The organism is Pseudomonas sp. 13B_3.2_Bac1, assembly GCF_025466205.1.
Classification (GTDB): domain Bacteria; phylum Pseudomonadota; class Gammaproteobacteria; order Pseudomonadales; family Pseudomonadaceae; genus Aquipseudomonas; species Aquipseudomonas fluorescens_H.
Genome location: NZ_JANLOG010000072.1, coordinates 1 through 56299 on the forward strand (window position 1 = coordinate 1; position 56299 = coordinate 56299).

The window sequence follows — 56299 nt, forward strand, 5'->3', positions numbered from 1 at the left end:
GGAAGAGACCAGCCTTTCGAATCCGTTGGTGTTCACCGTGGGAGTCGCGCTGGAACTGCTCGCCCCCTGGATCAAGGAGAACAACGGCGACAGCGCACTCAACCCGCTGCTGGTCAGGGACACCTTGACCGCCGTGGTGCCGGACAACCCCGAGTTGCGGCCAACTGATGAAATCATCGTCACTTGGACTGGCGCACAGGGTACGCCCGCAGGCGGTTCGCACACCTCTGTTCCTCGGCCGCTGGGCAGCAACCGGGAGTTTGCGATTCCGAATAGTGTGGTCGCGTTCAACCTGAACAAAGATGTGAAGGTGTCCTACGTCGTCATCCGCGACGGCAAGCCGCTGCCGTCCCTCGTCTTTGATTTGACTGTGTTGAGCATGCCGCAGAATGAACTGCTCAAACCCATCATCAAGGACGCGGACAACAACGGCGAAGGCCCGGAGTTCAATGTGGGAAAACTGACCGCCAATGCGATCTACCGCATGGGCATCTGGCCGTTGATTGCCCCACTCCAATATGTCTGGCTGCGCCTGACAGGTACAAACGCTGATGGCAGCGACTACAACCTTCAGATCCATACAGCACCCGGCTCATATGTCACCGACGGGTGGATCACGCAAGGTTATTTAGAGCGCAACATTGCCCTTGCAGGCTTGAGAAACCTGAAAGATGGCAGCACGCTGACCATGGCATTCAAAGCCGCGTTCGGTAAAGACCCGAATGAGAGTCTGGCCGTGGCCTTCCCCGTGCGTACCTATACGGTCAGAGCGCTTGTCGAAGTACGGCCGGACATTACACGTGTCGAAGGATCCAAGGGCGAGATCTCTGAAGGCGGCGAGACCGAAGACACGACTATCACACTGACCGGCACGGCAAGCCTCGGTCAACAGGTCCAGATCAAGGACGGTACGACGATCATAGAGGATGCCACCGCCGACGCCTCCAGCGGCATCTGGACGCTTGTCATCTCGGGACTGGCCGAAGGGTGCCACATTTTCACGGCGACCGCCCTGTACGGTAGTGGCCAGGAGTCAATCCCTCGAAGCTTGGAGGTTGTGAGTGAGCGGCCTGTAATTAAACGAATGACAGACGCTGCGGGTGGGCCGATCGACGATCTCGGAACGACAAACTATACCTCCGTGAACCTGGGCGGCACGGCGGCCGCTGGTCAGCAGGTGCAGATCCTCGATGGGACGACGGTGAAAAAGACCGAGGATGTCGATGACAGTGGTAACTGGACGGCTTCACTCAGCGAACTCACACGGGGCGGCCATTCAATCATCGCCAAGGCAACCTATGGCACCCTCCCTGTATCCGCAGAGTGGAGATTCACAGTAAACCCTCATCAGTTCACTGCGACCATAACCGACCTATATACACATAAAACTTTTGGTGGCCCCGGTATCCGCCATGCCCCTAACTCCACCATCAAATATGACGACGATGTCCGCGATACGTTTCTTTCCATGCGCTTCACTATTGCAGGACCAGCAGGCGCATTTCCGGCGGTATCGCGGCCATACGTAACTTCATACGCCCCGGTCGGCGGGGAGTATCTAACCTTGCCAATTCCCGGGCCGGGGTCATACACCGTCGCATTTCCCCGATCGAAGTTCATAGGGTATAACAACGTAAGATTCGCTGTCTTAGACGTAAACCTCGTGATTCGAGCAGATGTGGGCGCTTATACATAAAATTTTGAATCAACGTTCCACTACAGGCGTCTCTCCTTGATCGGAAGACGCCTTGTCGTGTGCCTACACGGTTTTCACCTGATCGCTAACCGGCTCTTCACTTCCGAGATTTCAGTCGCTGAAATCAAAAACCTGAGTTAAAAATCAGGGACGGGTTCAATTACCCGTCCCCTTTCGTTTTTCGCACTTCGAGCACGTTACCACTCGTCGCAAATACGCCCCCACCTGTAATTTCTGACAGTAGCCAACCCGCCTCGCCTGAGCCTTAAATCCCTGTGCCGCCCCTTTTCCAACCGGAGTTGCCAGCATGCTCATTCAACCGTCCAGAAAAATTCCCAAGGACCTGCGTGAACCGGAAATCCCCGGCCGCACGGAACCGCAACTGCCCTCCGGCGAATGGGGCATCAACTACGCCGCCGCGCTGGGCAACTTCACAAACGGCCTGAAGGTGCACGTTCTGCCCTACACCGATATGGACCTGGGTGACGGGATTGAGCTTCAGCTCGATGGTGACACCGTCGACCAGCAGACCCTCACGCAAACAGCTCAATTAGGTCAACGGGTGACACTCTGGGTCGAGCCGAGACACAGCACCAATGGCCCACACACACTCGGCTATACCATAAAGCGCGCCCACCAGACCCCCGAACCCTACAAACCGCCAGTAGCGATCTATATCAAGCTCGACCTGCCCGGCGGCCAGGATCTGGACCCCGATCCCGGTCAACATTCCGAGCTGTACCAGTACATCGATCCGCGCATCATCGCCGACGGCGTGGACAAGGAAACCGCCAGAAATGGCGTGAAAATCATCATCAAGGCCAAACCCGGCAGCCTTTCGAAACGGCCCTATCCGAACTGCGCCGCAGGTGATGTGATCATCGTCAGCTGGGGTGGCGTGCGGATTCGCTCCGCACCGGTCACTCAGGCACAGGTTGACGATCCGGATGCCCATCCGATCGAGGTCAACGTCACTGAAGCGGACATCCTCCGGGCCGGGGATTCGGGCCCCCTGGGGGTCCCCGTGACGTTTACCATCCTTGATCTGGTGAACAACGCGGCGCAAGACTGGTGCAGCGAAACGCGCATCGTCGTCGACACCGGCAACTCGCGACTGAATACGCCCATCCTTGAGCAGGCCAACGGCCAGGAGCTGCACCTCGAAACGTTGAAAGATGAAGATCTGGAGCTGAAGGTCTGGGCCACGTCGCCGGACTTCCAGGAAAACGACGTGATCATCATGTACATCAATGGCAGCACACTGGACGGCGTTCCCGTGGCGCACGACGCTCGCCAGACCATCAACAAAGAACCGCCGCTGGTGGTCAGCGTCTTTCTGCCCAACAGCGCCGCCCGGGAGCTGGCCAAAACCCAGGCGGTGTTCTTCTACGAGCTGGAACGTGGCGGCGCGGTGATTCAGCGCTCCAAGAGCCTCTTCATCACCATCATCGGCGACCCCTATCGCCTCGCCGCGCCGATCGCCGACGATGCCGTGAACGGTGCGCTCAAGCCCGACCTGGAGCAAGTGAGCATCCGCATCCCTCATGACGATCGCTTCGAAGAAGACATGGGCATTGAGCTCAAATGGCTGGGCACCCAGGCCGACCTGATCACGTATGACCCGCAGTTGGACTTGCATATCCTCAGCGCGACCGACGCCAGCAACCCGCTGGGTTTCATCATCAAGGTGGATGGCGTCCGGCACCTCAAGTTGCTCAAGGGCGGCACGCTGGACCTGTCCTACAACCTGCTCAGCGACGAGGACGGTGTAGTCGTCAGGCGGGCATCCCAGCATGCAGAGCTGCTGACCGTGGGCGAAGCACAACTGGAACTGGTGCCCCCGATCGTCCAGGGTGAAGAGAACGGTATCCTGGAGCCTCGTGATCTGTCCGACGGCACAAGCAAAATCACTTGCCCGAACCCGCTCGCCAACCCGACCAAACCCCAGGACGTGGTCACCTGGCTACTGCGTGATGCCCATGGCGCGCTCCTGGACCAAGGCAGCAAAACCCTGAACGCCCTCACTGCCGGCAGACCCGTGGATTTCCCGCTTGATGCAGCCTTTGTGCAGAAGCATTTCGAAGCGCGGCGTGGGGAGAAACTCAGCGTCAGCTACAACATCCTGCGGTTCGAGACGGGCAAGACCAGTTACTCGAATCCGTTGGTGTTCACCGTGGGAGTCGCGCTGGAACTGCTCGCCCCGTCGATCAAGGAGAACAACGGCGACAGCGCACTCAACCCGCTGCTGGTCAGGGACACCTTGACCATTGTGGTGCCGGACAACAGCGCGTTGCTGCCAAACCATGAAATCATCGTCACCTGGACTGGCGCTGACGGCACGCCGGCCGGCGGGTCGCACACCTCAGTGCCCCGTGCGGTAAGCGAAGGGCTTGAGTTTGAAATCCCGAACAGCGTGGTGGCGTTCAACCTGGGTAAGCGGGTAAAAGTCTCCTACGTCGTCTTCATTGATGGCCATCCAACACCGTCCCGGGTATTTGACCTGACGGTGCAAGCAATGCCGCAGAGCGCACTGGCCAGCCCCACCATCGAGCAGGCCGACAACGACGGCGCCGGCCCGGAACTGTATACCGGCGACCTGACCCAAGCTTCCGTACGCATGGGTGACTGGCCGCTGATCGCCCTCGACCAATACGTCTGGTTGCGCCTGCACGGGACCAATGCCGACGGCAGCGCCTACGTGCGCGAGATCTGGAGCGCGCCGACGGCCTTCACCAACGACGACTGGATCGCTAACCAGTTCTTCACTTCCGATATTGCAATCGCTGAAATCAAAAACCTGCAGGATGGCAGCAACCTGGCATTGGAGTTTAAAGCGGCGCTTGGTCAGAGCACGGTGGAGAGTGAGGCGGTGGTATTCCCTGTGCGTACCTACACGATCAAAGCGGCTCTTGCTCTGGTTATCAATACCGAGCCTGTATCGCTTGGCGGCTGGATTTTCCGTTCCGATCACACCCCCACAAATCCTCCGGCTGGCAGTTTTGTCGACAGGCAGGCAAGCGGGGGCGTCCCACCCTATCAATACTCATCAAGCAACTCGGCGGCCGCAGAAGTGAATATCACCAATGGTCGGGTGATTTCCAAAGGCAACGGTACCGCTGTCATTACGGTTCGCGATAGTGCAAACCAGACGGTGTCCTACCCTGTTTCAGTCTCGAACGTGTATCGAATCTTCGGAACCAGCGTGTTCAATACCTATACCCAATGCAGCAATGCGGCGGCTAATCAGGGTGGGCGAATTCCGTCCTTGGCGGAGTGGCGTTCATATGTCAGCACCTATGCGGGCTTAGCGACAGAAAGTGCATGGTGCTGGGCGGCTGATTCGGCCGGCACTGGCAAACGCTGGGCGATTTATCCGGCCACAGGAGAAACGAAGGCTTTAAGAGATCTGGGTTTTGGAGGCGACACGGCAAACGGGTACGGTATCAGGTAATCCGGGCTTGATACCCCGCAACCGCCACCTACTCAGGACAATCTGAATACAACGGATAAGGGTAGGGACTTATTTAATGGCAATCTCGAGCAGGCTCACGTCTACAAGGGATCTTTGCCGGGCACTTAAGCAGTGACCAACGCAGATCCACTGTGGGAGCGGGCTTGCTCGCGAAGAGGCCAGATCTGCCAGCGCCTATTCCTTGGGCACAACATTATCCATTTCGGACATCAGCGGGTACTCCGATCGAGTTACTTTGAAAGGATTACTCACTGTAGGAGCTGCCGAAGGCTGCGATCTTTTGATCTTGTTTTTTAAAGCAACGTCAAAAGATCGCAGCCTGCGGCAGCTCCTACAGGGGACCGGGCAGTTAGTTCGGTACGCGGCGGCCGTCCAGTACTCGGTTGACCATCAGTTCACTGAGCATGATCACCTGATGCAGCATCAGCATGGCCCGGCACTGTGGGTTGTCGCCAATGTCGCGGGCCATGTCGCTGGCGGCCGCTAACGACTCTGAACAATAGGAGCCATCACCCTCGCTACCAAACGGCGGGTGGCGGCCATGCGCGGGTTGGTAGACCGGTCGAATTGGGAAACCCGGCGCTCACGAATGAGCCCCACGCATGCCCACCATACAAAGCTATTCCTCAAAAAAGGGACAGCAATGAAGGTGTCGCAATACAACTCGAGACGGGCTACCAAACCCCATCACTGTTTTGCAGTGACAGGGAAACGATATAGCCCGACCCATAGTCGTGTAAGCCGGCGGATTCTGGCGTACGCGTAGGTAACGGCGCAAGGTGTTGTAGCCGTTATGGCGTAACGGTTCGTGTACTTTAAACGTGGTTGCAGGGGTGCGTTTATGTGCGGGGTCTGCTCTGTTGTTTTGATGTTGTCTGGCAGGCCGCTTTCGCGAGCAAGCCCGCTCCCACAGTTGGAATGAGTGCATTCAGTTGGGAGGGTGATCGGCTTGTAGGCCGTCATCGCCAGCAGGCTGGCTCCCACAATTGGATTGGGTGCATTCAGTTGGGGACCGGTTGGCTGTCAGGCCGCCATCGCCAGCAGGCCTGGACGAAAAACAGGGACGGGTTGATGACCCGTCCCTTTCGATTTGTGCACTTCAGGCACAAGCCCGGCCAATCAGATCCGGCAATCAGTCCCGTGCCAACGCCTCGATCGGGTCCAGGCGCGAGGCATTTCGCGCCGGTACGAAACCGAAAACGATGCCGATCAGCGTCGAGCAGATCACCGCCGTCACCACCGAGGCCATGGAGAAGACCATCTCCCACTCCTTGATGAACACCGAAAACAGGTGGCCGATGGCATACGACAGGGAAATGCCGATGGCCCCGCCGAGCAGGCAGACCATCACCGCTTCCACCAGAAACTGCTGACGAATGTCCGACTGGCGCGCGCCGACCGCCATGCGAATGCCGATCTCGCGCGTGCGCTCGGTGACAGACACCAGCATGATGTTCATCACGCCGATGCCGCCGACCACCAGCGAAATCACCGCGATCAGCGACAGCAGCAAGGCCAGCGAGCGGCTAGTTTTCTGCACGGTCTGCATCACGCTGTCGAGGTTGTTGGTGTAGAAATCCTTGATGCCATGGCGTTGCAGCATCAATTGGGTGACGTGATTTTCCACAACTTTGCTCGACTGGCCGTCCTTGATCCGCACGCTGATGCTGTCGAGGAAGCGCTGGCCGAGCAGGCGCCCGGCAGCGGTTTCGTACGGCACCCAGACGTTCAGGGTCTTGCCTGAGGCAAACAGGTTTTTATTCTCGGCTGCCACGCCGATCACCGTGCACGGCAGGTTGCCGATCAGGATCACCTGGCCCAGCGGATCGACGCCCTCGGCGAACAGCCGATGCCGGGTGTTGTAGTCGATCACCACCACCTGCGCCTGGCGCCGTGCATCACTCTCGCTGAAGGTGATGCCCGCCTCCAGTTTGATTCCGCGCACCTGAAAATACTGCTCGCTGACGCCGTTGATCTGCGCGTCGAGGTCGATGTTGCGATAGCGCAGGAGCATGCTGCGGCCGACCACCGGGGTGGCGCTGTCGACGTAATACAGTTGATTCAGCGCGGTGACATCCGCCGGCACCAGTGTCTCGATCGAGGCGGCGCGCTTGTCGCCGAAACTGGTGCCGGAATAGATGTCGATGGTGTTGCTGCCGATCGCCGAAATGTCCTTGAGCACGTAGTTTTTCGCGCCCTCGCCGATCGCCGAAATCGACACCACCGAAGTGATGCCGATGACGATCCCGAGCATGGTCAGCAAGGTGCGCATACGGTGTGAAATCAGCGCCACCCAGGCCATGTTGAAGGCTTCCTTGAACAGCCCGAGGCTGGCCACCAGGCGGCGGGTCGCCGGGGGTTTTGGCGGCACGTCTTCACCCGGCAGTTGCCCGGTGTCGCGCTGGTTGCGGCGGTCGCTGAGGATTTCACCGTCGCTGACTTCGATGATGCGTTCGGCGTTGGCCGCGACTTTCGGATCGTGGGTCACCAGAATCACCGTGTGCCCGGCCGCGTGCAGCTCCAGCAGGATGCGCATCACCTCTTTGCCGCTGGCGGTGTCGAGGGCGCCGGTGGGTTCGTCGGCGAGGATCACTTCCCCGCCGTTCATCAAGGCCCGGGCGATACTCACCCGCTGCTGCTGACCGCCGGAGAGCTGGCTCGGCCGGTGGGTCAGGTGCCCATCGAGACCCAGTCGCGCCAGCAGCTCGCGGGCGCGGGCGTGGCGTTGCGGCGCGGGAATGCCAGCATAAATCGCCGGCATCTCGACGTTGTGCATCGCGCTCAAATGCGGCAGCAAGTGATACCGCTGGAAGATGAAGCCGAAGTAATCGCGGCGCAGCTCAGCCAGCGCCTGATCGTCAAGGTCGCGGGTCTCCTGACCGTTGATCTTGTAGCTGCCGGCGGTGGCGTAATCGAGACAGCCGAGGATGTTCATCAAGGTTGACTTGCCGGAGCCGGAGGCGCCGATGATCGCCACCATTTCCCCGGCATTGATCGTCAGGTTGATGTTCTTCAGTGCGAGAAATTCACGGTCGCCGGCGGTAAAACTGCGGGTGATGCCGGTCAGTTGCAGTAGCGGCTGCGTCATGCTCAAGCCCCCGCCACGGCGGGCAACGGATCACCGATCACCACCCGCTCGCCTTCGCTGAGGCCCTGATTGATCTGCACTTTGACGTTGTTGTTGATCCCGGTCTGCACGTTACGCGACTGCGCCTGGCCCTTGGCGTCCAGCACCCGCACCGGAAAGCTGCCATCGGCGTTGCGCGGACCGAGCGCGGCCACCGGCACGGTCAGTACCGATTGCGCGGTATCGAGGACGATGCGCACCTGCGCGGTCATCGAAATGCGCAAGCGATGGTCGGGGTTGGGCACCTCGAACAGCGCGTTGTAGAACACCGCGGTGTTTTGTTTCGGCGTACCGGCCGGCGGTGTTTCGAGGAAGTTCTGCGGCGCCGGCTCGGTGCCGCGCAGCTTGCCATAATAGCGTTTGTCCTCGCCGAGAATGGTGAAATACACCTCCTGCCCCGGCGCAATGTGGATCACGTCGGCTTCCGACACTTGGGCCTTGATGGTCATGGTGTCCAGATCCGCCAGTTTCAGCAGCACGGGTGCCAGCTGATTGGCAATCACGGTCTGGCCTTCCTGGGTGACGATGCCGACCACATCGCCATCGATCGGCGCGACGATCCGCGTATACGCGAGGTTGACCTTGGCGGTGTCGATCTGGATGTGCGCGCTCTTGATCTGCGCGTCCAGCGACAGCAGGTTGGCCTGCTGCACCTCGTAGTTCGATTGCGCAGTCTCGAAATCCTGACGCGAGATCGAGGCGTCTTCCTGCAGGTTCTGATAACGCTCGTAAATCGCTTTGGTCTGCTTGAGTTGAGCTTGCGTGGCACGCTTTTGCGCCTGCAGATTTTCCTCATCGACTTGAGCCTGACGCAGGGTGTTCTGCAGCACCAGCGGATCGATCTCGGCCAGCCACTGGCCCTTCTTCACCTTGTCGCCGACCTTGACCTTGAGCGACTTCAACTGCCCCGACACCTGAGCGCCGACGTCCACCTGCTTGACGCCTTCGAGCAAACCGGTGGCAAGCACGGTGTTTTCGATATCCGAGCGTTCAACCGGCGCCGTCTGGTATTTCGGCGCTTCGGCGGGTGCCTGCACCGTGTACAGCACCAACCCGGCCACCGCCGCCAACGCCAACCCCATACCGACTTTGCGCAACTTCGACTTTTCCATAAATAACCACAAGTCCGTTCAGGGATGAACCCGGCCAGTGGCCGGGTCTTGATAGAGAAACAACACTCAGGACAGCACTTCGCCGACCGCCAGCGACAGACCGTCATGCCACCACGCGGCGAAACTGAAGACGTTGGGCGCCTTGAGAATCGTGAAGTGGTTACCCGGCCCGTACCACACCGCCAGATCGCTGACCTGCCGCTGCCAGCCTGCAAGCACCGCCGCCTGTTCGCGCTGATTGCCCCACTCGTCCAGCGTCGGGTCATCAACCAGCACCAGCCGCACCGGCCCGGTGTAGGCCAGACGCGGTTGATAGACCGTGCGCAAGGCGCTGGCGAAGGTCCGCACCGGGCCGTGCATCGCATTCGGCGCCGCCCGCTCCGACAACACCCCGGCACGCACCATGCCTTCGTGCAGCAGGCGCAGTTGCGTGGTGTCGTCGGCGTTGGCGAAGGTCGCAGGATCGATGCCCAGCGATTTGCCACAGGACAGTTGCAGGGTGTCGATCAACCGTTGCAGCGCGGCAGTGGCCGTGTACGGCTTGCCCGCCGTGCCGTCACCACCGGGTGCCTCGCTGTCGATCAACGTCAGCGATGCCACCTCGCGCCCGACCGCTTGCAACTGCGCGGCCATGGCGTGCGCGACCCAGCCGCCGAACGAATGGCCGATCAGGTGCAGCGGCCCTTGCGGGTGAATCTGCTCGATGGCCTGCAGGTAGAACGCGGCAGCGGCTTCGACCGCGCTGTGCGGCACACTGACGCCGTCCAGCCCACGCGGTTGCAGACCGATGATCGGCCATTCCGGGCCGATCGCCTCGGTCAGGTGAATGAACCCGGTGACACTGTCACCCGCCCCCGGCACACAGAAAATCGGCGCATGCCCCGGCTGCCCGGTCTGAATCGTCAACAGCGGTTGATACAGCGTCGGTTCCGGCGCTACCAAGGTTTCCAAGGCCTGGGTAATGGCCTGGCCGAGTGCCTGGATGTGCGGGTGCTTCATCATGGTCCGGTGATCGCCGGGGATGTCGATGCAGTGCAGCAAGCCAATATCGAAGCGCTCTTCCCAGCCGCGCGTCGGGCTCGGCAGCGACTGGCCGTCCATCAACTCCTGTGCACGGAACAGATGGATCGTCTGGCTCGCCGGGCTGACCCGGTAATGCGCCAGCGCCAGGCGATGCGCCGCTTCGCGATCAAAGTAATGCCAGGCGTCCGTCGCGCTGACCGCCGCCAGTTCCGGATCGGTCAGTTGCTGTGCCTGGCAACGCTTGAACAGCTCGGGGAAATCCAGTTGTTCGACTTGCGCTTCCAGTGCTTGCACCGCCGCCAGTGCTGCCTCGCTTTCGGCACCGAGCATCAACGAACGGCCACGGCAATGGCCGAGCAACTGGCGCTTGTCGAGGCCCTCGCCGCTCCACAGCGCCTTGTCCTGAGCGAGCGGGTTTGGCGCGTAGCTGTCGAGCATGCCGATGAATTCCACCGGCTCATCGAGGCCGAGCAATTGCTGCGCGACCTCATGCGCCAGCACCCCACCGAACGACCAGCCTGCCAATCGATACGGCCCATGTGCCTGCACGGCGCGGATGATCCCGACCATGCGCTGCGCCATGCACTCCAGCGTGCGCAATTGCGCTTGACCCAACGGCACGCCGGGCAGGCCGTAAATCGGGAACTCGCCACCGATGTGCTGGGCCAGCGTCGGGAAATACACGTCCCTGCCGCTGAATTCGTGCATCAGGAACAGCGGCGTGCCGTGCGTCCCGGCACGCACCACGACCAGCCCTTCAGGCTGACTCACCGCCTCGCCCTGACTGAGCAGCGCAGCGGCAGACTCGACGCTCGGATGCTGGAACAGTTCGGCCAGCGACAGCGACAGCCCGGCCCGTTGCATCAGATTGACCAGCTTCACCGCCAGCAACGAATGCCCGCCCAGTTCGAAGAAGTTGTCATGGCGACCGACCTGTTCGACGCCAAGCACCTCGCCCCAGATCTGCGCCAGCGCGGTTTCGACGTCACCCTGTGGCGCCACGTATGGGCGGTTGATCACCGCATCGGCCCCCGGCTCCGGCAAGGCCTTGCGGTCGATCTTGTCGTTTGGTGTCAGCGGCAAGGCGTCGAGCAACACGAACGCGCCCGGCACCATGTATTCCGGCAGGCGCTCCAGCACATGGCTGCGCAACGTCTCAAGACTCGGTGCTTCCACGCCGGAACGCACGGTGTACCAGGCCACCAGACGCTCATCGCGCACCATCACCACCGCTTCACGAATCGCCGGATGTTCGATCAGCCGCGCCTCGATTTCACCCGGCTCCAGGCGCAAGCCACGCAGCTTGATCTGGAAGTCGTTGCGACCAAGGAATTCCAGTTCGCCGTGGTTGTTGTAGCGCGCCAGATCTCCCGTGCGGTACAGGCGATCACCCGCCACAAACGGGCTGTCGATGAAGCGCTCGGCCTGCATTTCCGGCAAACCGTGATAACCACGCGCCACGCCGACGCCGCCGATGTGCAACTCACCGCTGACGCCTTGTGGCACTGGTTGACCATACGCATCAAGCACGTACAGCCGCGTGTTACTCAAGGCTGTGCCGATTGGCACCACGTTGGCCGGTACCGGCATTTCCGGTTCCAGCGTCCAGCCCGTGCTGTCCACCGTGGTCTCAGTCGGGCCGTAAACGTTATGCAACCGCACCCACGGCAGGCGATCGCGCACCTGGCGGGCCAGCGCTGCACTGAGTTCGCCGCCACCGTTAAGCACATCGGTCAGGCTGGTGCATTGCTCGACACCTTCCTGTTCGATGAACTGCTGCAGCAGCGCAGGAACGAACTTGACCACCGTCACCTGCTGCTCGCGAATGGTCTGCACCACATACGCCGAATCGCGGTTGCCGTCCGGCCGTGCCAGCACCAGGCGCATCCCGGAACAAAGCGGCCAGAAGATCTCCCACACCGAACTGTCGAAGCTGAACGGTGCCTTTTGCAATAACGCGCCATGTTCGGTCGGCGGGGAAATCTGCGAACCCCAATGCACCATGTTGCAGGCGCTGCGATGCTCGATCATCACGCCCTTCGGCAACCCGGTGGAACCCGAGGTGTAGATCATGTACGCGAGGCTCGAGGCGCTGAGGCCCGGCACTGGCGAATCGTGATCCGGCAACTGTTGCCAGCTGCCATGATCCAGGTCGATCAACGTCGCCGCAGACGCATCGAACAAGGCGCGAGTCGCCGTTTGCACCAGCACCGCCACTGGCGCGCTGTCCTTGAGCATGTACGCCAGACGCTCCGCCGGATACCCCGGATCCAGCGGCACATACGCACCACCGGCCTTGAGGATACCGAGCAGACCGACCACCAGATCCAGCCCGCGCTCGACGCAGATCGCCACCCGCGCATCCGGCTGCACACCGAGTTCGCGCAGGTGCTGCGCCAAACGGTTAGCGCGCTGATTGAGCTCGCGGTAGGTCAGGTTTCCTTGCGCGGATTGCAGCGCGATGGCGTCCGGTTTGCGCCGCACTTGCGCTTCAAACAAGCCGTGCAGCGGCTGCTCCAACGGACAATCGACCTCACTGGCATTGAAGTCGACGAGCAAGCGCTGCTGCTCCTGCCGGTCCAGCAACGGCACTTGCGCAAGCACGGCCTGATCGTCGTTGATTAGCGCCGCCAGCAGCCGCTGGAAGTAGCCGACAAAACGCTGCACCGTCGACTCATCGAACAAGGCCGTGGCATAGCGTAGCGAGCCGCGAATGCCGTCGTGCGAATCGCCAAGACTCAGCGACAGATCGAATTTCACAAAGTGGCTGTCGCCGGCCACGCCTTCCAGGGTCAGGTCGCCGAGGGTCAGGCTAGGACCGTCGTTGTTGTCCCAACTGAGCATGGTCTGGAACAACGCGCTGTGCGACAGACTGCGGACTGGTTTGCTGATGTCCACCACTTGTTCGAACGGCAGATCCTGATGCGCCTGAGCGTCCAGAGTCTGCGCCTTGACCCGCGCCAGCAGCGTTTCGCCGCTCGGCTCACCCGAGGTATCGATGCGCAGTGCCAGGGTGTTGACGAACATGCCGATCAGGCCTTCGATCTCGGCGCGGGTGCGGTTGGCCACTGGCGAACCGATCACTACGTCGCTCTGCCCGGACAAACGGCTGAGCAACATCGCCCATGCGCTCATGATCACCATGTACGGCGTCACCGCGCGACGCTGACACAAGGCTTTCAAACCGGCGCTCAACTGTTCATCGAGCAGCATGTCGACGCGGCTGCCGGAATAGTCCTGCTGTGGCGGACGCGGACGGTCGGTGGGCAGGGTCAGCAGGGCTGGCGCGCCGGCCAGGGTCTGCTGCCAGTAATCGCTCTGGCGCTGCAGCACCTCGCCACTGAGCCAGCGCCGCTGCCACACCGCGTAGTCGGTGTATTGCAGCGCCAGCGGCGGCAGCGGATCGTCTTCGCCACGGCTGAACGCTTGATACAACGCGGCCAGCTCGCGGGTCAGCACGCCCATCGACCAACCATCGGCGATGATGTGGTGCAGCGTCAGCAACAGCACATGATGATCATCCGCCAGACGCACCAGACGTCCGCGCAGCAGCGCATCGTGCTGCAGATTGAACGAAGCGCAGGCCTGCTCCTCGATCAGGCCGCGCAAGGCGTTATCAGCCTGCGGGTGCTGACGCAGGTCTTCCAGCGGCAGCAACAGACCGGTGTCGGCCGGCAGAATCCGCACCTGCGGCTGATCGTCGATCTGGCTGAAGCGGCTGCGCAAGGTTTCGTGACGCGCGACGATGCGTGCCAGTGCCCGTTGCAGCGCGTCTTCATCCAGCCGACCGCGCAAGCGCAGACCGACCGGGATGTTGTAGGCGCTGTTGCCGCCGTCCATCTGTGCCAGGAACCACAGGCGTTGCTGGGCGAATGACAGCGGCAATAGCTGATCGCGGGGCGCCGGCAAAATATCCGGCAAGGTGCTGCGCCCCGCCCGGCTCAACACCTCGGCGACGGCGGCCAGCTCGGGGTTGGCAAACAGCTCGGCGAGTGTCAGCTCGACGCCCAGCTGCTGGCGCACCTGCGACAGCATGCGCATCGCCAGCAACGAATGCCCGCCCAGTTCGAAGAAGTTGTCGTGACGACCGACCTGCTCGAGCTGCAACAAGCCAGCCCAGATCCGCGCCAAATGTTGTTCCAGCGCCGAGATCGGCGCGACATACACCCGGCTGAGCATCGCTGCCTGTGTCGGCGCCGGCAGCGCCTTGCGGTCGACCTTGCCGTTGTTGTTCAACGGCAGGACATCCAGTTGCACCCACGCGCTCGGCACCATGTATTCCGGCAGTCGCGCCAGCAACTGCGCGTGCAGATCGGCACTGTCCAGACGGCCGGCGTGCGCGGTGTAGTACGCCACCAGACGGGTGATGTCCTGACCATCGCGGCGCGCCAGCACCACCGCTTCCTTGATCCCCTGGCAGTTGAGCAGGCGGTTTTCGATTTCGCCCAGTTCGATACGGAAACCACGAATCTTCACCTGATCGTCATTGCGCCCGATGCAATCGAGCTGCCCCGGCGCCAGCCAGCGTGCGAGGTCGCCGGTGCGATACAGCAGCGCGCCCGGTTGATCGCTGAACGGATCGCGCAGGAACTTCTCGGCGGTCAGATCGGCGCGGTTCAGGTAACCCAGCGCCACGCCCTGCCCGCCGATGTACAACTCGCCGGTCACGCCCATCGGCACCGGTTGCTGATGCGCGTCGAGCACGTACACCTGAGTGTTGGAGATCGGCCCGCCAATCGGCACGCTCTCGGCGTTTTCCGCCACTTCACGCACTTCGAAGGTGGTGGCGTAAGTGGTGGTTTCGGTCGGGCCGTAGCAATGCACGATGCGTAGCGCGGGCGCCTCGGCCAGCAGTCGACGGAACGCCGCCGGGTCGCCGCGCTCACCGCCACACAGCAGAATGCGCAAGCCTTTGAGCGCCTGCGGAATCAGCTGCACGTACTGGTTGAACAGCGCCGTGGTGACGAACAGCACGGTCGCCCCAGAGGCACTCAACTCACGGCCGAATGCGTTTGGATCAAGCAGGGTCTGATGATCGATCACCAGCACCCGCCCGCCGTTGAGCAGCGGCCCCCAGATGTCCATGGTGCTCGCGTCGAACGCCGGGTTGGAGGCGAACACCACGCGGTCCTGCGCATTGAAATCGGCGTAGCCGTTGTTCAGCACCAGGCGGCCGATGGCGCGGTGCGGCACCATCACGCCTTTCGGGGTGCCCGTGGAGCCGGAGGTGTACATGATGTACGCCAGCGCTTCCGAGGATTGCAGCAGGTTCGGGTTGTGCGTCGGTTGGCCGCTAAGGATCAAGCGGTCAAGGTCGATACGTGGCGCAGCGTAGTCGATGACTACACTGCTGAGGGTCAGCAACGCCGCTGCCTGACAGTCCTCGACCATGAACGCCTGACGCTCGCTCGGGGCATTGATATCCAGCGGCACATAGGCCGCCGCGCACTTGGCAATCGCCAGTTGCGCCACCAGCAATTCCAGCGAACGCGGCAGCAGGATCGCCACATGATCGCCCGGCTGTACGCCTTGACTGATCAAGTGATGCGCCAGTCGGTTGGCCTGGGCGTTCAGCTCAAAGTAGCTCAACGAATGCTCGCCATGCACCGCCGCCACCGCCTTCGGATGCGCCGCTGCCTGCTGCTGGAAAATCCCGTGCACGGTCAGGGTTTGCGGGTATTCGCGTGCGGTGGCGTTGAAGTCGTAGAGCAAGCGCTGACGCTCAGACTCGGCGAGTAACGGCACCCGCTCCAGCACGGTCTGCTCATCGTTGACCATCGCCGCCAGCAGGCGCTGCAAGTAGCCGACGTAACGCTCGACGGTCGCTTGATCGAACAACGCCGTAGCGTATTCCAGCGAACCGCGAATCACCCCGTTGACCTCACCCAGGGTCAAAGTCAGGTCGAACTTGGCCACCCGGCCCGGCGCGGCCACCCCTTCAAGACTCAGATCGCCCAGCGCCAGGTTCGGCCCGACGCTGCTGTCCCAGCTCAGCGTGCTCTGGAACAACGGGCTGTGCGCCAGACTGCGCGCCGGCCGGGCGATTTCCACCACCTGCTCGAACGGCAGATCCTGATGCGCCTGCGCCTCCAGCGTGCGCGCCTTGACCCGCGCCAGCAGTGTGGCCACGTTCGGTTCACCCGAGGTGTCGATGCGCAGCGCCAAGGTGTTGACGAACATGCCGATCAGGCCTTCGATTTCGGCCCGGGTGCGGTTGGCCACCGGCGAGCCGATCACCACGTCGGACTGCCCGGACAGACGACTCAACAGTAGCGACCAGGCACTCATCAGGGTCATGAACAGGGTCACGCCGTGGCGCTGACTCAAGGCTTTGAGCCCGGCGCTCAGGCGCTCGTCCAGCCGTACTTCGACGCTGCTACCGGCAAAGTCCTGCTGTGGCGGACGCGGACGGTCGGTGGGCAGGGTCAGCAACGCCGGTGCGCCGGCGAGAGTCTGCTGCCAGTAATCGCTTTGCCGCTGCAGCACCTCGCCGCTGAGCCAGCGCCGTTGCCACACGGCGTAGTCGCCGTATTGCAGCGTCAACGGTGGCAATGGATCCGGCTGACCGTGACTGAAGGCCTGATACAGCGCCATCAGCTCACGGGTCAGCACGCCCATCGACCAGCCATCGGCGACGATGTGATGCACGGTCAGCAACAGCACATGGTGCTCGTCGGCCAGACGTATCAGGCGTCCGCGAATCAGTGGATCGCGTTGTAGATCGAAGGCTGTCGCGGCTTCCTGCGCGAGCAGCGCCTGCACGCTGGCTTCGGCCTGCGGGTCCTGGCCCAGGTCTTCAATCGGCAACAGCAGGCCGCTATCGACCGGCGCAATCAGCACCTGCGCCTGATCGTCGATGCTGACGAAACGGCTGCGCAGGGTGGCGTGCCGCGCTACGATCTGCGCCAATGCGCGTTGCAGCGCTTCGCCATCGAGTTGCCCGCGCAGGCGCAGGCCAAGCGGAATGTTGTAGGCCGAGTTGCCGCCGTCCATTTGCGCGAGGAACCACAGGCGCTGCTGAGCGAAGGACAACGGCAACGCTTGATCAGGCGCCGCCGCGACGATCTCCGGCAGCGTGCTGCGCCCGGCGCGATTCAACACTTCGGCCACCGCGCTGAGATGCGGATCGGCAAACAACTCGCTCAGGGGCAATTCGACGCCCAGACGCTGACGCACCTGCGACAGCATGCGCATCGCCAGCAACGAATGCCCGCCGAGTTCGAAGAAGTGGTCATGGCGGCCGATCTGTTCGACTTGCAGGGTCTCGGCCCAGATCTGCGCCAGCGCAGTTTCCAGTTCACCTTGCGGCGCAACGTATTCACGGGTGAACAACGCCGCAGCATCTGGTTCGGGCAAGGCTTTGCGATCGACCTTGCCGTTGTTGTTCAGCGGCAAGGCATCGAGCTGCACCCAGGCACTCGGCACCATGTATTCCGGCAACTGCGCCTGCAAATGCTCACGCAGGTCGGCGAGGTCCAGCGTGCCGTCGTGCGCGGTGTAGTAGGCCACCAGCCGCAGCGGTTCCTGACCATCGCGCCGGGCGAGCACCACCGCTTCGTTGATCCCCGGGTAGCCCAGCAGACGATTTTCGATCTCGCCGAGTTCGATGCGGAAACCACGGATTTTCACCTGATCGTCATTGCGTCCGATGCAATCGAGCTGCCCCGGCGCCAGCCAGCGCACGAGGTCGCCAGTGCGGTAGAGCAACGCGCCCGGACGGTCGCTGAACGGATCGGGCAGGAATTTTTCCGCCGTCAGATCGGCACGGTTCAAGTAACCGAGGGCCACGCCCTGCCCGCCGATGTACAACTCGCCGGTCACGCCCATCGGCACCGGCTGCTGGTGCGCATCGAGCACATACACCTGGGTGTTGGAGATCGGCCCGCCAATCGGCACGCTTTCGGCATTTTCCGCCACTTCGTGCACTTCAAACGTGGTGGCGTACGTGGTGGTTTCAGTCGGGCCGTAGCAATGCACGATGCGCAACTGTGGCGCCTCGGCCCGCAAGCGGCGGAAGCTTGCCGGATCGCCGCGTTCACCGCCGCACAGAACCATGCGCAAGCCTTTCAGGGCCTGCGGAATCAGTTGCACGTACTGGTTGAACAGCGCCGTGGTGACAAACAGGATTGTCGCGCCGCTGGCGCTCAATTCACGAGCGAGCGCGTGCGGATCCAGCAGGGTCTGGTGATCGATCACCACCACGCGTCCGCCGTTGAGCAGTGGCCCCCAGATGTCCATGGTGCTGGCGTCGAACGCCGGGTTGGAGGCAAACGCCACGCGATCCTGCGGGTTGAAATCGGCATAACCGTTGTTCAGCACCAGGCGAGCGATGCCACGGTGCGGCACCATCACACCCTTCGGCGTGCCAGTAGAACCGGAGGTGTACATGATGTACGCCAGCGACTCCGAAGACTGCGCCAGATTCGGGTTGTGCGCAGGCTGGTCATTCAGCGTCAGGGCATCCAGATCGATGCGCTGCAGTGGATAGTCGATGTTTTCGCCACGCAGGGTCAGCAACGCCACGGCGCGGCTGTCCTCGAGCATGAACGCCTGGCGCTCGCTCGGCGCGTTGATGTCCAGCGGCACATAGGCCGCTGCGCACTTGGCAATCGCCAGCTGCGCGAGCAACAGCTCCCGCGAGCGCGGCAGCAGGATCGCCACATGATCGCCCGGCTGTACGCCTTGAGCGATCAGGTAGTGGGCCAAGCGGTTGGCCCGATCATTCAAATCGCCATAACTCGACGTTTGCCCGCGATGCACGACAGCGATGGCGTGCGGATCTGCCGCCACTTGCCTTTCGAACAATGCGTGCACGGTCAGCGCACGCGGGTATTCCCGCTCGGTGGTGTTGAACTCGACCAGCAATTGCCGGCGTTCGTCCGGCGCCAGGATCGACACCTGGTCAACGCTCACTTGCGGTGTCTGCTCCAGCGCCTGCAGCAGGTTGCTCACCGCTCGTTGCAGGTATTCGCAGATGCGTGCGGGATCAATGCCGGGGGCAGCCAGTGCGGTGAAGCCGAAACCTTCGCCGAAGTCATCGACACTCACGCTCAACTGGTAATTGGTGTGCTCCTGGGTATTGAGCAGCTGCACGCCTTGCCACGCGTTCGCCGCCTCCGGGGAAGGCGTGCCGGCAGTTGCACTGTGGCGATAGTTGAACAGCGTGCTGAACAACGGCGTGCCGGCGGGCATACCACTGCAACGCTGGGCCAGTGCCAATTGCGCATGCTCATGTTGCAGCAGCGCGTTCAACTGTTGGTGGGTGGCGAGCGCGGCTTCCTGCGCCGAGCGTTGCCCGAGATCGACGCGCAGCGGCAAGGTGTTGATGAACACCCCCAGCGCGCGCTCGGCGCCCTCGCCCGCCTGCAACCGCCCCAGCAACACGGTGCCGAACACCACCGCGTCACGCCCGGAGAGTTTTCCCAGCACCTGCGCCCAGGCCAGATGCATCAGGCTCGCGGCGCTGATCCCCAGACGCCGGGCCTTGGCCCTGACGCGCTGACTCAGATCGAGGTCGAGTACCCGTCGTGCTTCCGCGGCGTGGCCCTCGGCAATGCTCTGCTGGCCGTACGGTGCGCTCGGTTCGCTGATGTCACCGAGCATTTCGCGGAAGAACGCTTCATGCGCCTGATCACTGATTGCGCCACGGCTGTGCGCCACATAGTTGCGATACGGCACTGGCTCGGCCAGACGTTGCGGCTGGCCGATCAGGAACGTCTGCATTTCATGTTGCAGCACCTCCAGCGCCACGTGGTCCATCACCAGGTGATGGAACAGCAGCAACGCCACCACACGTTGATTGGCGGTGTCCCAGGCGTGCACAACGCGCATCAGTGGCGCCTGATTGACGGCCATGCGGTATTGCGCAGCGTCGAAGCGTTGGCGCAATTGCTCCAGTACATCGCCGTCCGCGTCATGCAGTTCCAGGCATTCGCACGCCAGCGGCGCCTCACGCCAAACCACTTGCACCGGGTCTTGCAGCCCATCCCAGAACAGCGAAGTGCGCAGGATGTCGTGGCGATGGATTACGTTCTGCAAGGCCTGGGTGAAAGCGTCAAGGCGTTGCTCGTCAGCGAACGCAAACTGTGCCTGCAACACGTACGGATCGCCCTGCGCGGCGGACAGGTGATGGAACAGGATCCCCGTCTGCAACGGCGCCAGCGGGTAAATGTCCTGCACGTTGGCCACGCCGCCGGGGATGCTGGCGACGATGCGGTCGATGCTTGGCTGGTCGAGCGCCACCAGTGGCAGCAACTCGGGAGTGATACTCGTGCAGTCCGCAGTGATCAGGTTGGCCGCGACTTCGGCCTCGGGCTCGCCACCCACGGCAGCGGCCAGTGCAGCCAGGGTCGGCTGGTTGAACAGCACGCGAATGTCGGCGGTCAGACCGGCACGACGCATCCGCGCCACCAGATTCACCGCCAGCAGCGAGTGGCCGCCGAGTTCAAAGAAATGGTCATGGCGCCCTACCCGCTCGACCTTGAGCAATTCAGCCCAGAGCTGCGCGAGGACGATTTCCACTTCGCCGACCGGCGCTTCGTATTCACGGGCGGTCAGCGCCGCCAGATCCGGGGCCGGCAGTGCCTTGCGGTCGAGTTTGCCGTTGGGGCTGAGCGGCAGTGCATCGAGATGCACGAACACGGCGGGCACCATGTAGTCCGGCAGATTTTCCAGCAAGTGGCCGCGCAGTGTTTCAATTTCCAGCGGTGCGCCGGTGTAGTACGCGACCAGACGCTTGTCGCCCGGCACGTCTTCGCGGGCCAGCACGGCGGCTTCCTGCACGCCGTCGATCTGCGTCATGCGAGCCTGAATCTCGCCAAGTTCGATGCGCAAACCACGGATCTTCACCTGATCGTCATTACGGCCGAGGTATTCGATATTGCCGTCCGGCAGGTAACGCGCGACATCGCCGGTGCGGTACATCCGCCCATTGCTCTGGAACGGATCGTTGAGGAAGCGTTCGGCATTCAGTTCCGGGCGATTCAGATAACCACGCGCCACCTGCACGCCACCGATGTACAACTCGCCAACCACGCCGTGCGGCACCGGTTGTTGCTGGGCATCGAGGATGTACATGCGGGTGTTGGCGATCGGTTTGCCGATTGGCGTGTTGTCCGGCGTTTGCTCCAGCGGCCCGGCACAATTCCATGCCGTTACGTCCACTGCGGCCTCGGTCGGGCCATAGAGGTTGTGTAATTGGCTGGCCGGCAGTTGCTGCTTGAAGCGCCGTACCACGCTGCCCGGCAACGCTTCGCCGCTGCACATGACTTGCCGCAGGCTGCTGCAACGTGCGGTGTCGGCGTGGGCGAGGAACACATCGAGCATCGACGGAACAAAGTGCAGCGTGGTGATGTGTTCGCGTTCGATGATTTCGCTGAGGTACTGCGGATCCTTGTGCCCCTCGGGCCGGGCCATGACCAGTCGGGCGCCGGTCATCAACGGCCAGAAGAACTCCCATACCGAGACGTCGAAGCTGAACGGGGTCTTCTGCAACACCGTGTCGCTGGCGGTGAGTTGATAGGCGTCCTGCATCCACAGCAAGCGGTTGACCACCCCGCGATGTTCGTTGATCACGCCTTTCGGTTGGCCAGTGGAACCGGAGGTGTAGATCACGTAGGCGGTGTGCTGCGGGGTCAATTCAGCGAGCGATAGATTGTCAGTCGGCAGCGATTGCCAGTGCGGCTGATCCAGATCGATCACCGACACGGCGACTTCGCCGAGCAACGAACGCGTCGAACCCTGCACCAGCACCGCCAGCGGCGCGCTGTCCTCGAGCATGTAAGCCAGACGCTCCAGCGGATACGCCGGATCCAGCGGCACATAACCGCCGCCGGCCTTGAGGATCGCCAGCAGCCCGACCACCATGTCCAGACCGCGCTCGACGCAGATCGCCACCCGCGCATCCGGCCCTACGCCCAATTCACGCAGGTGCCGCGCCAGTTGATTGGCCCGGGCGTTGAGTTCGGCAAAGCTCAGGCGCTGCTCCTCACTTTGCAGCGCAATGGCCTGCGGCGTGCGCGCCACTTGCGCCTCGAACAGACCGTGAATGGTCTGATCGAGGTTGTAATCGACCTGCGTGTCATTGAACTCGACCAGCAAGCGCTGCTGTTCTTCCTGCGCCAGCAGCGGCGCGTGTTCCAGCACTGCCTGATCGTTGGTGACCATCGCCTGCAACAGGCGCAGGAAGTAACCGGTGAAGCGCTCGACCGTGCGCTGGTCAAACAACGCCGTGGCGTATTCCAGCGCTCCGCGAATGATGCCGTTGGACTCACTGAGGCTCAGCGACAGGTCGAACTTGGCAAAGTGGCTCGGCTCGGCCACGCCCTCCAGCGTCAGTTCGCCGAGGGCCAGCGCCGGGCTTTCGAGGCCATCCCAACTGAGCAAGGTCTGGAACAACGGGCTGTGCGCCAGGCTGCGCACCGGCCGGGTGATTTCCACCACTTGCTCGAACGGCAGATCCTGATGCGCCTGCGCTTGCAGGGTTTGCGCCTTGACCCGCGCCAGCAGTGCTTCGACGCTCAGCTCGCCCGAGGTGTCGATGCGCAGCGCCAGGGTGTTGACGAACATGCCGATCAGGCCTTCGATTTCGGCGCGGGTGCGGTTGGCCACCGGCGAACCGATCACCACTTCAGCCTGCCCGGACAAGCGGCTGAGCAACATCGCCCAGGCACTCATCAGCGTCATGTACAGGGTCACGCCGTGGCGCTGACCCAAGGCTTTGAGCCCGGCGCTCAAGCGTTCGTCGAGCACGACGGCAACGCTGCTGCCGGCATAGTCCTGCTGCGCCGGGCGCGGGCGATCGGTCGGCAGCATCAGCAGTGCCGGGGCACCCGCGAGGGTCTGTTGCCAGTACTCGCTCTGGCGTTGCAGCACTTCGCCACTGAGCCAGCGCCGTTGCCACACCGCGTAGTCGGTGTATTGCAGCGCCAGGGGCGGCAATGGATCCGGCTGGCCATGACTGAACGCCTGATACAGCGCCATCAGTTCGCGGGTCAAAACACCCATCGACCAGCCGTCGGAGATGATGTGGTGCAGGGTCAGCAACAGCACATGGTGATCGTCGGCCAGGCGTACCAGCCGCCCACGAATCAACGGATCGTCCTGCAAGTCGAACGGCCCCGAAGCTTCGCCCTGAATCAGCGCCTGTAGGGTTTCCTCAGGTTGCGGGTGCTGGCGCAGGTCTTCGACCCGCAGCAGCAGACCGGTGTCCACCGGGGCAATCAGCACCTGCGCTTCGTCGTTGAATTGCGCGAAGCGGCTGCGCAGGGTTTCGTGGCGGGCGACGATCCGTGCCAGTGCGCGTTGCAGCGCCGCGTCATCGAGACGGCCACGCAGACGCAGGGCCACGGGAATGTTGTAGGCGGTATTGGCGCCTTCCATTTGCGCGAGGAACCACAGGCGTTGCTGGGCGAACGACAGCGGCAACGCGCCGTCACGCGGGACCGGCACGATCTGCGGCTGCGCACAGCGCCCGGCCTCGCTCAGCACTGACGCGACCGCCGCCAGTTCGGCGTTGGCAAACAGATCGCTCAGCGCCAGCTCGACACCCAGGCGCTGGCGCACTTGCGAGACCATGCGCATCGCCAGCAAAGAATGCCCGCCGAGTTCGAAAAAGTGATCCTGCCGCCCGACCCGCTCGACCTGCAGCACGTCGGCCCAGATCTGCGCCAGCGCGGTTTCCACCTCGCCTTCGGGCGCTGCGTACTCGCGGGTGAACAGCGCCGCCAGATCCGGCGCCGGCAAGGCCTTGCGGTCGACTTTGCCATTGGCGGTCAGCGGCAGCGCGGCGAGTTTGACGAACGCCGTCGGCACCATGTACTCCGGCAAACGGCTGAGCAGTTGCGCACGCAACTCGCCCACCGGCAGCGCTTCGACCTGCGCCTGTTCGGTGAAGTAAGCCACCAGTCGCGGCTGGCCGGGTTGATCTTCGCGGGCCAGCAGCACCGCTTCCTGAATCCCCGGCAACTGGTTGAGGCAGGTTTCGATCTCGCCCAGCTCGATGCGCACGCCACGGATTTTCACCTGATCGTCGTTTCGCCCCAAGTACTCGATATTGCCGTCCTCGCGCCAGCGTGCAAGGTCACCGGTGCGGTACATCCGTGCATTCGGCGCGCGGCTGAACGGGTCACGCAGAAAGCGCTCGGCAGTCATGTCCGGACGATTCAGGTAGCCACGGGCGACCCCGGCACCGCCAACGTACAACTCGCCAGCCACGCCAATTGGCACCGGGCGCTGCTGTTCGTCGAGCAGGTAGACCGTGGCGTTGCTTAGCGGTTTACCGATGTGCAGCGCATCGCCGCTTTGCACCAGACCTGAAGTCGCGACCACCGTGGCCTCGGTCGGGCCGTAGTTGTTGATCACGTCGAAATGCTGGTTGCGATTGAACTGACGCAAGCGGTCGCCGCCGATCAGCAACGTGCGCAGGGTCGGGTGTTCGAGGTTCTGGCTGAAGGCGTATTCGGCCACCGGCGTCGGCAGGAAGCTCACGTCCAGCGGCTGCGCGCACCACCACGCGAGCAAGGCATCGATGTCCTCGCCGCCGTCGTGGGTCGGCGCCAGATGCAGGGTCGCGCCCGCACACAACGCCGGCCAGACTTCCCAGGCCATCGCATCGAAGCCGAACCCGGCCAGGCTTGAGGTGTGACGCCCGGCGCACAGGTCGAACGCCATGCAGTGCCAGTCGACCAGATTGCTCAAGGTGTGATGCTCGACCATCACCCCTTTGGGCAGACCGGTGGAGCCGGAGGTGTAGATCACGTAGGCCAGGTTTGCGGTGCTCAGGCCCGCTACCTGCGGGTTTTGTGTGGCAGTCAGCGGCCAAGTGCAGCGGTCGAGGTCGAGCACCGGCACGTTCATCGCCGGCAGTCGCTCGCGCAGATGACTTTGGGTCAGTACGGCGACTGGCGCGCTGTCGTCGAGCAGGTAGTTCAAACGCTCGGCCGGGTGCGCCGGATCAATCGGCACGTAACCGGCGCCGGCCTTGAGGATCGCCACCAGCCCGACCAGGGTGTCCAGCCCACGGCGGGCGACGATGGCGACACGATCATCGGGTTTCACACCGTGTTCGATCAGGTGATGCGCCAAAGCGTTGGCCTGACGGTTGAGTTCGGCGTAGGTCAATTGCGCATCGGCAAACACCGCCGCCAGCGCGTCCGGCCGTTCGGCCACCTGCGCCTCGAAACGTTGCTGGATGGTCTGTGCAGTCGGGAAATCCACCTGGGTGGCATTGAAGTCGAGCAGTACCTGCGCAAGCTCCGCCGCCGGCAGGATCGGCAGTTGGTTGACCGGTGTCTGCGGCGCCTGCTCCAAAGCGAGCAGCAGGTTTTCCAGCGCGCAGTGCAGGTAATCGCAGATGCGCTGCGGATCGGTCTGGGTGCTAGCCAGCAGGGTCAGGCTGAAACCGTCACCGAGGTCATCGACACTCATCGTCAGCGGATAGTTGGTGCGCTCTTCTGAGTGCAGGGTGGTGATGCCCTGCCACGCCGCGAGGGTTTCGGCGCTGGCAGTGGCCACGTTGTGGCTGTGACGATAATTGAGCAGTGTGCTGAACAGCGGGGTCGGCGCCACCACGTGGCTGCAGCGCTGAGCCAGGGCCAGCGGTGCGTGTTCGTGACGCATCAGCGTGGTCAACCGTGCGTGGGTGGCGTTGACCGCCGCGCGCACATCCTGCCCGTCGATATTCACCCGCAACGGCAAGGTGTTGATGAAAATTCCCAGCGCCCGGTCAATCGCCTCGGCACCTTGCATGCGGCCCATCAGCACGGTGCCAAACACCACTTGCTGCTTGCCGGTCAGCGCGGCCAGTACCTGCGCCCAGCCGAGGTGGAACAGGCTCGCGACACTCACGCCAAGGGTTCGCGCCTGCGCCCGCAGACGCTGGCCCAATAACGTTGGCACCGGCACGCTGAGTTCGACGATTTCACTGCCGTCACCCTGCACATCCTGCAGACCATAAGGCAGCGTCGGCTCGTCGATATCGCTGAGCATCTCGCGGAAAAACGCCTCGTGCTCGGCTTCGCTGACGCCCAGACGCGCCTGCGCCACGTAGTTGCGAAACGGCACCGGGCGCCCGAGCAGCTCACTCTGTCCGGTGAGGCACGCGCGCATTTCGTGGCGCACCACGTCGAGCGCCGAGTGGTCGAGCGCCATGTGATGGAACAACAGCGTGGCGATCACCCGTTGCCCGGCTTCATCCCAGGCGTGGGCCAGACGCATCAGCGGCGCCTGAGTGACGTCGAGGCGGAAGTGCCGGGCGTCGAAGCGCTCGTGCAGATACGCCAAAACGTCGCTGGCGGCATCTGGCAGCGTCACTTCTTCCACCGGCAGTTCGGCCCGACGCCAGACCACCTGCACCGGCGCGTCCAGCCCTGCCCAATGAACAGCGGTGCGCAGAATGTCATGGCGATCGATCACGCTTTGCAGGGCCTGGGCGAACGCCTGAAAACGCTCGCGGCTGGCAAAGGCAAAGTGCGACTGCATGACGTACGGATCGCCCTCTCCGCCACTGACGTGGTGATAAAGGATGCCTTCCTGCAACGGCGCCAGCGGGTAGATGTCCTGCACGTTGGCGGCGCCGCCGGGGACTTGTGCGACGAGGTGGTCAATGGTCGCTTGGTCGAGCTCGACCAGCGTCAGCATCGCCGGGGTGATGTGCGTGGTGCCCGGGACGATGCCGTTGACCGGCACCTCGACCTGGCCGTGCTTGCTGGCCGAGTACTGCCCGGCCTTGATCAGTTCGATCAGCGCCGGTTTGTGCTCGCGCAACAGCGCCAGCAACGCCGGGTCGTTCAGCGCCTGCTTGTTGCCATTGACCCGCAATTGGTCGTCCGCGACCGCCAGCTGGATATCTTTAGCCTTCAATGTGGCCAACAGTTCGATCACGTTCACAGGACGATCTCCATTCGTTCGGTAATTGCGGCGTAGCCGGCCAGGGTCGGATGTTCGAACAGCGACCTGACATCGGCTTCCATGCCTTCCTGACGCAGCCGGCCGATCAGACTGACCGCCAGCAGCGAGTGACCACCCAGTTCAAAGAAATGATCGTTGCGCCCTACCCGCTCGACGTTGAGCAGTTCGGCCCAGAGGCGTGCGAGGGTGATTTCCACCTCGCCCACCGGGGCTTCGTATTCGCGCACAGGCAATGCGGCCTGATCCGGCGCCGGCAGCGCCTTGCGGTCGAGTTTGCCGTTGGGGCTGAGCGGCAATGCATCGAGATGCACAAACACGGCGGGCACCATGTAGTCCGGCAGATGCTCCAGCAAGTGGCTGCGCAGCACGTCGATTTCCAGGCGTGCCCCGGTGTAGTACGCCACCAGACGCTTGTCGCCGGATGCATCTTCGCGGGCCAGCACGGCGGCTTCCTGAATGCCATCGATCTGGGTCAGGCGTGCCTGAATCTCGCCGAGTTCGATGCGCAAACCACGGATCTTCACCTGATCGTCGTTGCGGCCCAGGTATTCGATATTGCCGTCCGGCAGATAGCGGGCGACGTCGCCGGTGCGGTACATCCGTCCATTGCTCTGGAACGGATCGTTGAGGAAGCGCTCGGCGTTCAGTTCCGGGCGATTCAGATAACCGCGCGCCACCTGCACGCCACCGATGTACAACTCACCGACCACGCCATGCGGCACCGGTTGCTGCTGGGCATCGAGGATGTACATGCGGGTGTTGGCAATCGGCTTGCCGATCGGCGTGTTGTCCGGGGTGCTTTCCAGTGGACCGGCGCAATTCCACGCGGTCACGTCCACCGCGGCCTCGGTCGGGCCGTAGAGGTTGTGCAATTGACTGCCCGGCACTTGCTGCTTGAAGCGCCGTACCACGCTGCCCGGCAGGGCTTCGCCGCTGCACATGACTTGCCGCAGGCTGCTGCAACGTGCGGTGTCAGCATGGGCGAGGAACACATCGAGCATCGACGGAACAAAGTGCAGCGTGGTGATGTGCTCGCGTTCGATGATTTCGCTGAGGTACTGCGGATCCTTGTGCCCCTCGGGCCGGGCCATGACCAGACGTGCGCCAGTCATCAACGGCCAGAAGAACTCCCACACCGAGACGTCGAAGCTGAACGGGGTCTTCTGCAACACCGTGTCGGCGGAACTCAGTTGGTAAGCGTCCTGCATCCACAGCAAGCGGTTGACCACCCCGGCGTGTTCGTTGATCACGCCTTTTGGTTGGCCAGTGGAACCGGAGGTATAGATCACGTAAGCGGTGTGATTCGGGGTCAATTCAGCGAGCGATAGATTGTCAGTCGGTAGCGACTGCCAGTGCGGCTGATCCAGATCGATCATCGGCACGGCGACTTCGCCGAGCAACGAACGCGTCGAACCCTGCACCAGCACCGCCAGCGGCGCGCTGTCCTCGAGCATGTAGGCCAGACGCTCCAGCGGATACGCCGGATCCAGCGGCACATAACCGCCGCCGGCCTTGAGGATCGCCAGCAGCCCGACCACCATGTCCAGACCACGCTCGACGCAGATCGCCACCCGCGCATCCGGCCCTACGCCCAATTCACGCAGGTGCCGCGCGAGTTGATTGGCCCGGGCATTGAGTTCGGCGTAGCTCAGTTGCTGCTCGCTCGCGACCACGGCGGGCGCGTGCGGCGAACGCGCCACTTGCGCTTCAAACAAGCCATGAATGGTCTGCTCAAGGTCGTAATCGACGTCCGTGGCATTGAGGCCGAACAGCAACTGCTGGCGCTCGGCATCCGCCAGTACCGGCAGGCGGTTCAAGGCCTGCTGCGGCGCTTGCTCCAGCGCCTCGACCAGCCCCGCCAACGCCTGCTGCATGTAGCCACACACCCGCGCCGCGCCAATCTGCGCAGGGGTCATGGCCGTAAGGTCAAAGCCCTGCCCCAGGTCATCGACGTTGAAGCTCAGCGGATAGTTGGTGCGCTCCTCGCTGGAGAGGTTTTCGATGCCTTGCCAGGCCAGGCGATTGGCCTGCAACTGTTCCTCGCTGACGCTGTGGCGGTAGTTGAGCATGGCGCTGAACAGCGGCGACGGCGCCGCCACCCCGCTGCAACGCTGGGCCAATGCCAACGATGCATGTTCATGGCCGAGCAATGCGGTCAGTTGCGCATGGGTGGCGCGCACCCCGGCACGCACTGAAACATCGCCCAGATCCACCCGCAGCGGCAGCGTGTTGATGAACATCCCGAGGCCGCGATCAGCGCCGGTACCGCCCTGCATCCGCCCCAGCAGCACGGTGCCGAATACCACGCGCTCATGCCCGGAGGTCGCCGCCAATACTTGGGCAAACGCCAGATGAAACAGGCTCGCGACACTCACGCCCATCTGCCGCGCCTGGCTGCGCAAGCGCCGCGCCAAGGCGTCGGGCACCCGCTGCCGGACTTCTTCGATGTCATGGCCGTCACCGTGCACATCGAGCAGACCGAACGGCAGCGTCGGTTCGTCGATCTCGCCGAGCATCGCGCGGAAGAATGCTTCGTGCTCCTGCTCGCTGACACCCAGCCGGGTCTGCGCCACGTAATTGCGATACGGCACGGCGGGGATCAGGGCTTCGCCGTGACCAAAGAGCAGCGCCTGCAATTCTTGCTGCACCACTTCCAGCGCCGTGTGATCCATGGCGATGTGATGGAACAGCAGCATGGCGACCACCCGGTGGTTGGCCGGATCTTGCGCATACACCAGGCGAATCAGCGGCGCCTGACTGAGGTCGATGCGGAAATGCCGCGCGTCGAAACGCTCAAACAATTGCGCGAGTACGTCACCGGCGGCCGGGTCGAGTGCAATTTCCTGTAGCGGCAGCTCAGCTTCGCGCCAGACCACTTGCACCGGCGTCGCCAGCCCTTCCCAGACCACTCCGGTGCGCAGAATGTCGTGACGTGTCATGACTTGGCGCAGCGCGGCGGCAAAAGCCTGCAAGCGTTCAAGGCTGTCGAATGCCAGGCGCGATTGCAGCAGGTATGGATCGCCCTGTTCGGCGCTCAAGTGGTGGTAAAGAATGCCTTCCTGCAACGGCGCCAGCGGATAGATGTCCTGCACGTTGGCGGCACCGCCCGGCACCGTTGCGACGATGCGCTCGATGCTGGCCTGATCCAGTTGTACCAGCGGTAGCAGGTCCGGGGTAATGCGCGTGCAACCGGGCGCAATCAGGTTGGCCGGCACCGCGACTTCGCGACCACTGCCAACGGCGGCAGCCAGCGCGGCGAGGGTTGGCTGGCTGAACAGCACGCGCACGTCGGTGCTCAGGCCGAGCTGACGCATGCGCTCGATCAGGGTCACCGCCAGCAGAGAATGCCCGCCCAGTTCGAAGAAGTTGTCGTGACGTCCGACTTGTTCGACTTGCAGCACCTCGGCCCAGACCTGCGCCAGTGCGGTTTCCACCGGCCCTTGCGGCGCGGCGTATTCGCGGCTGAGCCAGGCGTCCTGATCCGGTTCGGGCAAGGCCTTGCGGTCGAGTTTGCCGTTGGCGGTCAGCGGCAGCGCCTCAAGCCGGACGTAGGCTGCCGGCACCAGCGCCTGCGGCAGGCGCGCTTGCAGATGCGCGCGAAGATCCTCGATATCGACTGTTGTGCGAGCAGTAAACCAGGCGATCAACCGCGCCTCACGCACCAGCACCACCGCGTCCTGCACTGCCGGATGGCTGGACAGCGCGGCTTCGATTTCACCCAGTTCCACCCGCACGCCGCGCAGTTTGACCTGATCGTCGTTACGCCCCAGGTACTCGATATTGCCGTCGGCCAGCCAGCGCGCGAGGTCGCCGGTGCGGTACATGCGCGCCTGCGGTTCGTCACTGAACGGGTCGTCGAGGAAGCGTTCGGCGGTCAGCTCGGGACGGTTCAGATAACCACGGGCGACACCCGCGCCACCGACATACAGCTCGCCCGCCACGCCAACCGGCACCGGACGTTGTTGTTCGTCGAGCAGGTAAACCCTGGCGTTGCTCATCGGCCGGCCGATGTGCAGCAGCGCGCCGACGGTGACCGGGCCGGAGGTGGCGACTACCGTGGCCTCGGTCGGGCCGTAGTTGTTGATGACGGCAAACGTCTGCTCACGCGAGAACTGCCGCAACTTGTCGCCGCCGATCAACAGCGTGCGCAAGGTCGGATGCCCCAGCTCACGGCTGAAGGCGTATTCGGCAATCGGCGTCGGCAGGAAGCTCACCTGCAACGGCTGCGCGCGCCACCAGTCGAGCAATTCATCGAGGTGTTCGTTGCTGATCGACGGCGGCGGCAGGTGCAGGGTCGCGCCGACACACAGCGCCGGCCAGACTTCCCAGGCCATCGCGTCGAAACCGCAACCGGCGACGCTCGCGGTGTGGCTGCCGGCACGCAGATCGAACGCCTCGCAGTGCCAGTGCACAAGGTTTTCCAGGGTCGCGTGTTCGACCATCACGCCTTTCGGCTGGCCGGTCGAACCCGAGGTGTAGATCACGTAGGCCAGATGCGCCGGGGTCAGCGTCGGCAGTTGCGGATTGGTAGCCGGCAGGTGTTGCCAGAGGGCGTTGTCCAGATCGATCACCGGCACCCGGCCCAGCAACTCGCGGGTCGCGCCCTGCGCCAGCACCGCCACCGGATCGCTGTCCTGCAACAGGTAGGCGATGCGTTCGGCCGGGTACGCCGGATCGACCGGCACATAACCGGCGCCGGCCTTGAGAATCGCCAGCAGCGCCACCAGCATCTGCGGGCCGCGTTGCAGGCACACGGCAATCCGGTCGTCCGGCTGCACGCCGAGGCCGAGCAAGTGCTGCGCCAGGCGATTGGCCTGCTGATTGAGTTGCGCATAGGTCAGTTGCTGCGAGCCCTGCACCACCGCCAATGCCTGCGGCTGCTGCTCGGCCTGCGCTTGCACCAGCGCCTGAATCGTTGCACCGCGCGGATACGCCGCCGCCGTCGGGTTGAATCCGACCAGCAAGCGCTCGTATTCCTCCACCGCAAGAATCGGCAAACGGTTGAGCGCACGCTGTGGCGTCTGCTCCAGTGCGTGCACCAGATGTTCCAGTGCGGTGTGCATGTAGCCGCAGATCCGTTGCGCGCCGATCTGCGCCAGCGCCAGCACCGACAGGGAAAAGCCTTCGCCGAGATCGTCGACGCTGAGGGTCAGCGGATAGTTGCTGCGCTCTTCGCCACCGAGCAATTGCACGCCTTCCCAGATGCCCTGACCGTCACGCGGCTGCGCCTCGGCGGCGCTATGCCGATAGTTGAGCAAGGCGCTGAACAGCGGCGCCCCGGACACCGCGCTGCAACGCTGGGCCAGCGCCAGTGGCGCATGTTCATGGGCCAGCAGCGCGGTCAGCCGTGCATGGGTGGTCTTGACCGCAGCGCGCACGCCTTCGCTGACATCCACCCGCAGCGGCAAGGTGTTAATGAACACGCCGAGGGTGCGATCCGCGCCCTCACCGCCCTGCAGGCGACCCAACAGCACCGTGCCGAACACCACGTCGCGGCGGTTGGCAAGCACGCCCAACACCTGCGCCCAGGCCAGGTGCATCAGGCTCGCCGGGCTGACACCCAACTGCCGCGCCTGTTCTCGCAGGCGCAGGGTCAACCCGGCATCCACGGCTTGCTGCGCCTCCTCGATGTCGCCGCCATCGCCTTGCACGTCGTGCAGGCCGAACGGCAGGGTCGGTTCGTCGATATCGCCGAGCATGTCGCGGAAGAACGTTTCATGCTCCTGTTCGCTGGCACCCAGACGCGCCTGCGCCACGTAGTTGCGGTACGGCATCGGCGTGCCGAGGCTGTCGGCCTGATTGAACATGAACGCGCGCATTTCCTGGCCGACCACCTCCATGGCGGTGTGGTCGAGAATCAAGTGCTGGAACAGGATGATCGCTACCACACGTTGCTGCGCCGGGTCCTCGGCGTAGACGATGCGCATCAGCGGCGCCTGGCTCAGGTCGAGTCGGTTGTGTCGGGCATCGAACCGCGCGTGCAACTGCTCGAGGACGTCGCCCTGCGCCGGATCGAGCGGCACCGCTTGCACCACCAGCGGCGCCTGACGCCAGACCACTTGCTGCGGACTCGCCAGCCCTTCCCAGACCACACTGGTGCGCAGAATGTCGTGGCGCTCGATGACCTGCTGCAAGGCATGGCTGAAGGTGCGCAGACGCTCGACGCTGTCGAAGATCAGCCGCGATTGCAGCAGGTACGGATCACCCTGGTCGGCGCTCAAGTGGTGGTAAAGAATGCCTTCCTGCAACGGTGCCAGCGGATAGATGTCCTGCACGTTGGCAGCACCGCCCGGCACGGTGGCGACGATGCGCTCGATGCTGGCCTGATCGAGTTCAGTCAGGCTGAGCATGTCCGGGGTGATGTGCGTGCAGCCCGGCGGAATGCGGTTGGCCGGCACCTCGATTTCGCGACCGCTGCCCACGGCGGCCGCCAATGCGGCCAGGGTCGGCTGATTGAACAGCACGCGAACGTCAGCCGCGAGGTCGATCTGGCGCATGCGTTCGATCAGGCTCACCGCCAGCAGCGAATGCCCGCCCAGTTCGAAGAAATTATCCTGACGCCCGACCCGCTCGACTTTCAGCACGTCGATCCAGATCTGCGCCAGCGCCGTCTCGACCGACCCTTGCGGGGCCTGATACTCGCGACTGAGCCACGCGCCATGCTCCGGTTCCGGCAAGGCCTTGCGGTCGATCTTGCCGTTGGCGGTCAGCGGCAATGCGTCCAGCCGCACGTAAGCCGCCGGCAGCAGCGCATCCGGCAAGCGTGCCTGTAAATGCGTATGCAACTGTTGAATATCGACCGCTGTGCGCTCGGTGAACCACGCAATCAGCCGCCCGTCGCGGACCAGCACCACCGCTTCCTGCAGCGCAGCGTGGCTGCCGAGCGCGGCTTCGATTTCACCGAGTTCGATACGCACGCCACGCAATTTGACCTGATCGTCGTTGCGCCCCAGGTACTCGATGTTGCCATCGGCCAGCCAACGCGCCTGATCGCCGGTACGGTACATGCGTGCCTGTGGCTCGTCGCTGAACGGATCGAACAGGAAATGCGCAGCGCTCAGCTCGGGGCGATTCAGATAACCGCGCGCCACACCCGCCCCGCCGACATACAACTCGCCGGCCACACCCACCGGCACCGGGCGCTGCTCAGCGTCCAGCACGTAGACTTTGGCATTGGCGATCGGGCGGCCGATATGCAACGGCTGGTCAAGCTCTACCCGCCCCGAGGTGGCGACCACCGTCGCTTCGGTCGGGCCATAGTTGTTGATCACTGCGAAGGTTTGCTGGCGACTGAACTGACGCAGTCGGTCGCCGCCGATCAGCAGCGTACGCAAGGTCGGGTGCTGCAATTGCCGGCTGAACGCGTATTCGGCCACCGGCGTCGGCAAGAAGCTGACCTGCAACGGCTGCGCGCACCACCAGTCGAGCAGCTCGTCGAGGTGCTCGTTGCGGATCGACGCCGGCGGCAGGTGCAAAGTGGCGCCGACACACAGTGCCGGCCAGACTTCCCAGGCCATCGCATCGAACCCGAAGCCGGCGACACTCGCGGTCTGGCTGCCAGCCCGCAAGTCGAAGGCTTCAGCGTGCCAGTGCACGAGGTTTTCCAGGGTCGCATGCTCGACCATCACCCCTTTCGGTTGGCCAGTGGAGCCGGAGGTGTAGATCACATAGGCCAGATTGGCCGGCGTCAGCGCCGGGACTCGCGGATTGACCTCGGGCTGATGTTGCCAGTCGTCGCGGTCCAGATCGATGACCGGCACCGCACCCAGCAGATCACGGGTTGACGCCTGCGCCACGACGGCCACCGGGGCGCAGTCCTGCAACAGGTAGGCGATGCGTTCCGGCGGATACGCCGGATCGACCGGCACATAACCGGCGCCGGCCTTGAGGATCGCCAGTAGCGCGACCAGCATGTCCGGGCTGCGCCGGGCACACAGGGCGACCCGATCATCGGGCTGCACGCCCAGTCCGATCAGGTGATGCGCCAGGCGATTGGCCCGCTGATTGAGTTCGCCATAGCTCAACTGCTGGGTGCCTTGCACCGCTGCCAATGCCTCGGGGTGCGCGACCGCCTGGGCCTCGAACAAACGCTGCACGGTCTGCGCCTGCGGGTAGTCGCGACCGGTGATGTTGAACCCGACCAGGACCCGCTGACGCTCGCTCGGCGACATCACCGAAATCTGCCGCAGCGGCGTGGCCGGATTGTGCTCGAGGGCGGTCAGCAGGTTGTGCAGCGCGGTCTGCAGGTAATCGCAGACCCGTGCGCCATCCACTTGTGGCACCGCTTGCACGCTCAGGCGGAAACCGGTGCCGAGGTCATCGACGCTGACCACCAGCGGATAGTTGCTGCGCTCGCGCGAGCTGAGAATCTCGATCCCGTCCCAGGTCACGCCTGCCGGTTCCGCCGCACTGTGGCGATAGTTGAGCAAGCTGCTGAACAGCGGCAGCGACGCAGCCACACCGCTGCAACGCTGGGCCAGCGACAGCGAAGCCTGCTCATGTGCCAGCAATTGCGCCAGACGTTCGTGAGTAGCGCGCACGCCTTGCTGCACCGCGGTCGCGCCGACGCTGACCCGCAGCGGCAAGGTATTGATGAACATGCCGAGTGCGCGATCAGCGCCCTCGCCGCCCTGCATGCGCCCGAGCAGTACGGTGCCGAACACCACCTCTTCGCGCCCCGAAACCTGCGCCAGCACCTGACCCCAGGCCTGGTGCACCAGACTGGCGGCGCTGATGCCGAGCCTGCGGGCCTGCTCGCGCAGGCGCTCGGCCACGCCAGCGTCCAGCGCCTGCTCGCTGTCAATGATCGTGCTGCCATCGCCATGCACGTCCTGCACACCGAAGGCCACGGTCGGCTCGTCGATGTCGCCGAGCATGTCGCGGAAGAACGCTTCATGCGCCTGGTCATTGGCCTGTTGTTGCGCCTGTGCCACGTAGTTGCGGTACTGCACCGGCGGCGGCAGATCGACGCCGCTCGGGTACAGGCTGTCGTTCATTTCCGCGAGCAACACTTCCAGTGCGGTGTGATCGAGCACGATGTGGTGCAGCAACAGGATGCCGACCCAGCGCTGCTGTTCACGGTCTTCGGTGTAGGCCAGACGCATCAGCGGTGCGCGGCGCAGGTCGAGGCGATAGTGCCGCGGATCGAAACGTGCCTGCATCTGCTCCAGCACATCGCCCTCCAGCAGGTCGGCATCGACCCGTTCCAGCGCCAGCGGCGCCTCGCGCCAGACCACTTGCACCGGTTCTTCAAGCCCTTCCCAGACCACGCTGGTGCGCAGAATGTCGTGGCGCTCGATCACCGCGTTCAACGCACGGACGAAGGCCTTGATCTGCGCCAGTCCGGCGAAGGCAAATTGCGCCTGCAACACGTACGGGTCACCGGCGCTGGTCGCCAGATGGTGATAGAGGATCCCTGCCTGCAACGGTGCCAGGCCATAGATGTCCTGCACATTGGCAACGCCGCCGGGCACAGTGGCGACCACGCGGTCGATGGCGGCCTGATCCAGCGTCGCCAGGGGCAGCATGTCCGGGGTGATCCGCGGGCAATCGGCAGGAATCCGATTGTCCGGCACTCGCAGGGCGTGACGGTGACTCAAGGTCGCCGCCAGTGCCGCCACGCTCGGCTGGCCGAACAGCACGCGCACGTCGCACTGCAAGTCGTGCTGACGCATGCGTTCGATCAGTTTCACCGCCAACAGCGAATGACCGCCGAGTTCAAAGAAATTGTCATGCCGCCCGACCTGCTCGACACCGAGCAGGGTCTGCCAGATCCCGGCGATCAGCTCTTCCACTGGTCCCAGCGGAGCTTCGAAACCGCGACGGGCGAATGCCTCGCTGTCCGGTTGTGGCAAGGCTTTGCGATCGAGCTTGCCGTTGCTGGTCAGCGGCAACGCATCGAGGCGCACAAACGCGCTCGGCACCATGTAGTCGGCCAGCGACAGCAGCAACTCGTCGCGCAATTGCGCAGCGCTTGGCTCAGTGCCTTCGGCGGCCAGCCAGTAGGCAACCAGACGCTGATCGCCGGGGCTGTCTTCGCGGGCGATCACCACCGCTTCGCGCACACCGGTGCAGGCTGCGAGGCGAGCTTCGATTTCACCGAGTTCGATGCGGAAACCACGGATCTTCACTTGATCGTCGTTACGCCCCAGGTACTCAAGGCTGCCATCCGCCGTCCGGCGCGCGAGGTCACCGGTCTTGTACAGACGCGCCTCGGCACGGCCGCTGAACGGGTCGGCAATAAAGCGCTCGGCAGTCAGCGTCTCGCGGTTGAGATAGCCGCGGGCAACCCCGGCGCCGCCGACGTACAACTCGCCGATCACGCCGACCGGCACCGGTTCGCGCTGCGCATCGAGCACGTACAGCTGCAGGTCGGGGATGCCGACGCCAATTGGGCTGCGTCCGACCAGCAGCGCGTCCGCTGCTTCCAGTGGGCGATAGGTCACGTGCACCGTGGTTTCGGTGATGCCGTACATGTTCACCAGCCTTGTACCGGCATTGCCGACCCGCGCGTACCACGGTTTGAGCAGGCCCGGTTCCAGGGCCTCGCCGCCGAAGATCACTTCGCGCAACGAGTGCTGCAACGGGCTGCGCCCCTGCGCGGCGATCAACTGGCGGAAGGCGCTCGGGGTCTGATTGAGCACGGTGACGCCGCTGCGGCACAGCAGCGCGTAGCAGTCGTCCGGCGAGCGGCTGACCGCCTGCGGCACCAGCAACAATTGCCCACCAAACGCCAGCGCGCCCCAGATTTCCCACACCGAGAAATCGAAAGCGAAGGAATGGAACAGCGCCCACACATCCTGCGGGTTGAAATTGAACCAGTCGTGGGTCGCCGAAAACAGCCGCACTACGTTGCGGTGTTCGACCATCACGCCTTTGGGCAATCCGGTGGAGCCCGAGGTGTAGATCACGTAGGCGAGATGACTTGGAGTCAGCTCGGGAATCTGCGGATTGCTGCTGAGTTCAGCCTGCAACTGCAGGCTGTCCAGATCGATGATCGGCACGTTGAGCGCGCCAACCCGGTCCAGCGTATCGGCCTGGGTCAGCACCGCCACCGGGGTGCTGTCCTGCAGGGTGTAGGCGATGCGCTCCAGTGGATACGCCGGGTCGATCGGCACGTAACCGGCGCCGGCCTTGAGGATACCGAGCAGGCCGATGATCATCTGCGGGCCGCGCTCGACGCAGATCGCCACGCGCTGATCCGGGCGAATCCCTTGTGCCAGCAGGTGATGGGCAAGCTGATTGGCGCGGCGGTTAAGCTCGCCGTAGCTCAGCGTCTGCGCCTCGAACAGCAGCGCTGGGGCATCTGGGCGTGCCGCCGCGTGGGCTTCGAATTGCTGATGGATCAAAGGGGTTTCCGGGAACTGCGGCAACGGCGAGTTGACCCCGTGCAGCAGGTATTCGCGCTCGGCGGCCGGCAGAATATTCAGGCGTTGCAGCGGCGCATCCGGAGTCGATTGCAAGGCCTGCAGCAGGCTGTGCAACGCGGTGTGCAGATAAGCGGCGATGCGTTCGGCGCCCAGCGCCGCATCGGCCAGCGCGGTGATGCGCAAGTCTTCGCCGAGGTCGTCGATGTTGATCGTCAGCGGGTAGTTGGTGCGCTCGCGGGCGCCCAGCACTTGCACGCCGGGGACCAGTTCGCTGACTTCGGCGATTTCTTCACTGCTGCTATGGCGATAGTTGAGGATCGCGCTGAACAACGGCGTCGGCACCGCCACCGCGCTGCAACGCTGGGCCAGTGCCAGCGAGGTCTGCTCATGGCCGAGCAACGCGGTCAGGCGCCGATGGGTCGCCAGCACCCCGGCACGCACGCCGTCCTGCCCGACATCCACACGCAGCGGCAAGGTGTTGATGAACATCCCCAGCGCCTGTTCGCCACCCTCTCCCGCCGCCATCCGCCCCAGCAGCACGGTGCCGAACACCACCGCCGTACGCCCGGACAACTGACCGAGCACCCGCGCCAGCGCCAGGTGCATCAGACTGGCGACGCTGACTCCGAGCTGACGCGCCTGCCCGCGCAATTGCCGGCTGAAGTCGGTGTCGAGCATCAGCAAGGCTTCTTCGATGCCTTGGCCATCGCCCTGCACATCCTGCAAACCACAGGGCAAGGTCGGCTCGTCGATGTCGGCGAGCATCTCGCGGAAAAACGCTTCGTGCACCTGCTCGTCCAGACGCAGGCGAGCCTTGGCCAGGTGATCACGGTACGGCACCGCCGGCCCGACCTGCGCGGTCTGGCCGAGCAGATGCGCGCGGGTTTCGCGGCGCACCACATCGAGGGCGACGTGGTCCATGATCAGGTGATGAAACAGCAACAGCGCGACCACGCGACCGTTGTCCGGGTCCATGGCGTAGACCAGACGCAGCAGCGGCGCCTGCTGGATGTCGAGGCGGAAGAACCGTGGGTCGTGGCGTTCCAGCAATTGCGTCAGAGCATCCGCCCCCGGGTCGAGGGCGATTTCTTCGCAATACAGACGAGCCTGCCGCTGCACCACTTGCAGCGGTTCATCCAGGCGTTCCCAGACGAATGAGGTGCGCAGGATGTCGTGGCGTTCGATCATCCACTGCAACGCTTCGGCGAAGGCGTTCAGACGTTCGCGGCTGTCGAAGGCGAACCGCGCCTGCGACACGTAAGGGTCGCCGGCGGGCGCCGACAGATGCAGATAGAGCATGCCTTCCTGCAGCGGCGCCAGCGGGTAAATGTCCTGCAGGTTGGCGGCGCCGCCGGGCACATTGGCGACCAGCCGATCGATGGTCGGCTGATCCAGCGTCACCAGCGGCAGCATGTCCGGGGTGATGCGAAACGCCGGGCTCAGCCAGTCGCCACCGTGTTGCGCGACCAGTTCCAGCAGCTGCGCCTTGTGTTCGCTGAGGCTGTCCCACAACGCATCGTCCAGCGCGTCGTCGCTGCCCAGAATGACCAGGTCTTCATCTTCCTGTTGAAGGCGGATCGCATGGGTGGAAATAACAGCCATCAGTTCGCTGAAATGCATGGGATAACCTGCTGTAAATACGAGAAAAAGGAGCGCGCAGCCGCGAGTCCGTGCCTGCTGCGCGCAGCCTGGAAAAGCTAAAACATCGGGGCTTGCGGGGCTGACATGGGAAGCGGGGACAAGCCACAGGCTCGGCCGCCGCAATCCCCCTGTGGGAGCGGGCTTGCTCGCGAATGCGGTGGGTCAGTCGATGTTGATGGTGACTGTTACACCGCGTTCGCGAGCAAGCCCGCTCCCACAGGGTTTGGTTTACACAACCAATTCCGGGCTAGAGCCGGCGTTTGCGATTGAGGCTCGGGATGGTGGTTTGCGGGATGACCACTTGCTGCGCCTCGGGTGTGGTGCTGAGCGCCAGCGCCGCCAGCGTCGGCTGGCTGAACAGCGCCCGGGCGTCGGTGTGCAAACCGCTCTGACGCATGCGCGCCACCAGACTCACCGCCAGCAACGAATGCCCACCGAGTTCGAAGAAGTTGTCATGGCGACCGACCTGTTCGACGCCGAGGACTTCAGCCCAGATCTGCGCCAGCGCGGTTTCGACTTCACCCTGTGGCGCCACGTAGGGGCGATTGATCACCGCGTCCGCTCCCGGCTCCGGCAAGGCCTTGCGGTCGATCTTGTCGTTCGGCGTCAGCGGCAAAGCGTCGAGCAGCACAAACGCGCCGGGCACCATGTACTCCGGCAGGCGCTCCAGCACATGGTTGCGCAACGTCTCAAGACTCGGTGCTTCTACGCCGGAACGCACGGTGTACCAGGCCACCAGACGTTCATCGCGCACCATCACCACCGCTTCACGAATCGCCGGATGTTCGATCAACCTTGCCTCGATTTCCCCCGGCTCCAGGCGCAAGCCACGCAGCTTGATCTGGAAGTCATTGCGGCCGAGGAATTCCAGTTCACCGTGGTGGTTGTAGCGCGTCAGATCTCCCGTGCGGTACAGGCGATCACCCGGCACAAACGGGCTGTCGATGAAGCGCTCGGCCTGCATTTCCGGCAGTCCGTGATAACCACGCGCCACGCCGACGCCGCCGATGTGCAACTCACCGCTGACACCTTGTGGCACTGGTTGACCATACGCATCGAGCACGTACAACCGAGTGTTGCTCAAGGCTGTGCCGATCGGCACCACGCTCTCCGGCACTGGCATGTCCGGTTCCAGCGTCCAGCCCGTACTGTCCACCGTGGTTTCAGTCGGGCCGTAAACGTTATGCAACCGCACCCACGGCAGGCGATCGCGCACCTGGCGGGCCAGCGCTGCACTGAGCTCACCACCGCCGTTGAGCACATCGGTCAGGCTGGTGCACTGTTCAACACCGTCCTGTTCGATGAACTGCTGCAATAGCGCCGGCACGAACTTGACCACCGTCACCTGCTGCTCGCGAATGGTCTGCACCACATACGCCGAATCGCGGTTGCCATCCGGTCGCGCCAATACCAATCGCATGCCGGAACACAGCGGCCAGAAGATCTCCCACACCGAACTGTCGAAGCTGAACGGCGCTTTTTGCAGCAGCGCACCGTGTTCGGTCGGCGGCGAAATCTGCGAACCCCAATGCACCATGTTGCAGGCGCTGCGATGCTCGATCATCACGCCCTTCGGCAACCCGGTAGAGCCGGAGGTGTAGATCATGTAGGCAAGGTTCGAAGCACTCAGGCCCGGCACCTGAAGATTGTCTGACGGCTGCTGCTCCCAACTGCCGTGATCCAGATTGATCAGCGTCACACCCGGTTCGCCCAGCAATTGTCGCGTAGCGCCATGCACCAACAATGCGACAGGCGCGCTGTCCTGCAACATGTAGTTCAGGCGCTCCAGCGGATAGTCCGGGTCCAGCGGCACATAGGCGCCGCCCGCCTTGAGGATGCCGAGCAGGCCGACCAGCAGATCCAGCCCGCGCTCGACGCAGATCGCCACACGCGAGTCCGGTTGCACGCCGACTTCGCGCAGGTGATGGGCCAGGCGATTGGCGCGCTCGTTGAGTTGCGCATAGGTCAGGCTTCGCTCGCCGGCCTGTGCGGCAACGGCGTGCGGTTTGCGCCGCACCTGTGCTTCGAACAACGTGTGCAACGGCTGGTCCAGCGCACAATCGACCTCGGTGGCGTTGAACGTGATCAGCAAGCGTTGCAACTCCTCCGGCTGCAGGATCGGCAACTGATTCAACGGCTGTTGCGGCGTTTGCTCCAGAGCCTGCAGCAAACCGTGCAACGCGGTTTGCATGTAGCCGCAAATCCGTTGCGCGCCGATCTGGACGACGGCCCTGCCGGTGAGGCGCAAGCCGTTGCCAAAATCGTCCACGCTCATGGTCAGCGGGTAATTGGTGCGCTCCTCGTTGGCCAGGGTTTCGATGCCTTGCCAGGCTTGGCTGGATGGTTCCAGCAGTTCGGATTCGTCACTGTGCCGATAATTGAGCAGCGCGCTGAACAGCGGCGACGGCGAGGCGACGCCGCTGCAGCGTTGGGCCAGTGCCAGCGAAGCGTGTTCATGGCCGAGCAGCGCGGTCAGCCGCGCATGGGTGGCGCGCACCGCGTCCAGAACCCCGGCGTCGACATCGATGCGCAGCGGCAAGCTATTGATAAACACACCCAAGGCGCGGTCGGCACCCTCGCCCCCCTGCATGCGCCCCATCAGCACGGTGCCGAACACCACGCGCTGCTGGCCCGAAGTCGCCGCCAGTACCCGTGCCCACGCCAGATGAATCAGACTGGCGACGCTGACACCGGCCTGTCGCGCCTGGGTGCGCAAACGCTGATACGCGTCCGCCGGCAGCACCTGCTGCGCTTCCTCGATACCGTTACCGTCGCCCTGCACTTCCTGCAGCCCGAACGGCAGGGTCGGCTCGTCGATGTCCGCCAGTTGCGCGCGGAAAAACACCTCGTGTTCCTGCTCTGTGACGCCCAGCCGCGTCTGCGCCACGTAATTGCGATACGGCACTGGCGGCGCCAGCGCCACGACCTGCCCCGACAGGCTGGCCTGCATCTCGCCGCGCATTACTTCAAGAGCGATGTGGTCCATGGCCAGGTGATGGAACAGCAGAATGCCCACCACCCGATCCAGCGCCGGATCGCGGGCATACACCAGACGCATCAGTGGCGCCTGACTGACGTCGAGGCGATAACGCCGGGCGTTGAAGCGCGCGTGCAACTGCTCGATGATCGGGCCGTTGGCCGGGTCCAGCTCGACCTCCTGCAACGGCAGAATCGCCTCGCGCCACACCACCTGCACCGGGGTGGTCAGGCCTTCCCAGAGCACCGCGGTGCGCAGAATGTCGTGGCGCGCCATGACCTGGCGCAGCGCAGCGGCGAAGGCTTCGACGCGTTCAAGACTGTCGAACGCCAGTTGCGATTGCAGCAGGTACGGATCGCCCTGAGCGGCGGTGATGTGGTGATAGAGAATGCCTTCCTGCAGCGGTGCCAGCGGGTAGATGTCCTGCACGTTGGCGGCGCCACCCGGCACAGCGGCCACGATCCGGTCGAGCGTCAGCTGATCCAGTTGCAGCAGGGGCAGCATATCCGCGGTGATGTGGGTGCAATCGGCGGCGATGCGGTTGGCCGGCACTTCGATCTCGCGACCGCTGCCGACTGAAGCCGCCAGCGCCGCCAGAGTCGGTTGACTGAACAGCACACGCACGTCGCTGCTCAAATCGAGCTGACGCATGCGTTCGATCATGATCACCGCCAGCAACGAATGCCCACCCAGCTCGAAGAAATGGTCGTGACGCCCGACCCGCTCGACTTGCAGGACTTCGGCCCAGATCTGCGCCAAAGCGATTTCGACCTCGCCTTGCGGCGCCTCATATTCGCGGCGGATCAAATCTTCCGCCCCGGGGGCCGGCAGCGCCTTGCGATCGACCTTGCCGTTGGCGGTCAGCGGCAACACCGCCAGACGCACATAAGCACTGGGCAACATGGCGCTGGTCAGGCGTGTTTTCAGGTGCGCGTGCAGCGCGTTGATGTCCAGCGGCGCCTGCTCGGTGAACCACGCCAGCAGTTGCCCGTCGCGCACCAGTACCACCGCTTCGCGCACCGCCGTATGGCTGGCGAGTGCGCTCTCGATCTCGCCCGGTTCGATCCGTACGCCACGGATTTTCACCTGATCGTCGTTGCGCCCCAGATACTCCAGATTGCCGTCGGCGCGCCAGCGTGCAAGGTCGCCGGTGCGGTACAGGCGCGCGCCCGGTTCAGCGCTGAACGGATCACGCAGGAAGCGCTCGGCGCTCAGGTCCGCGCGATTCAGGTAACCGCGAGCCACCCCGGCCCCGCCGACGTACAACTCGCCGCTCACGCCAATCGGCACCGGTTGCTGCTGCTCGTCGAGCAGATACACCGTGGCGTTGCTCACCGGTTTGCCGATGTGCAGCGCCTGCCCGGCGTCGATGCGCCCTGAAGTCGCCACCACGGTGGCTTCGGTCGGTCCGTAGTTGTTGATTACTTCGAACGATTGCTGACGCGGGAACTGACGCAAGCGATCGCCACCGATCAGCAGCGTGCGCAACGTCGGGTGATCGAGCTGGCGGCTGAACGCGTATTCAGCGATCGGGGTCGGCAAAAAACTCACGTCCAGCGGCTGCGCACGCCACCAGTCGAGCAGCGCATCAATGTCTTCGTTGCCATCGTTGACCGGCGCCAGGTGCAGGATCGCGCCCACGCACAGCGCCGGCCAGACTTCCCAGGCCATCGCATCGAAACCGAACCCGGCCAGGCTCGACGTATGACTTCCGGCACGCAGATCGAAAACGTCAGTGTGCCAATCGACCAGATTGCACAGCGTGCGGTGCTCGACCATCACCCCTTTGGGCAGGCCGGTAGAGCCGGAGGTGTAAATCACATACGCGAGGTTTTCCGGCGTCAGCCCCGGCACCTTCGGTGTGCCGACATGGGCGCTGGACCAGGTCGGGTGATCCAGCTCGATCACCGGCACCGACAACGCCGGCAGGTGCCCGCGCAACGCGCTCTGGGTCAGCACCGCGATTGGCGAGCTGTCCTCCAGCAGATAGCTCAGGCGCTCGGCAGGATGCGCCGGGTCGAGCGGCACATAAGCGGCACCCGCCTTGAGAATGGCCAACAGCCCGACCAGGGTGTCGAGCCCGCGCCGGGCGACGATGGCCACCCGGTCATCCGGCCGTACACCGAGATCGAGCAGATGATGGGCGAGTGCGTTGGCGCGCTGATTGAGCTCGGCATAGGTCAGGCAATGCCCTTGATGAACCGCAGCCAGCGCCTGTGGTCGTTGCGCGGCCTGGGCCTCGATACGCTGATGGATGGTCGTCGCGCTCGGGTATTCCACTCGTGTCGCATTCCACTGTTGCAGCAGCGCGCTTTCTTCCGGCGTGCTCAGTGCGAAATCCGCGACAGGCAGGTTCACCGCCTCCAGCCCTTGCTCCAGAATCAGCAACCAGCGGTCGGCCAGCGCCTTGACCTCATCGGCGGCAAAAAACGCCTCGCTGTAGATCAGGTAGAGGCGCGCGTCGTCATTGGTCAGATTACTCAGCAGGTGCACCGCAAGCGGCGTGGCCTCTTCCTGGTTCGAGGCCTTGATCATCCGCCCCGACGCCTCGCCATAGCGATAATCGTGAGTGCCCTGCTCGTAGGACACCGTGACCTCGAACAACTGCGAGCGCTCCTCACGCAGCAGGCCGAGGGCGCGGTTCATCTCACTCACGGAAAAACGCTGATGGCGAAAATCCTTGCGCAGTTCCTCACGGATCGTACTGATCAGTTCAGCGAAGGTGCGTTCGCGGCCGAAGCCCATGCGCACCGCACTGACCTGGGCGAACAGCCCAAGCGTGGACTTGAAGCGCGCGCCGGAGCGATTGAGGATCGGCAGCCCGACGACCCATTCGTCACGCTCGGCGGTACGGCTGAAATACACGTGCAGCGCCGCCAGCAACACATGGAATGCCGAAGCGCCAAATTCCCGGGCCACCTGCTTCATGCGCTGGTGCAGCAGCGCCGGCAAGGGCTGCGCATGGACCTGCGTCTGCGCGGCATTGCCGGCCAGGCTCTGCTGATATCGCGGCAGCAACAGCGGCTCGGGCAACTGTCGGTACTTGTCCAGCCAGTAGCCGCGGTCCTGCGCATAACGCGGCGACGCGTGATAGCGCGCATTGTCTTCGATGAAGTCGATGTACGACGGCGCCGAAACCGGCACAGGCCGGCCCTGCGCCAGCGCGTTATAGATTTCGTCCAGCGACTTGAACATTTCGCCGAAGCTCCAGCCATCGACGATCAAGTGATGAGCCTGAGCGGACAACCAATGGCGCTCGCCATCAAGGCGGATCAACAGAAAACGGAACAGGCAGCCGCCGTCCAGCACGAAGGGCTGATTGATGCGCGCCTGCACCAGGGCCCGCGCTGCCGCCTCCGGGTCAGTGTGCGTCGACACATCGTCGATCGGCATCGGCACCGCTAATGACTGGGCAAATTGCTGCAAAGGCAAGCCATCAACACCGGCGCCCGGCAGCAGGATCGTGCGCATCGCGTCATGCCGGGCCACCAGCGCTACGAGGGCGGCGTGCATGAGTGCCGGATCCAGCGGGCCGCTGAGGTCCATGTACCCGCCAATGTTGTACAGCGGCGAATCACCGCGACTCAGCTGATCCAGCCAGATATCCAGCTGCGCAGCGGTCAGCGGATACGTCTGGAGCGATGCGGACGGCGTGGCCACCGCAGGAGCAGAAATAGGCGGCATAAGATCCTTCTCATGTGATTTTGCGCCTATTCAAGCATCGGCCCCGATGCCGACATGACACGTGAAACCCGGACAACCCCACCCCGTGCGCGGGCCTGTCAGTGCTTGTTGACCCTGACTGGGCGGGAACTATCTAAAAGTTCGGACAGGAAACACTGAAAAACTTGTAGGAAAAATGCCACACATCAGCGCTGCCATCGGCCCTCTCAGTTACCTCACAGCAACGTAAATGTCCCGGTTTTCAAGGCTTTTCCGTGACCAAACAGTCAGACAGCGCACGACATCTGTACCAAATGGCGTCAGAAGCCCGGCGCCAAGTTTCAGAAATGATGGCACTTTGTGTCCCTGTTTTCCCCTACAGACGTAGGACAAATCCATAGGCTTAAATCCCGCCCCAGATCAGTTTCAAGGAGGGACGATTGCGTGGGCGGCTTTTGCATAAACAGCGGACGACTCGGTGATGACTCGGAACCAGGGATGACAAGGATATGAATCTGACCGGCAGCATTCGCAACATGGAAAACCCGCACTTCTACTGGCAACTGGGGGAACTGATTGCCAGCACGGGCGACGATCTTTTCGCCAGCAATATGTTCCAGTTGGTCGACACCCTGGTGCCGGTCAATCGCGTCGACCTCAGCGAGTGGATCCTCGACGAGCGCCAGGCCAGCGTGGTCGAGATCAAGGCGCTGGGCAGCGCCGGCCTGCCCCAGACTTTCCCGCCACCGGACCCGTTGAAGAGTCCGGACGATCATCCGTTGTTGCAGAAGATGATCGAGATGAATGATTCCCTGCTGATTCAACTCAAAGCATCACTTCAGCCACGACATCCGCAGCACAGCGTCCACCAGTGCAATCTGGTGTCCCGCACCTCCAACCGCCGCTGTGTCATCTCGTTCTACCGACCGCATACGCAACGGGTGTTTTCCCTGCCGGAGCTGTCGTTTCTCAAAAGTCTGTCCGACACCCTGCTGCCGCTGATTGAACGGCACGCGCACCTCAGTCGGCAAATCATCGCCAAACAGCCGCGCCCACCGTTGGCCGATCTGGAGCAGGCACCGTTGCAACAAATGCTGGATGAGCGCCTGGCGCTGGGCGGCATCGTGCTGTCGGCGCGGGAAAAGGAAGTCTGCCTGGGCCTGCTGACCGGCGGCACCGTGCCGCAACTGGCCGAGAAGCTGCGGGTCAAGAGCAGTTCGATCGAGACCTATCTCAAACGGGCGACCGCCAAACTCGGGGTCAGCGGACGGCACGGGCTGGCGCGCTGGATGGCCGGCGCGTAACCGCGGGGTCATGGTTCAACGGTGTCGATAGTGGTGTGGGGACTCTGTCCCCGGCACGTTTTTTTTCTGCATGAGAGCGTTCGATGTTGCGCATTTCCCTGCTGTCCCTCGCCGTCCTGCTGGCCGGTTGTTCGTTGATTCCCGAGTACCAGCGCCCTGCCTCACCGAGCGCTGCGCAGTATCCGCAAGGCACCGTTTACCCGGCACAGACACAGGCTGCACCGCGCACTGAAGACTGGCGCAGCTTGTTCAACGACCCGGCGCTGCAACAGTTGATCGAAAGCGCGCTGGTCAACAATCGCGATCTGCGGGTGGCAGCCCTGAACGTCGAAGCGTTCCAGGCGCAGTACCGGATTCAGCGTGCCGATTTGCTGCCGGCGGTGTCGGCCACTGCCAGCGAATCGCGCCAGCGCATGCCGCCCAGCGTGACCCGCGGCAAAGCGCTGATCAATTCCACTTACGCGGTGAATCTGGGCGTCAGTGCCTATGAACTGGATTTCTTCGGTCGGGTGCGCAGCCTCAGTGAGCAGGCGTTGCAAACCTGGCTGGCGACCGAGCAGGCGCGGCGCAGTGCCGAGCTGAGTCTGGTGGCCAACGTCGCCAACGCCTACCTGACCTGGCGCGCCGATCAGGAGCTGCTCGAGCTGAGCCGCCAGACCCTGGCCGCCGATGAGCAAAGCCTGCGCCTGACCACGCGCAACCGTGACGCTGGCAAGTCCTCGGCGCTGGAACAGGCGCAGGCGCAAACCAGCGTCGACAGTTCGCGGGCCAATCTGGCGCGTTATAAACGCCAGGTGGCGCAGGATCTGAACAGCCTGACGCTGCTGGTCGGCGCTCAGGTCCCCGAGAAACTGCCGGCGCGGCCACTGTCCAGCGATCTGGTGCAACAACTGCCGGCCGGGTTGCCGTCGGATCTGCTGCAACGACGCCCGGACATTCTTCAGGCCGAGTACAAACTGAAGGCGGCCAACGCCAATATCGGTGCGGCGCGGGCGGCGTTTTTTCCCAGCGTCAGCCTGACCGCCAGCGCCGGCACTTCCAGCCGCGACCTTTCCGGACTGTTCAGCGGCGGATCGGGAGGCTGGACTTTCCAGCCACAAATCAACCTGCCGATTTTCAATGCTGGCAGCCTGCGCGCGAGTCTGGATTACTCGAAGTTGCAGAAAGACGTGGCGGTTGCCGAATACGAGAAATCGATTCAAACCGCGTTTCAGGAAGTCGCCGATGGCCTGGCGGCGCGCAGCACTTATCAGCAGCAATTGCAGGCGCAGCGCGACCTGGTGCAGGCCACTCAGGACTACTACAACCTGGCACAGCACCGTTATCAGAATGGCGTCGACAGCAGTCTGGTGTTTCTCGATGCGCAACGTTCACTGTTCAGTTCGCAACAGGGTCTGATCACTGACCGGCTGGCGCAACTGGTGGCCGAGGTCAATCTGTACACCGCGCTGGGCGGCGGCTGGCGGGCCGATGAGGCGAGTGTTCAGTAGTCACTCGTCACTTTTTCTTACACCTTTTGTCGCCCGATCCTGCGCCGCGCGGCGATCCGTGGCCGGGGTCTGCCTTCAGTTTGGTATCATGCGCCGCTTTTACGGTTAACCCCCCGCCAGTCCTGCCGACTGACGGGCTGCAAAAGGCGGTATTAGATGACGGCTTTGTTGACTCGCCGCAAGGTGCTTGCGGGAATGGGCGTGCTGGGCCTGGGCCTGCTCGCCGGCTGCGACACCCGTGGCCAACTGTCGTACAAGTACGGCAAGGACCTGAGTGACAAGATCCTCGGACGCACCTTCAAGCTGAAGAACACCGACGGCGAAACCATGACGCTGTCGAGCTTTCGCGGGATGATGCCGATGATCTTCTTCGGCTTCACCCAATGCCCGGCGGTGTGCCCGACCACCCTCGCCCGCGCCGCGCAAATCAAGAAGCTGATGGGCAAGGACGGCGACCGTCTGCAGGTGATCTTCATCACCCTTGACCCGGAACGTGACACGCCGCAGATCCTCGACGCCTACGTCAAAGCCTTCGACCCGAGCTTCGTCGCACTGTACGGCACGCTGGAAGAAACCCAGGCCACCGCCAAGGAATTCGACGTGTTCTTCGAGAAGGTGCCGGCGGGCGACACCTACACCATCTCCCACACGTCCACCAGTTACGTCTATGACTCGCGCGGCCAGTTGCGCATGGGTCTGTCTGTATCGCTTTCGGCACAAGAGTGCACGGAAGATTTGCTCACCGTTATGGAGGTCTGCTGATGCACCCCGTTTTGAACAACATCAAACGCGCCGTTTTCGCTGTGTCCCTGCTGGGCCTGGCTTTTCAGGCCAGCGCTCAGACCAGGGTCGACGACGCTTGGGTGCGTGCGACCGTGCCGACCCAATCGGCCAGCGGCGCGTTCATGACCGTCACTGCTGACAGCGACAGCAAACTGCTGAGCGTTGCCTCGCCGGTGGCCAAAGATGTGCAGATCCACGAAATGTCGATGAAGAACGACGTGATGAGCATGGGCCCGGTCAAATCGGTCGACCTGCCGGCCGGCAAAGCGGTCACCTTCGACCCGAACGGCTACCACGTAATGCTGATGGGCCTGACCGGCCAGCTCAAGGAAGGCGAAAGCGTGCCGCTGACCCTGACTGTGGAAAACGCCAAGGGCGAGAAAGAAACCGTCGAAGTCAAAGCTGAAGTCCGTGCGCTGACGCACATGGAAGGTCACGATCACAGCAAGATGCATTGATCTGACTTGGCGGCAATAAAAAGGGGCGGCCTGATCGATGATCAGGTCGCCCCTTTTTTTGCGTGTTACGCGTCTCGCGCAATCGCCAGCGAATCACTGTCCTGCTTCTTCAAATCCAACGGTGCAGTCATTCGAGGATTTCGCGCCAGCAACCGCTTGATCCTGCCCCGCGATGCTTGACGCAGATAGCGCTTGCTCAACTTTTCCAGGTGCAGGTCCAGACCACTGACCAGAAGCATTTTGCGTTTGGCGCTCTCGGCCTTCAGCAGGTAGTAGACGACCAATCCCGCCGGCGCGCCCCACCAGTTGAAGAACGCCCCCGCCACTGCCGAGGTCGCCAGGCAGGCAACATACGGGAGGCTGACCGGGATGCGATGAATGAATTCTTCGTGAAGCATTTTCCCCTCCGACAGCGGCGTGAGCCGACCCTCGCAGTGGTTGAACACACAGACCGCGCTCTTGCGTTCGCCACCCGGCAGGCAACCGTAGAGCACCGAGATCTCTTCGCCCCGCTTGACCGGCAGATGCTTGTTGAACAGATCCAGCGGCAGATCACCCTGTGCAGTCCTGACCCAATACCGATCCTGATACTCGCCGGCAGGCATCAAAAACCGTTCATGGCGAACCATCGTTCCTCTGAAATCACCGAACTCGATGACGACCTTTCCACTTGTGAACGCTTGCATGGCTATTCCTGACATGTCGTCTTCAACGCTTTCGAGCCAATGCGTCACGCACACTTTCTCGGGACATCCCCGAGCTGGACCGCGGCACGGCTTGATCCACTGGCGCCTGTGCCAGCGATTTCTTGCGCTTTGCCACCTGACGCCAGTGATAGCCGAAGTACCCGGCGGCAATGAAGAACCCCGGCCAGCCTGCAACCGAGCCGACAACGATCCACAGCCCGAGGGTGATCAGCACGGATTTCCAGGTGAACAGCTTCAGGCTGTCATCGACGGGCACCGTTTCAACCGGCGTCTGCTGCGCCAGCGGCATCTGCTGCACCCCATCCAGATCAAAGCGCAATGAGAAGTCCGCACCCGGTACCTGGACATTTATTTGATTGCCTTCAGCGGTATGCACCCGAACTTCGCCATTGACGACCGACACCGAACTGAAACTGATCTGGGTTTCGTGATGAATCTCGCCGTTGACCAAGGTCACGACCGTTCGTTGTTCGCCTTTAAGGGTGTCGCGCATGTCGATTCCTTGAGCATTCCACGTCGGACGACGTGCAGAGGGAAAGTCCGTTGGGCTCGAATGCTACTGAGTGGCCATTAGGCTGTCCAGAAACAACCCGGTCGAGGTTTATGGAAAGCTTGCTTTACATAAGGAAAAATTTTAGCAAGTATGTAAAGGGTCTTTTACATAGGAAGTTGAAGAATGAACCGGTACTACCTTGAAATGGGCACAGCGTTGATCCTCTATATGCTGGTGTTGATGGCCTCAGTGATCGCTACGCAATACCTGACGGATGCCAACATGATTCTGCGTTCAGCCGTCGCGCTGACACCGATTATCCCGGCAGGATTGATGTGCTGGAGCATCGTGCGCAACATGCGGCGCATGGACGAAATGCATCTGCGTATACAGTTCGAAGCGCTGGGATTTGCATTCGCCGCCTCGGCGCTGCTGACCTTCAGTTACGGTTTTCTGGAAAACGTCGGCGCCCCACACATACCGTGGACTTGCGTGTGGCCCGTGATGGGCGCCATGTGGATTCTCGGCCTGCAAATCGCGCGACGTCGCTACCAATGAAAAATCGCCTCAAGGCACTCCGCGCCGAGCGCAACTGGTCGCAGGTCGATCTGGCTGAACGCCTCAAGGTGTCGCGCCAGACGATCAACGCCATCGAAAACGAGCGTTATGACCCTAGCCTGCCACTGGCGTTTCAGATTGCCCGGGCGTTCGAGTTACCGATTGAAAGCATCTTCGACGACGGTTTGGACTGAGCGCCGAATTGGCTGACGGTGGGCGATGCCTCAGAGTTGTCAGCTGCCGGCATCGCCATGCGCTTCTTCGACTCCAGCTGCCGTCGTGGTGTGGCTTTCATACAGTGCGGGCGACTTCCTTAAACAGCCTGAAACAATAAATCTGCCGTCGATAGCAGCGCGCCCATTCGCCGCTATCGGGCTGACACGAACGCCGGTCATGGCTTCAGGCCCTTTACCGCGCTTGCGAGAGCAGATCAGCCGTGTGTTTAAAAGGGCGATCAGACAGCCCACCCTTGGTATCATCGCGCACACTTTTATGACGGTTTGATGGCTGGAAGGTCTTTTTTGTGAGCGTTCTTTTGCGTTGGTTGCGGCAGCCGCATGCCCGCCTGTTTTCCTTGATTCTGCTGGTGCTGATCGTGCCGGTGTGCCTGCGCGCGGCGCTGGGCTGGTCGTCGCCCCTGGGCTATTTGTCCGACCTGGCCATTGGCAGTTTGTTGGTGGTGTTGCTGCATCGTCGCGCGTGGTGGCTGGCGTTGCCGTTGCTGCTGTTCTGGGGGTTGCTGGCGGTGGCGACGGCCGAGTTGGTCAGTGCTGTCGGCCGGCTGCCGAATCCTACCGACCTGCATTACCTGATTGACCCGCAGTTCGTGGAAAACTCCACCGGTGGCGGTTTCGCCCATCCGGCGCTGGGGGTTGCCCTGCTGCTGGCGCTGCTGCTCTGGTTGCTGACGCGTTTCGTCAATCGCGCGCAACCCGCTGCTGCCCTGCCCCGCGCCGTGTGGGCCGCACCGGCGCTGCTGTTCGCCGCGCATTGGGCCGTGCAAAACCAGTGGCCGAGCGAAGAAGATCCATGGCGCATGTACAACCTGCCGCATCAATTGCTCGCCGCGCAAGTGGCCGATCTGCAGTTGCAGGCCGAGGAATGGCTGGACGGTGACGTCGAACCCGCCGCGCCACAGATGGCCGGGCTGACGGATCTGGATCTCAACGGCCACAAGCTGCTGGCCGCGCCGGGGCAGGCGCGCAACGTGCTGATCATCGCTCTGGAAGGCATTCCCGGCGCTTACATCCGCGCCAATCGCGAGGCCATCGGCAGTCACTATCAGGAAGACCTGATGCCCAACCTCAGCCGCTGGGCCGAGCGTGGCATGAACACCCCGGATTACGTGCTGCACACACACCAGACCATTCGCGGCCTGTACGCCATGCTTTGTGGCGATTACGACAAGCTCAACAACGGCACGCCCAAAGGCGTTGAAATGCTCACCCAGCAGGAGCGCAATCAGGCCTGCCTGCCGGCGCAACTGCGGCAGAACGGCTTCAGCACTCACTATCTGCAAGGCGCCGGTCTGCGTTTCATGGCCAAAGACAAGATCATGCCGCACATCGGTTTCGATGCGACCCATGGTCTGGAATGGTTCACCAACGCCAACTATCTGGAATTCCCGTGGGGCAAGGATGACAAGGCGTTCTTCGAAGGCGCGCTGGATTACGTTGGTCAATTGAAGAAGCAGAAAAAACCGTGGATGCTCACTCTGCTGACCGTCGGCACCCACCAGCCCTACTCCGCACCGGAAGAATATCTGGCGCGCTACGAGACGCCGAAGCAGGCTGCCGTCGGTTACCTCGACGATGCTCTGGAGCAGTTCCTAAGCGGTCTCGAACGCCAGGGCGTGCTCAAGGACACGCTGGTGGTGATCACCTCGGACGAATCCCACGGCATTGACGGCGTGCGTCTGGCGTCGTCTTGGGGCTTCAACCTGACCCTGGCGCCGGAACACGAGCAACTGCCGCGACTGAATGCCGGGGTGTACGGTCATGTCGATCTGAGCGCGTCGATCCTCGACTATTTCGATCTGCCGGTGCCGTCGGCGCTGAGCGGCCGTTCGCTGTTCCGCGACTACGACAGCGGACGCGAAATCATGTCCTACACCAACGGTAAACTGCGCTACCACAACGGCCAGGGGATCTTTTCCGAGTGCGATATGCCGCGCCGTTGTCGCTACTACGAAAGCGCCGGTTTCATTGCCGAGCGCGCCACCTTCAAGGGTACCGAAAGCAGCCAGCAGGCCCGCCAGATAGCCGCGCGGGCCATGGCGCTGGACCTGTCGCTGCTGCGCACCCCGCTCAATCAGCGTTACCAGTTCGGCAGCAACAACGTGATCCCGCTGCAGGCGCAGATCAACGATGACTGGGCCGACAACCTGATCGGTGCGCAATACCTGGAAATGCCCAAGGGCTCGCACACTCGCGTGCGCCTGACCGTGCGCTCGGTGGATCCGCAGCAGGCGGCGTACATTCAGCTCAAGGCCAAGGAGTTCGAACAGGACGTGCAACTGGGGCTGCCGACCGAGATGGTTGCCACGGCCGATCAGCCGCTGGAGATGGATTTCAGCTTCGACAACCCGCAACCGCGCAAGGCCTTTTCGTTCCACTTGCTGGGCTATGGACTGGGTGCGGTCGAGGTCACGGATTTCAGCGTGATTACCGAGTTGCCGGGGCAGGAAGATCCGCTGGATGCGCTGCCGGATGATGACACTGCGCAATCGAGTTGAAATCAGGAAAGGGACGGACTGGTTGGATCCGTCCCTTTACGTTTACTCACGACGCTTAATGTCAAATTCACCTGTTATTTTCCTTCCATCAGGCAATACAAAATCGATGTCACCAAAAGCACCGTATCGATATTCGCCTCTTTGCAAGAACGTCACAGTTGCATGTCCTTGTTGAACAACGTGAAAACGGTCTTTAATTTTAACGCTCCAAATCAGACCACCTTCGTACTTCTCCACGTTGTGAGGGCCTTCTTTTACTAAGTGCTGTTGAACACAGAAGGTAACGTAGTTTTCGTCTTCATTGTCAGACCCAACAATGAAATAGTCTCTCTCTGCCCTATAAAAAAGCACGTTCTCATCCGCGAACATGAACTTTTCTCCATCAACGCTAGCACTAAACGTGCCTTCAAATTGATTTTGATTTTTATTAATCAAGTTGAAAATTTGCTCTTCTGATTTATTTGAATTTTGCATGTCGATGCTCCGAGTGGTTTGAAGGCGGTTGCCTGCGCCTGTAAAGCTATGCCTCAAACAACCCGGCTACTACTGTCATAACTGACAGGTTATTAGCTGAATTCGAAATAAAGAGTCTGAAAATCAAAAGAATTAACTGCAGTATCAAACCGGTTTCCGACAATGTATGAGCCGTTTATGGACTGGGTGCGGTCAAGGTCACGGATTTCAGTGTGATTACCGAGTTGCCGGGGCAGGAAGATCCGCTGGATGCGCTGCCGGATGATGACACTGCGCAATCGAGCTGATGCCCCCCGTGTATGTGCCTGCG

17 protein-coding genes and 1 pseudogene are annotated in these 56299 nt (G+C 62.8%); 9 read left to right on the forward strand and 9 right to left on the reverse strand.

The window, feature by feature from the left end:
• Positions 1–1696, forward strand: a pseudogene (locus tag NTD85_RS11110) (Ig-like domain-containing protein); the annotation flags it as partial.
• Positions 1697–2003: 307 nt separating this feature from the next.
• Complete coding sequence (locus tag NTD85_RS11115) at positions 2004–5147, forward strand: hypothetical protein (protein WP_262142159.1); 3144 nt, start codon at positions 2004–2006, stop codon at positions 5145–5147.
• Between the two features lie 1153 nt (positions 5148–6300).
• Here NTD85_RS11115 and NTD85_RS11120 read toward each other — a convergent pair.
• The 5 genes from NTD85_RS11120 to NTD85_RS11140 form a co-directional block, all read right to left on the reverse strand.
• Entirely contained in the window at positions 6301–8256 is a 1956-nt protein-coding gene (locus NTD85_RS11120) for a MacB family efflux pump subunit (protein ID WP_201137890.1), read from the reverse strand.
• A gap of 2 nt (positions 8257–8258) precedes the next feature.
• A complete protein-coding gene (gene macA / locus NTD85_RS11125) occupies positions 8259–9407 on the reverse strand; it encodes a macrolide transporter subunit MacA (RefSeq protein ID WP_003224213.1) in 1149 nt (382 codons plus the stop codon).
• A gap of 66 nt (positions 9408–9473) precedes the next feature.
• Entirely contained in the window at positions 9474–27317 is a 17844-nt protein-coding gene (locus NTD85_RS11130) for a non-ribosomal peptide synthase/polyketide synthase (protein ID WP_315975135.1), read from the reverse strand.
• A complete protein-coding gene (locus NTD85_RS11135; protein WP_262142160.1) occupies positions 27314–40327 on the reverse strand; it encodes a non-ribosomal peptide synthetase in 13014 nt (4337 codons plus the stop codon). The genes NTD85_RS11130 and NTD85_RS11135 overlap by 4 nt, the downstream gene beginning before the upstream one ends.
• Before the next feature lie 268 nt (positions 40328–40595).
• Complete coding sequence (locus NTD85_RS11140; protein WP_262142161.1) at positions 40596–47009, reverse strand: non-ribosomal peptide synthetase; 6414 nt, start codon at positions 47007–47009, stop codon at positions 40596–40598.
• A gap of 488 nt (positions 47010–47497) precedes the next feature.
• Here NTD85_RS11140 and NTD85_RS11145 point away from each other — a divergent pair, with 488 nt between their 5' ends.
• The 4 genes from NTD85_RS11145 to NTD85_RS11160 all read left to right on the forward strand — a co-directional run bounded on the left by NTD85_RS11145 (position 47498) and on the right by NTD85_RS11160 (position 51023).
• Positions 47498–48292: a helix-turn-helix transcriptional regulator gene (locus NTD85_RS11145; RefSeq protein ID WP_103485032.1), complete on the forward strand. Its 795-nt coding sequence runs from the start codon at positions 47498–47500 to the stop codon at positions 48290–48292.
• Positions 48293–48375: 83 nt separating this feature from the next.
• Entirely contained in the window at positions 48376–49782 is a 1407-nt protein-coding gene (locus NTD85_RS11150) for an efflux transporter outer membrane subunit (RefSeq protein ID WP_315975136.1), read from the forward strand.
• 156 nt (positions 49783–49938) lie between these two features.
• On the forward strand, positions 49939–50544 hold the full coding sequence (locus tag NTD85_RS11155; RefSeq protein WP_047599796.1) for an SCO family protein: 606 nt from the start codon (positions 49939–49941) through the stop codon (positions 50542–50544).
• Positions 50544–51023 (forward strand): copper chaperone PCu(A)C, encoded by a 480-nt coding sequence (locus NTD85_RS11160; RefSeq protein ID WP_003224198.1) that lies wholly within the window; start codon positions 50544–50546, stop codon positions 51021–51023. The genes NTD85_RS11155 and NTD85_RS11160 overlap by 1 nt, the downstream gene beginning before the upstream one ends.
• Positions 51024–51088: 65 nt before the next feature.
• Here NTD85_RS11160 and NTD85_RS11165 read toward each other — a convergent pair whose 3' ends face one another.
• Complete coding sequence (locus NTD85_RS11165) at positions 51089–51757, reverse strand: hypothetical protein (protein ID WP_262142162.1); 669 nt, start codon at positions 51755–51757, stop codon at positions 51089–51091.
• A complete protein-coding gene (locus NTD85_RS11170; RefSeq protein WP_262142163.1) occupies positions 51732–52223 on the reverse strand; it encodes a hypothetical protein in 492 nt (163 codons plus the stop codon). Before NTD85_RS11170 ends, NTD85_RS11165 begins: the two co-directional genes overlap by 26 nt.
• A gap of 183 nt (positions 52224–52406) precedes the next feature.
• On the opposite strand from NTD85_RS11170, the gene NTD85_RS11175 reads away from it, so the two are divergent.
• The 3 genes from NTD85_RS11175 to NTD85_RS11185 all read left to right on the forward strand — a co-directional run bounded on the left by NTD85_RS11175 (position 52407) and on the right by NTD85_RS11185 (position 55515).
• Complete coding sequence (locus NTD85_RS11175) at positions 52407–52781, forward strand: hypothetical protein (protein WP_103485036.1); 375 nt, start codon at positions 52407–52409, stop codon at positions 52779–52781.
• Complete coding sequence (locus tag NTD85_RS11180; RefSeq protein ID WP_098968294.1) at positions 52778–52975, forward strand: helix-turn-helix transcriptional regulator; 198 nt, start codon at positions 52778–52780, stop codon at positions 52973–52975. Before NTD85_RS11175 ends, NTD85_RS11180 begins: the two co-directional genes overlap by 4 nt.
• Before the next feature lie 329 nt (positions 52976–53304).
• Positions 53305–55515, forward strand: coding sequence for an LTA synthase family protein (locus tag NTD85_RS11185; protein WP_103521076.1), 2211 nt, complete (start codon positions 53305–53307; stop codon positions 55513–55515).
• A 42-nt stretch (positions 55516–55557) separates the two neighbouring features.
• On the opposite strand, the gene NTD85_RS11190 is transcribed toward NTD85_RS11185, so the two are convergent.
• On the reverse strand, positions 55558–55989 hold the full coding sequence (locus NTD85_RS11190) for a hypothetical protein (RefSeq protein ID WP_262142164.1): 432 nt from the start codon (positions 55987–55989) through the stop codon (positions 55558–55560).
• Between the two features lie 92 nt (positions 55990–56081).
• The coding region (locus NTD85_RS11195; protein ID WP_262142165.1) for a hypothetical protein at positions 56082–56299 on the reverse strand (218 nt) is incomplete at its 5' end.

What these genes read in the sequence shown, in the direction of transcription:
- NTD85_RS11135 (WP_262142160.1), bottom strand. Translation starts at nt 40,327, where the DNA reads ATGCATTTCAGCGAACTGATGGCTGTTATTTCCACCCATGCGATCCGC.
- NTD85_RS11175 (WP_103485036.1), top strand. Translation starts at nt 52,407, where the DNA reads ATGAACCGGTACTACCTTGAAATGGGCACAGCGTTGATCCTCTATATG.
- NTD85_RS11150 (WP_315975136.1), top strand. Translation starts at nt 48,376, where the DNA reads ATGTTGCGCATTTCCCTGCTGTCCCTCGCCGTCCTGCTGGCCGGTTGT.
- NTD85_RS11170 (WP_262142163.1), bottom strand. Translation starts at nt 52,223, where the DNA reads ATGCGCGACACCCTTAAAGGCGAACAACGAACGGTCGTGACCTTGGTC.
- NTD85_RS11145 (WP_103485032.1), top strand. Translation starts at nt 47,498, where the DNA reads ATGAATCTGACCGGCAGCATTCGCAACATGGAAAACCCGCACTTCTAC.
- NTD85_RS11115 (WP_262142159.1), top strand. Translation starts at nt 2,004, where the DNA reads ATGCTCATTCAACCGTCCAGAAAAATTCCCAAGGACCTGCGTGAACCG.
- macA (WP_003224213.1), bottom strand. Translation starts at nt 9,407, where the DNA reads ATGGAAAAGTCGAAGTTGCGCAAAGTCGGTATGGGGTTGGCGTTGGCG.
- NTD85_RS11160 (WP_003224198.1), top strand. Translation starts at nt 50,544, where the DNA reads ATGCACCCCGTTTTGAACAACATCAAACGCGCCGTTTTCGCTGTGTCC.
- NTD85_RS11190 (WP_262142164.1), bottom strand. Translation starts at nt 55,989, where the DNA reads ATGCAAAATTCAAATAAATCAGAAGAGCAAATTTTCAACTTGATTAAT.
- NTD85_RS11180 (WP_098968294.1), top strand. Translation starts at nt 52,778, where the DNA reads ATGAAAAATCGCCTCAAGGCACTCCGCGCCGAGCGCAACTGGTCGCAG.
- NTD85_RS11155 (WP_047599796.1), top strand. Translation starts at nt 49,939, where the DNA reads ATGACGGCTTTGTTGACTCGCCGCAAGGTGCTTGCGGGAATGGGCGTG.
- NTD85_RS11140 (WP_262142161.1), bottom strand. Translation starts at nt 47,009, where the DNA reads ATGCCGCCTATTTCTGCTCCTGCGGTGGCCACGCCGTCCGCATCGCTC.
- NTD85_RS11120 (WP_201137890.1), bottom strand. Translation starts at nt 8,256, where the DNA reads ATGACGCAGCCGCTACTGCAACTGACCGGCATCACCCGCAGTTTTACC.